The organism is Gilliamella sp. B2911 (assembly GCF_026536965.1).
Lineage (GTDB): Bacteria > Pseudomonadota > Gammaproteobacteria > Enterobacterales > Orbaceae > Gilliamella > Gilliamella apicola_E.
On sequence record NZ_JAFNNA010000010.1, the window covers coordinates 57672 to 102269 of the forward strand.

A 44598-nucleotide genomic window follows, 5' to 3' on the forward strand; every position below is an offset into this window, starting at 1 on the left:
ACAAATTTGCTTTTCAGCAGTATATTTTTCAATTAAATCGGTTATTTCTTTAGCTGTTGCTTTTTCAAGAACAGTATCAGCAAATTTCTTCGCTTCTTCATAATTAGTATTACGAATTAATTTTTTGATTTTAGGAATTGATACTGCACTCATACTGAACTCATCAAGCCCCATACCTAGTAATAAAATTGTTGCTCTTTCATCACCAGCAAGCTCTCCACACATTCCTGTCCATTTACCTTCTTTGTGAGAAGCATCAATTACATTTTTAATCAATGTTAATACTGATGGTGAAAGTGGATTATAAAGATGTGAAATAAGCTCATTACCACGGTCAACAGCAAGTGTATATTGGGTTAAATCGTTAGTTCCAATACTGAAGAAATCAACTTCTTTAGCTAAATGTCTAGCAATAACCGCAGCGGCTGGTGTTTCGATCATCACACCAATTTCAATGCTTTTATCGAATGCTTTACCTTCAGATGTTAATTGTTCTTTAAGGATATTAATTTCAGATTTTAGAATACGAATTTCTTCTACCGAAATAATCATTGGGAACATAATACGCAATTTACCAAATGCAGAAGCGCGTAAGATTGCTCGTAACTGTGCATGTAGTATTTCTTTACGATCTAAACAGATACGAATTGCACGCCAACCTAAGAATGGATTTTCTTCTTTTGGTAAATGCATATATGGTACATCTTTGTCACCACCGATATCCATTGTACGAACAATAACTGATAGGCCATTAGTTGATTCAGCAACTTCTTTATATGCTTTGAATTGTTCATCTTCATTAGGATAAGCTTCACGATCCATGAATAAGAATTCTGTACGATAAAGCCCAACACCTTCATAACCATTACGATCTGCACCAGCAATATCACGAACAGTACCAATATTTGCACAAATTTCAACTTGATGACCATCAAGTGTAACAGCCGGCAGATCTTTTAATTTTGCTAACTCTTCTTTATCCGCAAGATATTTTGTTTGTACTTGTTTTAGTTTTTCTTGAGTTGCATGATCTGGATTAATGTAGATAGCATTGTTGATTGCATCTAAAATAACAAAATCACCTTGTTTGATTTCTTGTGTCGCATTAGATGTACCCACGATTGCTGGAATTTCTAATGAACGGGCCATGATTGATGTATGTGAAGTGCGCCCTCCGGCATCAGTGATGAAACCCAACACCATATCTAAATTTAATTGAGCAGTTTCAGATGGTGTTAAATCAGTTGCAACTAAAATACAAGGTTGGCTAATAGCACTTAGATCAACAATTTCGATGCCTAAAATATTTTTTAGCAGTCGTTTACCAATATCACGGATATCGGCAGCACGTTCTTTTAGATATTCATCATCTAAATTTTCTAACTCTTTTGCTTGGGTTTCAAATACAGATTGGACAGCTGCGTCAGCACTTGAGTGTTTACTTTTAATGCGTGAAATAACTTCTTGTTCAAGATCTTCATCTTCAAGAAGCATGATATGACCTTCAAAAATAGCAGCTTTATCCTCACCTAAAGTGGTTTTAGCTCGTTCCATGATCGCATGTAATTGTTCGCTTGATTTTTCACGTGCTTCTTTAAAACGATCAATTTCAGCGTCAATTTTGTTATCAAGAATTTGCCTATTATTTATAACAATAGGTTCTTCTTTTAATAATAGCGCTTTTGCAAAAGCGATACCTGGGGAAACAAGTATACCTGATACCATAACATTTAATCCTTATCTAATATTAAAACCGTTCAACGCTAACATGGGAGTATTATTCCAATTCAGGAATTAATTTTACTAAATGAGTTACTGCTTCTTTTTCATCTTCACCTTCGGCTGAAATAGTAATAGTTGTACCTTGAGTTAAGCCTAATGTTTGTAATTTGAATAAGCTTTTAGCACTTGCACTTTTTCCATTTGATGTGACAGTAATTTCAGAATTGAAGTTTTTAGCTTCCTTTACAAATTGTGCAGCAGGGCGGGTGTGAAGACCGTTCGATGCAGTAATGGTTACATCTTGCTTGTACATAATTATTTTACTCCCAAAAATATATTTGTTCATGCGACAATATAAATAAAAACAGCTTGAAAGGCTAGTAAGATTTCACGGATATGTGACAATTAGTCAATCTTATTAGCGATACTTTACAAAGTAAGCTGAAATATTTATTAATATCGGTAAATTCGAGTGACTCTATCACTACATTTTTTAAATTCAACCTGACCGTGAATTCCTCGTTTGATGTTTTCAAATACCATCTCTTCACTACCATCTAGTTGTGAGGCACGGATCTCGTCTCGGCAGAAAGCTTCAAACTTATCAAGTTCTTGTTCTCCATTGCCTAACTGATAATCTTTAGGTAAGTCTTGGCTGGTTATATACGTATTATTCTGTACATCAAGAACAATCACACCTTTATTTTTCAGCCATGAACTACAAGCAGTTAACGATATAACTATATATAGTGATGTTAAAATTAATCTAAAAATGTTCAAAATAATTCCTTTATAAAGCACAATAACCTGTTTATTATTTACAGCTAGGCACAAATTATATACTAATAATGAGTGAAAGTGCAGAGGGATGTATTTTCACTATTATTATAAACTAATAAGGTGGAGTTAATGACTAATACCAAGATTTATGACGAGCTTAATCGTCAACTTATCCAAAATAAAGTTGGCATAACTGCAGCCGAGTTACATGGATTCTTATCTGGCTTATTAGCTGGAGGAAATCATGACGAAAGTTGGAGAGTGTTAGTTCAAGACATGTTGAATGATGGGCAAAAAATAGCCGAACCTTTAAATAAGGAAGTGGAAGAATTATATCATACAACTAAACAACAATTTATTGATGAAGATTTTGAGTTCCAACTTCTACTTGGTGAGCAAGATTTGTTTACGCAAATTGACGATTTAGTGGGATGGGTAAATCATTTTTTATTGGGTATTGGTTTAGTTCAACCTAAACTTAATCGAGTTAAAGGTGATGTGGGTGAAGCAATATATGATCTAAGACAAATAGCTAAACTCGGTTATGATGAAGATGAAGATCAGCAAGAGCTGGGCTTTGCATTTGAAGAGATCAAAGAGTACGTTCGCATTACGGCGATGTTATGTTTTGATGAATTTAATGAACCCGATATCACACCAACACTTCACTAATATTCAAGATTACTGATTATTAAGGTAAACGCTATGATAGATATTCAGACCAAGACAGAACTGCTAGATCGGCGAAATAAATTATTGGCTCAGATGGAGCCAAATAGCATTGCCTTATTTTTTGCTTCACCAGAAGTTAAACGAAGTAATGATACCCACTACCCTTATAGACAAGATAGTGACTTTTGGTATTTTACTTTTTTTGCAGAGCCAGAAGCGCTTTTGGCAATAATTAAACAACAAGACGGTCAAGGACGATATATTTTATTTAATCGCAAGAAAGATCCTTTAGACGAAACATGGACTGGCTACCGCTTAGGCCAGCAAGAGGCATTAACAAAGATTTTAGTCGATGAGGCTTATCTTTTCGATGATATAGAGAGTGTTCTACCAAATTTAATAAATGGAAAAAAAGCAATTTATTATGCAGACCAACTATATGATTATGCTGACGAGATAATTAAGAAAGCAATCAATACATTACGGCAAGGTGCTCGATTCAAACTTTCTGCGCCGAGTACAGTTATTGATTGGCGACCAATTGTTCATGAAATGCGAATGTTTAAGTCTGAATATGAAATGGCTCTTTTACGTAAAGCGTGCGAAATCAGTGCTCAAGCACATATTCGGGCAATGCAAAAATGCCAGGCTAATTGGTATGAATATCAATTAGAAGCTGAAATATTACATGAGTTTGCATGGCATGGCGCTCGATGGCCGTCATATAATACTATTGTTGGCGGAGGTAATAATGGTTGTATATTGCATTATGAAAATAATAGCGACACGCTCAAAGATGGCGATTTAGTCTTAATTGATGCAGGTTGTGAATATCATTATTATGCAGGTGATATTACTCGAACATTTCCGATTAATGGTAAATTTAGTCAAGCACAACTCGAAATATATAACATTGTGTTAACTGCGCAATGTACAGCTATCAAATTATTGAAACCAGGCACCTCAATATCATTAGTTAATCAAAAAATTATTCGGATTATGGTTGAAGGATTAGTTAAGCTTGGAATTATGCAAGGTGATGTTGAAACATTGATTACAAACAAAGCTTATTTAGCATTCTATATGCATGGATTAGGTCACTGGTTAGGTATTGATGTGCATGATGTTGGCAGTGATCGTGATCGCATACTCGCTCCGGGTATGGTCTTAACCGTTGAGCCTGGACTTTATATTAATAAAGATGCTGATGTGCCAGAATGTTATAAAGGTATTGGGATTCGTATCGAAGATAATATTTTGGTTACCGAAGCTGGCAACGAAATTTTAACCTCAACGGTACCTAAACAACCGCAGGAAATTGAACTTTTAATGCAAAAGAATAGATAAACTATTTATCAACTAAGCACTAATTGAATTATAAAATTAGTGCTTTTTCAGTTTTTTATTCAATAATGGTTATTGATTGAGGAATGAGTGATTAATTGCTTCCTAAGCTAATTGAACTATCACGATTGAAAACAATTTTTATTTTGAGATCTTTTCCGGCAATCGGCTTATATTTCCACATTTTCATTGCTGAGATAACCGAGCGATTAAAAATATTATTAGGTTGGGCTTCAATAATCCTAATATTTTCAACACGGCCCTCACTAGTTACATCAAACATAGCAACAACATAACCTTCTAAGCGCATATCTAGTGCTCTTCGAGGATATTCTGGTCGATTACGACTAATTGGAGAGGGATTACTAGAATATTGTCGATTATCAGATACTTTAGGAGCTACTGAAGTATTTGCTATATTATCACTTATCACATCTTGTCTAACTTGTTGACGAGATGATTTTTGTGTCGGTGGTTTTTTCTTATTTGGTTTAGGTTTAACAATAACTGGTTTATCTGGCTCTGTTGCTGGTTTTTTTTGTTCTATTTCAGGTGTAGGTTCCGGAATCTTTTCTTCAACGACTTCTGGCTCTACGACTGGTTCTTCAATTGGTTTATTGTCAATGATTTCACTGTTTTCAGCACCTTTGATTTCAGGTGTTTCTTCAACCAATGATTGTTCCGGAGCTGCTAACTGAGTAAGGTCAATCATAACAGCTTTAATTGAATTATCACCTTCATCAACAACGATATTATTTGCAAACAGTGCAGAGCTGAACAATAATCCAAATAAAAATAAATGTGATATTACAGAGATCGATGTATATATATAGGCATCCTTTTGCTTATTAGAAGCAGGTGATTGCGGCTCTTTTTCGTTGTTGATATCTATATCAAAGTTGATCTTCATAACAGTAATTAATGTTCATTTAAGGTGTGTATTCTAAATGAAAATGCTTATCATTTGTAGTATTTTTTTAAATATGATTTAGCAATACTTGTTGCTTAAAAATATTTATCAGATAATAGTAAATAAATATCTCCCATTTGTAGTGGTTAGACTGATGAATAATCCATCGATAAAACAAATACTCGATCTAGTGCAAGATGATTTAGTTAAAGTTAATGAAGCAATACAAGCAGAACTTAGTTCTGATGTTGTACTAATTAATCAATTAGGGAATTACATCATTAGTAGTGGTGGAAAACGGATTCGCCCAGTTATTGCCTTGTTAATAGCTAAAGCGCTTAATTATCAGGGTGATAAACATATTATTACCGCAGCTTTTATCGAATTTATTCACACTGCAACTTTATTGCATGATGATGTTGTTGATGAATCTGATTTACGGCGAGGTAAATCAACCGCTAATGCGCTATTTGGTAATGCGGCAAGTGTCTTAGTTGGTGATTATATTTACACAAGATCTTTCCAAATGATGGTACGCACAGAATCATTCAAAGTATTGAAGATAATGTCAGAAGCAACAAATATTATTGCTGAAGGTGAAGTTCAACAGCTGATAAATTGTAATGATCCTGATATTACTAAAGAGCAATACCTACAAGTTATTTATCGCAAAACAGCAAGACTGTTTGAAGCAACATCGCATTCAGCAGCAGTATTAGCAGGAGCAACACCAGAGCAAGAATTTGCACTGCAAGAGTATGGAAAATACTTGGGAACCGCCTTTCAAATTATTGATGACTTATTAGATTATAGTGCGGATAGTAATCAAAAATTAGGTAAAAATTTGGGTGATGATCTCAATGAAGGTAAACCAACCTTACCATTATTGCATGCAATGCATCATGCTAATTCAGAAGATGCGACATTAATCCGTCAAGCTATCGAGCAAGGTAATGGCAGGCATTTATTAGATCATATTTTAAAAGTTATGCAGTCGTGTGGATCTCTTGAATTTACTTTAAAAACGGCTCAACAAGAGGCCAATAAAGCATTCAATGTTATTTCAATCTTACCTGATTCACCTTATAAAAAAGCGCTACAAGATCTGGCTTTACTATCAGTAAAAAGGGATAACTAAACGTGATGTGATATTGAAAAAATATTATTTATACGATTCGTTTAATAATAAAGCTTTTAGCGAAATATCGTAATAATCTTAAATTGATTTTACGTTGCTATGTAAACAAATTGCTTCCCTTAATATGCAATTACTTAAATCTAGGTAGTCATTATGCTCAAAAGATCTTGGCCTGTTTTTTTAATTTTTATTTCGATGATATCTGTGCAAGCAAGTGCTTCATTTGCTAAATACTTGTTTCCTGTACTAGGGCCTGAGGCGATGACAGCATGGCGGTTGTTTTTCTCAGCGATTTTATTGGTAATAATCTTTAAACCTTGGCGTAAAACTATTACTAAGTCAGCCATTAAATATATTATTCTGTATGGTGTCGCTATGGGATGTATGAATTTGGCTTTTTATAATGCCATATCTCGAATCCCCATAGGAATTGCTGTGGCAATAGAGTTAACTGGACCAATTATGGTTGCGATGTTTTCTGGACGCCGATTAACTGATTTTGTTTGGTTAGCTATTGCGATTATTGGATTGGTGATGTTGCTTCCTATTCATCAGGCTTCTAACGATTTGGATCCTATTGGTATATTACTAGCTTTATGTGCAGGAAGCTGTTGGGCTGGTTATATTGTTTTTGGGCGAAAAGCGGGTGAAATTTATGGTGCCTCAAGTGTTGCGGTAGGTTCGATTATTGCCTCAATATTACTCTTTCCTATTGGTGTATGGCACAGTGGTAGCACCATGTTTTCGATGGATCTGTTGCCTCTCGTTTTTGTCGTTTCATTATTGGCGTCTGCTATTCCATATGGCCTGGATATGATCGCTTTGCCACGATTACCCGCACAAACTTTTAGTACTTTGATGAGCCTGTCACCTGTATTTGCTGCGTTTTCTGGATTAATTGTTTTACACGAACAGTTAACTCATTATCAATGGATTGCTATTCTATTTATTATAGTTTCATCGATTGGTACTGTATTAACTATGCAGCGTCCAACTAAAATTAAAGCGCTAAATCGAGAAAATTGAGTTTATTGAAATACTATCGTGTAACTTTGCACGATAGTATTTTATTGAAAGAAAAGCGAAGTAAAATGTTATCTAGGTGGGAAGCCCATGCCTCCACCCATTAGACCTTTCATTTGGCGCATCATCTTCATCATGCCACCACCTTTCATCTTTTTCATCATTTTTTGCATATCTTCAAACTGCTTAAGCAGCTTGTTAACATCTTGCACTTGGGTACCTGAACCATTAGCAATACGGCGTTTGCGTGAGCCTTTGATGATTTCGGGGTTGGCTCGTTCTTTTAATGTCATCGAACCAATTATGGCTTCCATCTTGATGGTGATTTTATCATCCATCTGTGCTTTGATATGATCAGGAAGTTGACCAACGCCAGGTAGTTTAGCCAGCATAGCGCCCATTCCACCCATATTACGCATTTGTCGAAGTTGATCTTGGAAGTCATTAAAATCAAACTTATCGCCTTTTTTAAGTTTTTTGGCGATTTTCTCTGCCTTTTCACGATCAACATTACTCTGTAACTCTTCAATTAAAGAGAGTACATCACCCATCCCTAAAATGCGTGAAGCGATACGGTCAGGATAAAAAGGTTCTAATGCATCCGTCTTTTCACCCATCCCTAAGAATTTGATTGGTTTACCAGTAATATGACGAATCGATAACGCCGCACCGCCACGAGCATCACCATCCACCTTAGTTAAAATAACCCCGGTCAAAGGTAATGCGTCATTAAATGCTTTTGCCGTATTAGCAGCATCTTGCCCGGTCATGGCATCGACCACAAATAACGTTTCAATTGGATTGATTGCATCATGCAGTGCTTTGATTTCATCCATCATCTCGCTATCGACATGTAATCGACCAGCGGTATCGACAATAAGGACATCAAAAAATTGTAATTTAGCATGTGAAATTGCTTTGTTAACAATATCAATAGGTTTTTGATTGATATCTGACGGGAAGAACTCCACATCAATTGCTTTAGCTAGTGTTTCTAACTGTTTTATTGCCGCAGGGCGATAAACGTCGGCAGAGACAACTAACACTTTCTTTTTCTGTTTTTCTTTTAAAAATTTTGCTAGTTTTGCGACGCTGGTAGTTTTACCCGCACCTTGCAAACCTGCCATGAGAATGACGGCTGGAGGCTGGGTGGCTAAGTTAAGTGAACTATTAACTTCACCCATAGCTGTAGTAAGTTCTGCTTGAACGATTTTGATGAATTCTTGGCCTGGTGTTAGGCTTTTATTAACATCTAAACCAACAGCTTTTTGTTTAACTTGGTTAATAAATTCTCGTACCACAGGTAGGGCAACATCAGCCTCAAGTAATGCCATACGGACATCACGTAGTGCATCTTTGATATTATCTTCAGATAAGCGTCCACGCCCACTAATATTGCGAAATGTCTGTGATAAACGGTCAGTTAAATTCTCAAACATGCTAACTCTCAACAAATGAAAAAATTTTCAACTATCATATCAGAAAATTGGCAGAAGTCCCATGATCATAAATTTACCATGACTTGACACCAAATTTGGTTCCTGTTGAAATGAGATGCATAACAAGATGAAAGGAGAAATCATATATGGTAAAAGTTGTTAATACCAACAAAGCACCAGCAGCTATTGGCCCTTATGTTCAAGGTGTTGATTTGGGCAACATGTTATTTGCATCAGGTCAAATTCCAATTAATCCAGCTACAGGTGAGATGCCAAGTTGTGTCAAAGAGCAAGCTAAACAAAGTTTAGCGAATGTAAAAGCAATTGTTACTGAGGCAGGATATCAAGTTAAAAATATCGTTAAAACGACGATTTTTTTAGCCGATATGAATGATTTTGCGGATGTGAATAGTGTCTATGAGGCATTTTTTACAGAGAATCAGGCAACATTCCCTGCTCGTTCTTGTGTGCAAGTTGCTCGCATTCCTAAAGATGCGAAAGTTGAAATAGAAGTTATTGCGGTTAAATAATCGACTTATAATTGTTAGCACCGAAAGGTGCTAATGAAGTAAAAAAAGTTGAGGAACGGGGTTTTTGAGTTTTTTTTATTTAAAATCCCTTTTTTGACCATCTATTCTAACGTTTTATATCCAAATCAGTCTTTTAAACGGTCTATTTTATTATCCTAAAATTATTTATATTTAAACTATTATTTAGTGATTGATTGCCAATTAAGTTGGTGCAATAATCTACAATTATCCATTGATATTTACTGATTTAATTAGGTTGGGAAAATGTTTGAAAAAGTAGAGTCGTACGCAGGGGATCCAATATTATCATTAGTCGCTGAATTCAATAATGATAAGCGCGAAAACAAGACCAATTTGAGTATTGGTTATTATTATGATGAAAATAGTGTGGTTCCTCAATTATCGTGTATTAAAACGGCTCGTGACTATATTTATCATCATCAACAAGGCGCACAACTTTATTTGCCGATGAGTGGCTTACCGAGTTATTGTCAGGCAATCCAATCATTGCTTTTTGGTGAAGATAATCCTGCTTTTCAAACGAAGCGGATAGCCACTGTTCAGACATTAGGGGGATCAGGTGCGCTGAAAGTCGGTGCTGACTTTTTATATCGTTATTTCCCTAATTCTCAAGTTTGGGTTAGTGATCCAACTTGGGAGAATCATATTGCCATTTTTAATGGCGCAGGATTTAAGGTAAATAAATATCCTTATTTTGATCCTAAGACTTGTGGCGTGAATTTTGATGCGATGCTAGAAACACTTAATACCTTACCAGCTAAAAGTATTGTGTTATTGCATCCTTGCTGCCATAACCCAACTGGTGCAGAATTAACAAACCAACAATGGGACAAAGTGATTGATGTTTTACAAAACCGAGATCTCATTCCATTTATGGATATCGCTTACCAAGGTTTTGGCGAAAGTATCGAAAGTGATAGTTATGCAATAAAAAAAGTGGCTGAGCGAGGATTGTGTGGGTTTATCAGCAATTCGTTTTCTAAAACTTTTTCACTTTATGGTGAGCGAGTGGGCGGTTTATCCGTTTTATGTGATAATAACCAAGTGGCTAATCGAGTGTTTGGTCAATTACAAGCAACGGTTCGTCGAAATTATTCTAGTCCTGCCGCTTACGGTGCACAACTTGTATCATACGTATTAAATAATGCTGAACTTAAAGCTTTATGGTTTAAAGAAGTCGAATCAATGCGTAATCGTATTGTTATCATGCGCTCAACATTAGTCGATTTATTAAAAACAGCAGCACCTAAACAGAATTTTGACTACCTACTTAAACAAAGAGGTATGTTTAGTTACACCGGTTTTTCTAAAGAGCAAGTCGCACAACTAAAAGATGATTTCGCTGTTTATTTGGTGGGCAGCGGGAGAATGTGTGTGGCGGGTTTAAATCACCATAATATACATCGTGTAGCAGAAGCATTTGCCACAATCAAATCATAATGTGACTAACTAGAGGAGAATCACATGTTACGTAAAGTATTTATTTTATTGGTAAGTATCGCGATGACAACACTTGTAGTAGGTTGTAACACGGTTAAAGGTGTAGGTAAAGACGTGCAATCTGGCGGTAAAGCTATTACCAATACTGCCGAAGATGTTAGTGAAAAATTGTAAATAATAAATGGGTTTGCTTATAGCTTCTTAAAAGCAAACAAAACCATATGTATCGACTATTTATTTTAGCATTTTTACTTGTAGGGTGTGGTTCGTTGAACTTTCGAACTGCACCTTTAATCATGGATAATTGCCAGTATCAAAATCGTTCTGGTGTTGAATTTAAGTTAAACCAACTTGAATCCAATCTTACACAATATCCCCATATTTATCTTTCACAAAGTCGAGCTAGTCGACACTTACCCATGAGTTATGCTGGCTTAAAAGGCAAATTAACAGGTCAAACTTTTGAGCGAGATTATCCAAAAGAGACTTTTTGGCGTAGTACTAATATATTTGAAAGAGCATCAATGTATGATGATGGTTATGATGATCTTTACATTAGCGCCAAACAGAAAGAAGAACGCGATCGTAAAGCAAAGTTTGTTGTTAAAGAAGCTGTGTTAGAAACGTGTCAAATTGTTTATATTTCCATTGATTCTTTAGCTAAAGACAGTGATAATTCGTCATTAATTAAATTTAATGATTTATCTATTATTAATTAAGGATCTTTATATGACGGATAATCCAAAACTTAAAGGATTAGGTGGCTGGCTTATAGTTGTTGCAATATTCATCGTATTTACGCTTGTACTAAATCTATTCACTATTGGCTTTATTGTAATGACTTTGAAGTTCCATGGGAGTGATTTTATTAATCAAGTTTCTGACCAATATATTCCTAATATTAGTTGGATTTTATTTGTAGAAATAGGTCTAAACGCAATTTTAATTCTTTTTGCTATTTATTTGCTTTATCTTTTTTTTACTAAAAACTATAAATTTCCTTATTATATGCTAGGTTATCTAGTCACTTCATGTTCATTTCTTCTTTTGGACCAATATCTTTGTTATCATTATACTAAACTTCCGATCGAATCAAGAGAGATAGCTAAAACAGTAAAACAACTCATTTGGAGCGGTATTTGGGCTGCTTATATATTAAGATCAGAGCGAGTTGTAAATACCTTTGTTGAAGGACAATGTAAAAGTCATAACAATATAATTAATTAATTTATCATTTTATTATTTTAAGGAATTAAAATGCCATTAAATTTTGAATCATCTGTTAAAGGAAAAGTTAAAAAAGCAGTTATTCCTGTTGCTGGTCTTGGCACAAGAATGTTACCTGCAACCAAAGCGATTCCTAAAGAGATGTTACCTGTGGTTGATAAACCACTTATTCAGTATGTTGTCAAAGAGTGTATTGCGGCAGGGATAACTGAAATTATTTTTGTAACGCACTCGTCTAAAAATTCTATAGAAAATCACTTTGACACCAGTTTTGAGCTTGAAGCTATGCTTGAGGCCCGAGTTAAACGTCAACTTTTGCAAGAAGTACAAGGGATTCTGCCAAAAAACGTGACGATTACTAGTGTTCGCCAAGGATTAGCAAAAGGACTTGGTCATGCTGTACTTTGTGCTTATCCTTTAGTTGGTGATGAGCCTTTTGCTGTAGTATTACCGGATGTGATTATTGATGAGTATGATAGTGATCTTGCTCAAGATAATTTAGCGGCGATGATTAATAATTATCATAACACTAAACATAGCCAAATCATGGTCGAACCTGTACCAAAAGATCTTGTTTCATCTTATGGTATTGTTGACTGCCGTGGTGAAGAGTTATCAGCTGGTAATATAGCGCAAATGTATAGTGTAGTTGAAAAACCGTCAATAGAAGAAGCTCCATCTAACCAATCAGTTGTTGGGCGTTACGTTTTATCTGAAAAAATTTGGCCACTTTTAGCTAAAACGCCTTTAGGTGCTGGAGGTGAAATTCAATTGACTGATGCAATTGCGATGTTACTTGATGAAGATCGAGTGGATGCATACTGTATTAAAGGCCGAAGCCACGACTGTGGAAATAAATTGGGTTATGTACAAACTTTTGTACAATACGCAATGCGTCACAAAAGTTTGGGTGATGATGTTAAAGCATGGTTAAAAACCATTTAATTTTGTTTTTCCGCTGATATAAAAAGACGCCAATTGGCGTCTTTTTGTTAATTAAATTAAACTGAAAATTATCTTTATTGTTAAACTTCAGACTGTTCATTATCCAAAGTCACATTAGGATCATTATAAATATCCATATTCATTAATCCGACTTCATGATCGGTTGCTATTGCAGCGGTCATTGATCCAGAAACATTAGCTAACGTTCTAGCCATATCAATGATTGGATCGACGGCTAACACCATACCAATTAATGGGAAGTATTCAGCCATACCCATGCCTGAAAGTACGACAGTTGCTGCAACTGTTGCAGTGCCTGGAATACCAGCGATACCAATTGATCCGATAACTACCACAATGACTAGCATTATATAGAATTGAATATCAGTATTAATACCCACCATATGAGCAACCATAACCGCAAGTAAGGCTGGGAAAAAGCCAGCGCAGCCATTCATTCCCATTGTACTTCCGAGTGAGCCAACTAGATTCGCTGTACCTGTATTGACGCCCATTCTGACGGTCAATGTTGAGATCGTCATCGGTAATGTACCAACAGATGAGCGGCTAGTGAAAGCAAGTAACCATGTGCCAAGTGCTTTTTTGATAAATACGATAGGTGAAATTCCATGAAGCATGACAATCACAATATGCACAACAAGCATTATTATGGTTGCAAGGTAAATCGCTAATACAAAGCTTGATACATCAATAATTGCTGGGATACCGTTTGAAATAATTGTACGAGCAAGTAAAGCAATCACCGCATAAGGCATATATTTAATAACCGTCATGGCAATTGACATGATAATTTTATAAAGTGCTTCAATAAAGGTTTTAAAAAGAGCAATAGGTTGTGGATTCTTTTTTTCCATTCGGTTTGCGGCAAGTCCCATCAATGCTGAAAAGATAACTAAGCCTACAATATTCTCTTTTACCATAGAGCCGATGATATTACTTGGAATAAGATTCACGAAAGTGTCAATAATATTGGTATATTGTTTGGCGGTAGCCGTTTTGGCTGATGCTGAACTCAACTCACCTAATGATAATAAATTTGCTAAAATAATACCGACAATACAAGCGATGGCTGTAGTGAATAGTAACCAAAAAATTCCTCTGAATGCTATTTTCGGCAAATTGTCTTTACCAGAAAAATCAATAATCACTTTTACAATTGAGACAAAAATTAATGGAATCACTAACATGCGTATGAAGGCAATAAAGGCACGACCAAACAAACCATACCATGTTGCTGTTTCTTGCATCCAAACAGTTGAACTTTCTGGAAAACCGGCTGCAGCTTGAATACCTAAACCAATAACAGCACCAAGCACCAATCCGACTAACATTCTAATGGAAAAATTAACTTTTTTGGTTTGCATCGGTCGCATGACGGCAAAAAAGCAAAGCAGTAATAAACCAATCCCGATTAAAGTTTGATAATGGGTGATGGATAAGAACTTTTCGAAAAAAGTGCCCTGAAAAATGGCATCTGACATGTTTACCCCCAGCTTTTGGATAAAATTGAATTAATTTTTAATAATCTTTTATGGTTTGGATTAAAACCAAACCACATATTTTGAATTTTAATAATTTTGCAAATATTTGAAATATTTCAATACTATTTAGCAATGCCCCCAGCGATATTTAAAATATCCCATGGTCTTGAAAAAGGTGGTGCATATAAAAAATCCATCATGGCTAATTCATCAATTTTCATATTAGCCCAAATAGCGGTGGCTAAACTATTCGTTCTTAATACAGCACCACTGCCCCCAGCAATCTGTCCACCTAATAAAATACGAGTTTCGGCGTGATAAATAAGTTTAGCTGTGACGCTAGTTTGCCCTTCAACATAGTTACTATGATTTTTATCTTTAACTACTACTGTTTTGTATGGGATACCGGCTTTAATAGCTTGTTGTTCGGTTAGTCCTGTTCGACCGGCTTCAATATCAAATACTCTTAATGCTGATGTCCCAAGGGTTCCTGGGAATTGATTGTTACCGCCTGCTAAATTGTCACCAACAATTTTACCTAATTTGTTCGCTCCGGTCGCTAATGGAATATAAGTCATTGATTGGCTAACGCGATGATGAAGCGCGACACAGTCGCCTGCAGCATAAATATCAGCTATGTTAGTTTGTCCATAATTATCAGCGACAATTGCACCATTACTAAGAGTTTCAATATTGAGGTGTTTATAAACTTCGCTATTAGGCTTTACTCCTGTGGCAATAATGACAATGTCGGCGGGATATTTAGCTTTATCGGTGATAACATGAGTAACTTTTTGTTCACCTTCAAAGCCTTGTACTTGCTCTTGTAGATGTAAATCACAATGTTGTTTTAGATTTTCTTCAATTATCTCAGTAAGTTCTGGATCGAAGGCATCGGTCAATACTCTATCATCTAATTGAATTAATTTTACATTTTTATTCAATTTTACTAACGATTCAGTGATTTCTAGCCCGATATAGCCGGCACCAATGACCACGACATTACTATTTTGGTTTAAAGCTTTTTTTATTGCCAGACCATCATACATATCGCGTAAAGTGAAAATATTTTCCAGTTGTCTATTTTCTAAAGGTGGAATTATTGGTATCGCCCCAACGGCAATGAGTAACTTATCATAATCATCGTCAAAGCAATTATTGTTTTTGATATCTTTGACGGTGACTTTTTTTAAATTAGGATCAATAGCGATAACTTCATGTAATGTTTTGATTTCAATGCCATCTTTAGCAAATTGTTCTGGCGTTCTGGATATCATTTCATTTTCATCGCCAAAATGATTGCCAATAAAATAAGGTAATCCACAAGCTCCAAATGAAACTATATCTGATTTTTCATAGATACAAATTGTCGCATTGGGGTCCCTTCTTTTGGCTTTTGCAGCAGCACTTGCTCCAGCTGCTTGAGCGCCAATGATGATTATTTTCATCGATAATTCTCCTTTGAGCGCAGATAATTTTTAACTATCATCCTAACACAGGTTATCATTTAGGTTAAATTAGTTGGTTATTTAGCTTTAATCGTAATCAATTTATGGTCAGTAGATAATATTTGGGATAGCGAGTTATCGTTAAAATAAGTTTTAATTAATCAAAAAAAGTTGAGGAACGGGGTTTTTGAAGTATATTTTTGATTAATTCCACCTGTAATGGCGTATCGTTTAAGGCTGGAATGTAATAAAACTGTTTACCACCAGCATTTAAAAATATTTCTCTGTTTTGCTCATCAATTTCATAAAGTGTTTCAATGCAATCCGCCGAAAAACCCGGGCAGATAACATGGACATGTTTGGTCCCGGTTTTAGCTAGGTTTTCTAATATATCGCTGGTGTTTGGTTCAACCCATTTCCCTTTACCAAATTTTGATTGATAAGCCATTTTGATTGGTAAGTCGATACCATTATCTTGGCATTTTTTTATCAATAACTTGGTTGTTAACTGGCATCTTTGCACATAGTCATCTTGCCGCTTATCAATATAGCGTTGAGGTATGCCATGATAGGAAAGAAGCAATACATCAGGTTGTCCTTGCGTTGAAAAAGCTTGTTGCACTTGTGAATAAAGCGCATCGATATAACTTTCGTCATCTGCATAATCACGAATATAGTTAATCTTGAACGCACAATCACGAATAAGTTGCTTAACTTTATCTAATACCGCCTGAGTTGTAGTTGTAGAATATTGTGGAAATAACGGTAATAGTGTTATTTTTTCACATGATTTTAAATTATTTAGTGCGGATTGTAAGCTCGGTTCACCATAGGTCATGGCTAATTCGCATTGTATATCCGGTAATGCTTGTTGTAATTGATTCATCAAGCGTTTACTGTAATGGAGTAATGGTGATTCCTCATTTATCCATATTTTCTGATAATGGTTAATGATGTAGGGAACGCGTTTAGGTAATACTAGGTATTTTAGTATTGGATACCAAATAAAAGCAGGAAGATCGACAACATGACGATCGAGTAAAAACTCTGTTAAGTAAGAGCGTATTGCCTCTGGCGTTGCAGCACTTGGCGTACCTAAATTAACAATTAATACTCCCTGTTTGTTTTTCATCGGTTATCCTTATATGGTTCAAGATAGTGATGGATAACCTTAAGTAGGCGATTTAGTGCTCCTTGGTTTCTTTTTAATACTTGATATGCGTTTTCGCCGATTTGCTGACAACGATTGTCGTCATTCAATAAGCTGTTTACAGTTGAATAGAGTGAATCAGCTGTGCTGTCACATATCAACATACCATTAGCTTCAATTAACTGTTCACAAATCACTTTAAAGTTAAAAAAGTATTTACCGCTAATAATTGGAATATGGTGTAGTGCCGGTTCTAATGGATTGTGACCACCATGTTCAATTAAGCTACCGCCAACAAAAGCGATATTAGCTAAACCATAAAGTTCTAATAGTTCTCCCATGGTGTCGCCCAAAATCACTTGCGTCTGATCTGTTGGGATTTGCTTCGTGCTTCGTTTGATATAATTTAACTTATTATCGGAAATTAGTTCTTCAACAGTTTTAAAACGTTCTGGATGACGCGGAACTAAGATAAGTAATAAGTTAGAGTGATTTTTTAGTAGTCGTTGAAATGCTGATAAAATGATTTCATCTTCACCTGAATGTGTGCTCGCTGCTATAAGAACTGGTCGATGTAATTGCCATTGCTGTTTTAATTGCGCAAGACTTTGTTTATCAGTTAGTTCAATATCAAATTTAATACTACCGGTTACGGTTAAATGCTCTTTTGGCAAACCTAACGATAAAAATCGCTCTCCATCTTGTTCGTTTTGAGCGGCGACTGTGCTGATTTTAGTTAATAGTTTACTAATCGCTTTTCCTAATTTGTGATACCTATTGGCTGAACGTTCAGATAATCGCGCATTAGCAATAATTAATGGGATTTTTTTGTTATGGCATTGGCTAATTAAGTTTGGCCAAAGCTCGGTTTCCATGATTATGAATAATTTAGGTTTAACTGCTTTTAGAAAACGATGTATTGCACAGGGCAAATCATAAGGTAAATAGACATGGCTAACGCTATCTTTGAGTAGCGTCTTAACTTGTTTAGAGCCAGTAGGTGTCATTGTTGTAACGGTAATTGGTAACTGCGGATATTGTTTTTGAAGTGTTTTTATCAATGGAATTGCTGCGAGTGTTTCGCCGACAGATACCGCGTGAACTAAAATTCCACCTGATTTGACTTTATTTTTACAAAATCCATAGCGTTCTAACCAACGCTTACGATAATCTGGTGCTTTGCGACTGCGCCAAAGCAGTCTAAACCAGACAAGCGGTTGGATTAAATAAAGTAAAATCGTATATAAAATATTCATGATTACTCATTAGTTAGATTGAAAAAGTGTTCTCGGTAATAAAGTAATTCAGCGATTGAGTCGCGAATATCATCTAACGCTTGGTGAGAACTCTGTTTACTGATACCTTTTAATATTTCAGGTTTCCAGCGTCTGGCTAATTCTTTAATCGTACTGACATCTAAATAACGGTAATGAAAATACTTTTCTAGATTTGGCATATAATTGAACAGAAAACGTCGGTCTTGACCAATCGTATTACCACAGATTGGTGAACAGTTTTCGGGAACCCATTGTTTTAAAAACGCAAGAGTTTGTTGTTCAGCTTGTTGTTCGGTAACCGTACTTTGACGAACACGATCGATTAATCCTGACTTGCCATGCGTTTTTTGATTCCAATCATCCATAAGCGCAAGTTGTTCATCTGTTTGATGAATGGCAATGACTGGACCTTCAGCGAGAATATTTAAATTAGAATCAGTTACAATAGTTGCGATTTCGATAATGCGATCGCTATTTGGATTGAGGCCTGTCATCTCCAGATCAATCCATATCAGATTATTTGATAGAGTAGTCATAATTTGTGGTATAAATTTTCTTTTTAATGCTTAGTAGTGTAGCATAAGTACTAAACTGTTTGACCAAAAAAATTAGCAACCGTGGCAAAAAATCAACTTTCAAAAAATCAAAAAAGGCGTATGGCCGCTAAGCATCAACAACGTTTAGAAACTAAGATGGATGAAAATCTATCAAATTTCTCTGCGCCTCGTGATGGGGTGGTGGTAAGTAGGTTTGGCAAATCAGCGGATGTTGAAGATAATGCTGGGATTATTTATCGATGTAGTATTCGCCGTACTTTACCGTCATTAGTGACGGGGGATAAAGTATTGTGGCGTGAGAGTTTGGAACCGAATACTAATGGTATTATTGAAGCAGTTCATCCTCGTCATTCCGAGTTAGTACGGCCTGATTTTTATGATGGAGTTAAGCCTGTTGCAGCAAATGTCGATCAAATTGTTATTATTTCAGCCGTTTTACCTGAATTATCGTTTAATATCATCGATCGGTATTTAGTCGCTTGTGAGGCGACGAAAATTAAACCTATTATCGTATTGAATAAAATTGATTTACTTGATGAGCAAAAAAAACAAGAAATTGAGCAACAGTTTCTTATTTACACTAAAATTGGTTATCAGGTTTTATTTGTTTCATGTCAGTCACAACAAGGTATTGAACCTTTACAGAAGGTTTTAGATGGTAAAATTTCTATTTTAGTTGGTCAATCAGGTGTCGGTAAATCCAGTATCATCAATTTACTATTGCCTCACAACCAAGCTACGCTAACCGGTGAAGTATCTGAAATATCTGGGCTTGGCCAACATACCACAACTTCAACTCGGCTTTATCATTTACCAAATGGTGGGGATATTATTGATTCACCAGGAATTCGTGAGTTTGGTTTATGGCATTTAGAGCCAGAGCAAGTTATTGCTGGTTTTGTTGAATTTGATGATTATTTAGGAGGTTGCCAATTTCGTGATTGTAATCACTTAGATACACCGGGATGTTTACTCCAGAAAGCTGTTGCACAAGGCGCGATTGCACCATCAAGGTTAGATAATTACCATCGAATATTACAGTCAATGCGCGAAGTCAAAGCGAAAACCAATAAAAGTTATAAATAGTTGCTTTTGGTTAGAAAGTTTTATTTTTGAACTGTTGAGGCTTATTGCTCACAACATGACTTGTGAGCAATAAAATGAAATTTAAGATCTATGATTTTTTAGTGCAAAACCAATTGCAATATAAGCAAAGCCTTGGAAAACTAAATCTATACCTAAAAACATTCCTAATACCCAAACGCTATCATATGGCCAGCCTGCCATTAACATAAGTCCTAAAATGATGTTAATCACCCCAGAAAAGACGACCCATCCCCAACGAGGTATGTTGCGGTTGCTCATTGCAGCAAAAATTTGAGTAAATCCACTAATCGTCAATAATAAAGAAATTAATAATGTTAATGCGCTTGAGACCGCGATCGGTTGGAAAAACGACATAGCGCCAATGAAGATATATAAAATCCCCATGATTGCCCATAAAGCAGTTTGGCCAAATCCTTTGATGTTAAAAGAGTGGATTACTTGGATAATCCCTGCGATAAAAAGGAGTGAACCGATAAAATAAACAGAAAAAACGGTGGCTATGAATTGATACCCTAATGCCAAGCAACCGAGAATAATTAAAACTATACCAATAATAATAAACCAATTTGATTTTTGTTTAAAACTTTGAATAGTGTTTTCATTAGCTATCATATTTATTTCCTGTTGTTAATGTAATGTATTAAATGAACACCATCTTTCTGAGTTAATCTTGACTCATATGAAAAAGGGAAGTGTACATAGCTGATAAAAAATACTTAGTGAAAACTCGGACGATTTACTTTCACTAAGTATAATATTTAATCAATATAATAAAATCAATTTTGATATTAAATTTTATCTTTCAGTGCTTCATCTAAAGTTGAATAAAACATTAATTTATTTGATACAGGTACAATTCTCGCCCGAGCTAAGGTTTTTAATGGTTGGAATTGCAATTCGCAAATAGATAGATCAACTGACTCTGGTAATTCATCAATAAAATGGATAAGTGCATTTAAGCCTCCTGCATCTAGGATAGGTACCGCATCCCATTGTAAAACAATATGTTGATAACCATTGATTTTTTGGTATAACTCTAAAAACGTCCGTTCAGCAGCCGCAAAGAATAATGGACCATTAATTCTTAGCACTAACGTCTTTTCATTGCTTTGGTTCAATTCGACCAAACGAGTCATACTAGCAATACGACGCATAAACAGTATTGAGGCTAATACAATTCCAAGCGTAATAGCGATTACCATGTCGAATAATACGGTAAGGGACATGCAAATAAGCATGATCATGATATCGTCTTTAGGTGCGCATTTAATAATGTAGATAACGCGTTGAATGGCACTCATATTCCATGCAACAATTAATAATAATGCTGCCATAGCTGATAATGGAATAAATGATAAAAGTGGGGCAAAACAGATAAGTGCCAATAATACGATTAATGAATGCAATACGGCGGCAATTGGCGATGTTGCGCCCGCTTTGACATTTGCCGCTGAACGCGCAATAGCCGCTGTTGCTGAAATGCCACCAAAAAATGGCGCAATGATATTTCCTAAACCTTGGCCAATCAGTTCGCTATTTGAATGATGTTTGGTATGGGTCATTTCATCTAATACAACTGCGCATAGTAGTGATTCAATCGCACATAACATAGCCATCGTTAATGAGATTGGAATTAAAGCGGTTATTGTTGACCAATCCCATGTGAAACTTGCATGTTCCCATGGTAAGATAAACTCTGGTAAAACAGGCGGAATACCATGACCAACAGTGTTATCGGCTAATGTATAAGTGAATCGTGAACCGATTGTTTCGATTTGATAGCCAAATTCATTGAATACTAACATGGTTAATATGCCAGCAATTAAAGCCGGTAAATGGCCAGATATTTTTACTCGAAATTTTGGCCACATGATTAAAACAATCAGTGTAACTAAGCCAACAAAGGTATCTGCGATATTAATGGTTGGAAAAGCTTTAACTAGTTCAATAACTTTATTAACATAATTTTCTGGCATGTGTTCTAGCGTTAAGCCAAAAAAATCTTTTATCTGCATGGTGGCGATGGTTATTGCAATACCAGAAGTAAAACCTAGCACCACTGGTAGAGGAATGTATTCGATTAATCGACCTAAACGAATTACACCCATCAATATTAAAAAAATGCCTGAAAGTAGAGTGGCAATTAATAGACCTGATAAGCCAAATTGTATGGAAACAGGATATAGAATGACCACAAACGCCGCAGTTGGGCCGGAAACACTAAAACGTGATCCTCCAGTGAGAGCTATCACGAAGCCTGCTATAATTGCGGTATAGAGGCCATGTTGAGGGGCAACACCACTTGCAATAGCTAAAGCCATAGCAAGTGGGATAGCAATAATGCCAACCGTTATTCCGGCAATTAAATCTTTAAGAAAACGAGTTGTGTTGTAAGGAGTATTTATGCATGCAGATATAAACGCACAGCTTATTTTAATACCAGAAAGGCCATATAATTTCATTATGTTTTAAAGCAGTTAAATGAGTTATAAAAAGTAGCTAATAAGATAATCTTTTTTTAAAAAATTGAAAGAGTATTCTAAAAATAATTGTATGATTTTCAGTTAAATTATGTGATTAATGGTATAAAATGCTTTAAAAGCACGCTCTTGTTATTTTGCTCTTATATTATTAGGTAGGAGTCATTATGTCTTTTATAAAACAATCTTTTTTTATCCAATTTTTAATCTTAGTCATCAGTTTACTGATGTTTTCACCATTAAGTTTTGCAGAAATGATAACATCAGGTTCAAAGACCGCGTATCAGTATGATAAACAACAGACTCCTGCACCAGATGGATATCAAGCATTTTATATTGATCATATTGGTCGGCATGGTTCACGTTATATTAGTAAACCTAAATATGAAGATATTGCTTATAACGTATTAATTTTAGCTGATAAAAATAATCAATTAACCGAAATGGGAAAATCATTATTAAGGCAAATTATTCGTATTAAAGCATTGAATAAAAATCATTATGGTCAGCTTACTGATCTTGGTCGAAAAGATATTAGTTTAATTAGTCAACGCATGTTAGCCAATAACCCAACGGTTTTTAAAGGACAAAAAATCGAAGTGATATCATCAACCTCACCAAGAGCTAAAGAAACAGCAGAAATTTTTATTAAAACATTTAAAAATAACTATTCTGATATCAATATTTATCAACAACCAGAAGATCAACAAACTCTATTACGTTTTTTTGAATATTCTCCGACTTATAAAGAATATAAAAAGAGTAAAAGTGTTAAAAATGCCTTAAAATCGCTAGAAAATTCGACTAAAACAGTAGAGATGAGTCAAAATGTTGCAAGTTTGATATTTACTCAAGGCTTTTGTAATGAGTTGAATAATGGGATTTCTTTACCTGAAAAATCTTCAATTAAAACAGCAGATTTTGTCATTGCAGTTTATCAACTTTACCAGGAGTTATTATCATTTTCTCCTGAAATTTTAGCTGATAACCATCTTGATTTTAGCCTTTATTTCACTAAAAATCAGTTATCATGGTTTGACACGGTAGTCACTTCTAAAAATTTTTTACAAATTGGTCCAGCGTTTGATGCGAATGGTATCCAGATTAAAATTGCTGCGCCATTATTGTTGGATATGTTAAAAACAGCTGATAAGGCAATAACTGATAAAAATATTGATGTTAATTTACGGTTTGCTCATGCTGAAACTATTTCGCCATTAGCAACATTGCTTGAACTTGAAGGCACTTATACTGCTGTTAACTCAGTCGCGGATTATCCATTCGTTTGGCAAGCAGAAAAAATTATTCCTATGGGCGCTAATATTCAATGGATTTTTTACCAAAGCAATCAACCCCATCAACCCATTTTAATCAAAGTGATGTTAAATGAAAGAGAAGTGCATTTACCATTGAAAACCGATAATTATCCGTACTACCGTTGGGACGAGGTAAAACAGTTTTATAAAAATAAGCTGAGTAAACTAGGTTTTACTGATAATAACGCATCTTTAGAATGGCTAAATAAAGTAAAATAATTTTTAAACTTGTAGCCAAAAAGTTACGGGTCCATCGTTAATAAGAGAAACCTGCATGTCAGCGGCAAATTGTCCAGTTTGTGTCTCAATTTGTTGCTGACATTGTCTAACAAAAAATTGATAAAGTTCATTAGCTTTATCGGGTGGAGCACCTTTTGTGAAACTTGGGCGCATACCTTTTTGAGTATCAGCGGCCAGGGTGAATTGAGAAACAACCAACAATTTTCCATTTATTTGCTGAACATTGAGATTCATTTTGTCATTAATATCACTGAAAATACGATAGCCGAGTACTTTTTCACTCAAGCGTATTGCTTTTTGCTCGTTGTCATCTTGTTCAACACCGAGTAAAACAAGTAATCCCTGATCGATTTGACCAATAATTTGATTATCAACAGAAACCGATGCTTGTTTTACACGTTGGATTAAGGCAATCATAATTTATATTATTCCAGTTAAGATTGGGGCTTTAATAGCGCTTTTTGTTGTTTATTATAGTCAGCGAGTGTTGCTGCAAATTCGGCGCCAAACAAAACAATACACCATGAGCAGTAGATCCAAACTAACATAATGGGAATTGAGGAAACTACCCCATAAATAAGTTGATAAGTCGGAAAAGAAGTAACATACAGCGCAAAAGCACGTTTACCAATTTCGAATAATATTGCTGCAACTAACGCACCAATTGCTGCTTCTTTAAATGGAATTGATTCAGTTGGAATAATGCTGTAGAGCAACCAAAATCCAACAACCGATATGATAAATGGTAAAGTACTTAGTAGGAGATCACCACTAGCAGCATTCGATAACCATTTTAGGGAAAATATATAAGAACTTACTGCAACACTTGAGCCAACTAAAATAGGACCTAATGTTAAAATTGTCCAATACATGGTTAAGTTATACATGAATGAACGTTTACGTTTGGTTTGCCAGATACGGTTTAGTGCATTATTAATAGAATTAATAAGTAGTAATGATGTTACTATTAAACCGATAATTCCGATAAATGTCATTTTTTTTGTATTGGCAATAAATTGTTCTAGGTAATTTTGAATGGTGTCACTTGCAGTAGGGACAAGATTGCTATAAATGAGCTGTTTTAATGATTGGCTAACTTCATTAAACATAGGAAACGCAGAAAGTAAAGAAAACACAACAGTTATTAATGGGACTAATGCAAGTATTGTCGTATAAGCTAGTTCTGCCGAGGATGAGGTTAAACGATCATGATTTATACGAGACCATAACATTACCAAAAAGGTCTGTATATGCTTAAGTATATTCATAATATATCTTATTTAATTAGAAATAATACAGTTATTAATTCCATTCGTTTTTAAAGTGTTTAATGCTTTTTGCACATCACCTTTATTTGTATAAGGCCCAACGGTAACTCGATATAACTGCTGACTTAAAGATATGTTACCACTAATACCGGTCATTGCCAAAGATGCTTTTAATGTATCTGCATTTGTTTTATCTTTAAAAGCACCACATTGTAGTAACCATTTATTATTATCATTACTTGATGATATAGTCGATGTGGTCGTGGTGTTATTCATAAAGCTATCTAATATTTGTTGCCGTTCACTTGCCATTTTATTTGAGTTGCTACTAGCATTTGGTGTTTCCAATTCTTTAAGGTAAGTCCAGCGTTCTTGTGGTTTTTCCGGCAGGGTTATTGCTGGAGATTCAGTTTTGACTTTTGGTTTTTCAACTGGTTTTTCAGAAGAATTGGTTGAAAGATAATATAGAATAGAAGAAAACAAAATAATAATGATGATTGCAAGGAATATCATTAAAGATGGGAATAATCGTGACTTATTTTTTTTAGCTTTTCCTTTTGATTGGCTCTTTTTTCTTACATAATCACGCTGAACCACAATACGCTCTCTTTTCTTTTATTCACATAAATTTAAATAATAGTATATAAATAAAAAAAGTGGCTTACACCACTTTTTTTTAATTTTCTTTAACTCTATTGTCAACAGATTAGAAAATTAAGCTAATGCTTTAATCTGTTTAATTAAATTCGCTTTATGACGTGCTGCTTTGTTTTTGTGGATTAGACCACGAGCCGCTTGACGGTCAACAACTGCTTGCATGTCTTTGAATGCTACTTCAGCTGTTTGTTTATCACCAGCTGCTACAGCTGCGTAAACTTTTTTAATATAAGTACGCATCATTGAACGGTTACTAGCATTATGTTTACGGCGTTTTTCGGACTGAACCGCACGCTTCTTAGCTGATTTGATATTAGCCAAAGTCAACTCCCAAGTTTAGATAAAAAATACATATTAATAAGGCGGGGAAATATGCCTGATTTTCTTTCTATTGTCAATGCTGTTACATAAAAAAATTTCCTATATAGTATAAATTACTAATTTCTACTAAATGTTTACTATATAACCGATAATGGATGTAACCTAAAAAGAAATTTTATGTTAGAATAGCAAAAATTTTATTGTTTTTATATTTAAAAGAGGAAGTCTCATGTCTATCATTAGAATGCAAGATCTTGATCTAAAAGGGAAACGTTTATTTATTCGCTCAGATCTTAATGTGCCGGTCAAAAATGGTAAGGTTACTTCTGATGCTCGAATTAAAGCATCATTACCGACTATTGAAGAAGCCATTAAAAAAGGCGCTAAAGTAATGGTTACTTCTCATATTGGCCGTCCTACTGAAGGCGAATATAACCCTGAGTTCTCTCTACAACCAGTGGTTGATTATTTAAAAGAACATGTTTCTTTCCCTGTTCGTCTAGTAAAAGATTATCTTAACGGTGTTGACGTTAAAGAAGGCGAACTAGTTGTTCTTGAAAACGTACGTTTTAATGTAGGCGAAGGTAAAGATGATGAAACTTTATCTAAAAAATATGCAGCACTTTGTGATATCTATGTAATGGATGCATTTGGTACTGCTCACCGTGCTCAAGCTTCAACTCATGGAGCTGGTAAATTTGCGCCAGTTGCTTGTGCCGGTCCATTATTAGCAGCTGAACTTGATGCTTTAGGTAAAGCGTTAGATAATCCAGCTCGTCCAATGGTTGCGATTGTTGCTGGTTCTAAAGTATCAACAAAATTGACTGTTCTTGATTCTTTATCAAAAATCGCTGACCAAATTATTGTTGGTGGTGGTATTGCAAATACATTTATCGCAGCTGAAGGCTATAATGTGGGTAAATCACTTTATGAAGCTGATTTAATTCCTGAAGCAAAAAAATTAATGGCTAATTGTCATATTCCAGTTCCTACAGATGTTCGTGTAGCAACAGAATTTAGTGAAACTGCAACAGCTACTGAAAAATCAGTTGCCGATGTAAAAGAGAATGAACAAATTCTTGATTTAGGTGATAAATCAGCTGAAGCATTAGCAGACATTATCAAAAAAGCCAAAACTATATTATGGAATGGCCCTGTTGGCGTATTTGAGTTCCCTAATTTCCGTCGTGGTACCGAGATTGTTGCTAAAGCAATTGCTGACAGCCAAGGTTTCTCAATCGCAGGTGGTGGTGATACATTAGCTGCAATTGATTTATTTGGTATTGAAGATAAAATCTCTTATATTTCAACTGGTGGTGGTGCCTTCCTAGAGTTTGTAGAAGGTAAAAAACTTCCTGCTGTTGCAATGCTAGAAGAGAGAGCAAAAGCGTAATAATTTTCTATATGAAGGATGAGCCAATCACTCATCCTTTAATTTTTATATAAATAAATCTATAGGTATTAAAATGGCTACAAAGATTTCTGATGTCGTTAAACCTGGTGTTGTAACCGGTGATGATGTTCAAAAAGTGTTTCAAGTTGCTCGTGAAAATAATTTTGCATTACCAGCTGTTAACTGTGTTGACACTAATACAATTAATGCAGTAATCGAAACTGCGGCTAAAGTTGGTTCTGCTGTTATCGTTCAATTCTCTAATGGTGGTGCTCAATTCATCGCAGGTAAAGGATTGAAATTAGATGGGCAAGAAACTGCTGTTTTAGGTGCAATTTCTGGCGCTAAACATGTTCACCTTATGGCTGAAAAATATGGTGTGCCAGTTATCGTTCATACCGACCACTGTGCTAAAAAACTTCTTCCATGGGTTGATGGATTACTTGACGCAGGTGAAGCTCACTTTGCTAAAACGGGTAAACCTCTATTCTCTTCTCACATGATCGATCTTTCAGAAGAATCTTTAAAAGATAATATTGATATTTGTTGTCAATATCTTGCTCGTATGTCAGCAATGAAAATGACATTAGAATTAGAGCTTGGTTGTACTGGTGGTGAAGAAGATGGTGTTGACAATAGCCATATGGATAGTTCAGCACTTTATACTCAACCTGAAGATGTTGCTTATGCTTATGAACGTTTAAGTGCAATTAGCCCACGTTTCACTATCGCAGCTTCATTCGGTAACGTTCATGGTGTTTATAAGCCAGGTAATGTTAAATTAACACCAAAAATTTTAGATAACTCTCAAAAATATGTATCTGAGAAATTCAATTTACCAGCTAAATCATTGAACTTTGTGTTCCATGGTGGTTCTGGTTCTACTCCTGAAGAAATTGCAGAAGCAGTAAGTTACGGTGTTGTTAAAATGAACATCGATACTGATACGCAATGGGCAAACTGGGCTGGTGTTTTAGAATATTACAAAGCAAATGAAGCTTATCTTCAAGGTCAATTAGGTAACCCTGAAGGCGTTGATGCTCCAAATAAAAAATATTATGATCCACGCGTATGGTTACGTAAAGGTCAAGAATCTTTAGTTGCTCGTTTAGAACTTGCATTTAAAGAACTTAATGCGATCGACGTACTTTAATATCATTTATTATTATATAAAAGCAGGTCTATTCCTGCTTTTATTTTATCCGCTAATAAAAAGTCTTGCATTTTTGTATTAGTTGTAGGATAATTTCGCCCTCATTTAACTTAGGGGAGCTGTCTATTGATTAATAGAAGCGTTTGCACCCGAGAAAAAGGAAACTAAAATGGCAAAAAAAGTACAAGCCTACATCAAGTTGCAAGTTGCAGCTGGTGCAGCAAATCCTAGTCCACCAGTTGGTCCAGCACTTGGTCAACATGGTGTTAACATCATGGAATTCTGTAAAGCATTTAACGCTAAAACAGAAAGCATGGAAAAAGGTCTACCTATTCCTGTTGTTATTACAGTATATTCTGACCGTTCATTTACTTTTGTAACTAAGACTCCTCCTGCGGCTGTATTATTAAAGAAAGCAGCTAAAATCAAGTCTGGTTCTGGTGAGCCTAATAAGAAAAAAGTAGGTAAAGTAACAAGCGCTCAAATTCGTGAAATCGCTGAATTGAAAGCTGCTGATATGAATGGTGCAACTATTGAAACGATGATGCGTTCTATTGAAGGTACTGCTCGTTCAATGGGCTTGGAAGTGGAGGGTTAATTCATGGCTAAATTATCTAAGAAAGCTAAACTTATCCGCGAAAAAGTAAACGCGACTAAACAATATGAAATCAATGAAGCAATCGCTTTATTAAAAGAATTTGCTACTGCTAAATTTACTGAAAGCGTTGATGTTGCAGTTAATTTAGGTATTGATTCACGTAAATCAGATCAAAATGTGCGTGGTGCTATCGTTCTTCCTCACGGTACCGGACGTAGTGTACGTGTTGCTGTATTTACTCAAGGTGCAAACGCTGATGCCGCTAAAGAAGCTGGTGCTGAATTAGTTGGTATGGATGATCTAGCGGATCAAATCAAAAAAGGCGAAATGGACTTTGATGTTGTTATTGCATCTCCAGACGCTATGCGTGTTGTTGGTCAATTAGGTCAAATTTTAGGGCCACGTGGTTTAATGCCAAACCCTAAAGTTGGTACTGTAACACCTAACGTTGCTGAAGCAGTGAAAAACGCTAAAGCTGGTCAAATCCGTTACCGTAATGATAAAAATGGTATTATCCATACTACTATCGGTAAAGCTGATTTCGATGCAGATAAGCTTAAAGAGAATTTAGAAGCATTACTTGTTGCATTAAAACGTGCAAAACCAGCATCTTCAAAAGGTGTATTTGTGAAGAAAGTTAGTCTTTCTACTACAATGGGCGCTGGTGTTGCTATCGACCAAGCAACTTTAAATGCATCTGTTTAATTAATTGTTAAACAAAGAATCGGTTGGTGTCTGGCCTTAACCAGACCCCGTCCAAGACCGTAGGTGTAATTGATATTTAATTACTTAATCTTCCTACGTAGACGGTGACAGAACCTGATAAGATATAATACAGGCATTCTGCTCATCGTGATTGTGCTAACTACATTTGTAGTTAGTTTAAATAATTCTAGGCTTTGCCTAGTTTAATCCAGGAGCAATACCAATGGCACTAAATCTTCAAAATAAACAAGAAATTGTTGCTGAAGTTAATGAAATCGCCAAAGGTGCGCTATCTGCAGTTGTAGCTGACTCTCGTGGCGTAACTGTAGAAAACATGACTGCATTACGTAAATCTGCTCGTGAAGCTGGTGTTTATATGCGTGTTGTTCGTAACACCTTATTACGCCGTGTTGTTGAGGGAACTCAATACGAGTGCTTAAAAGATTCGTTTGTTGGTCCAACTCTAATTGCATTTTCAAATGAGCACCCAGGTGCTGCTGCGCGTATTTTTAAAGCGTTTGCAAAAGAAAATGATAATTTTGAGATTAAAGCCGCAGCCTTTGAAGGTGAGTTAATTACTGCAGCGAACATTGATCGCTTAGCAACATTACCTACTTATGAAGAAGCATTAGCTCGCTTGATGTCAACCATGAAAGAAGCCGCAGCTGGCAAATTGGTTCGTACTCTTGCAGCGGTTCGCGATCAAAAACAAGCTGCTTAATAGCGCTGTGATTGTGAATTTTATTAATTAAAAAAATGTAAATTTGGGAAACTATATTATGTCTATCACTAAAGAACAAATTTTAGATGCAGTTGCAGAAATGTCTGTAATGGATGTTGTTGAACTTGTATCAATGATGGAAGAAAAATTTGGCGTTTCTGCAGCAGCAGCTGTAGCAGTTGCAGCAGCTGGTCCAGCTGAATCAGCTGAAGAAAAATCTGAATTTGATGTAATCTTAAAAGATGTTGGCGCTAACAAAGTAGCTGTTATCAAAGCAGTTCGTGGTGCAACTGGCCTAGGCTTAAAAGAAGCAAAAGACCTTGTTGAATCAGCTCCAGCAACAGTTAAAGAAGGTGTTAGCAAAGCTGACGCAGATGAACTTAAAAAGGCACTTGAAGAATCTGGTGCAGTTGTCGAACTTAAGTAAGTTTATCAATAGCAAGCTAAACGGCTGGGGGTTTTATACCTCCAGCCTTTTTGCGCTGTAATAAGTCAAATAATTTTATTTGAAGATTATCAATAAAAAGTAATAAAGAAATAATATATTTATTAAGCCTAATCAATTGATATTTATAGATATTTTCGATGAGGTGTCAGGCGTTATCATTTCGTAGTACCCTGATGAATATTTAATCATGCTAAAATAGCAGATAAGCAAGTTGAGGAACTAATGGTTTACTCTTATACCGAGAAAAAACGAATTCGTAAGAATTTTGGTAAGCGTCCACAAGTCTTGGATATACCGTATCTTCTTTCTATTCAACTTGATTCGTTCCAGAAGTTTATTGAGCAAGACCCAGAAGGTCAATATGGTTTAGAAGCCGCATTCCGTTCAATATTTCCGATAAAAAGTTATAGTGGTAGCGCTGAGTTACAATACGTAAGCTTTAAAATGGGCGAACCTGTGTTTGATGTAAAAGAATGTCAAATCAGAGGGATCACTTACTCAGCACCATTGCGCGTTAAATTACGTTTAGTTATTTATGATAAAGATGCGCCAGAAGGAACAGTTAAAGATATTAAAGAGCAAGACGTCTATATGGGCGAAATCCCTTTAATGACGGACAATGGTACTTTTGTGATTAACGGTACTGAACGTGTTATCGTTTCACAATTACATCGTAGTCCAGGTGTGTTCTTTGACAGTGATAAAGGTAAAACGCACTCTTCTGGTAAAGTTTTATATAATGCTCGGATTATTCCTTATCGTGGCTCTTGGCTTGATTTCGAATTTGATCCAAAAGATAATCTTTTTGCTCGTATCGACCGTCGTCGTAAACTTCCAGCAACAATTATTTTACGTGCGTTAGGTTATGAAACTGAAGAAATTTTAGATATGTTCTTCGAAAAAACTATTTTCGAAGTAGGCAAATCAAAATTAAAAATGGAGCTTGTGCCAGAGCGTTTACGTGGTGAAACAGCGCTATTTGATATCGAATCTAAAGGCAAAGTTTACGCAGAAAAAGGTCGTCGTATTACAGCTCGTCATATTCGTGAGCTTGAAAAAGATAAAGTAACTAAAATCGACGTTCCAGTTGAATATATTGTAAATAAAGTTTTAGCAAAAAATTATGTTGATGAAGAAACTGGTGAGGTTATTGCTTTTGCCAATACACCAATTTCTTTAGAACTATTACTTGAATTAACCAATGCTGGTTATAAGAAAATTGAAACATTATTCACTAATGATTTAGATCATGGACCATTTATTTCTGAAACATTAAATGTTGATTCAACACGTGATCGATTAGGTGCATTAGTTGAAATTTATCGAATGATGCGTCCAGGCGAGCCACCAACAAAAGAAGCAGCCGAAGCGTTATTTGATAATCTATTCTTCTCCGACGAACGTTATGACTTATCAGCGGTAGGTCGTATGAAGTTCAATCGTTCTTTAGGACGAGACGATATTGAAGGCGAAAGCGTCTTAACAAAAGCTGATATCGTTGATGTAATGAAGAAATTAATCAGCATCCGTAATGGTCATGGTGAAGTTGATGATATCGATCACTTAGGCAATCGTCGTATCCGTAGTGTTGGTGAAATGGCTGAAAACCAATTCCGTATTGGTTTAGTTCGTGTTGAACGAGCTGTAAAAGAGCGTCTATCTTTAGGTGATCTTGATTCATTAATGCCACAAGATATGATCAATGCTAAACCAATTTCAGCGGCAATTCGTGAGTTCTTTGGTTCTAGCCAATTATCTCAGTTTATGGATCAAAACAATCCATTATCTGAAATTACTCACAAACGTCGTATTTCTGCATTAGGTCCAGGTGGTTTAACTCGTGAACGTGCAGGCTTTGAAGTGCGTGACGTACATCCTACACATTATGGTCGTGTATGTCCGATTGAAACGCCGGAAGGTCCAAACATCGGTTTAATTAACTCATTAGCGGTTTATTCACGTACCAATGAGTATGGATTCTTAGAAACGCCATATCGTCGAGTGATTGACGGTGTTGTGACTGATGAGATTAACTATTTATCAGCAATCGATGAAAGTGAGTTTGTTATAGCTCAGGCTAACTCAAATCTTGATGACGATGGTCGCTTTAAAGAAGATTTAGTGACTTGCCGTTTAAATGGTGAATCTGGTTTATATAGCCCGGAACAAGTTCATTATATGGACGTATCAACACAACAAATCGTTTCTGTTGGTGCTTCATTAATCCCATTCCTTGAGCATGATGATGCGAACCGTGCCTTGATGGGTGCGAACATGCAACGTCAAGCTGTACCAACATTAAAAGCAGAAAAACCTTTTGTTGGTACTGGTATGGAACGTGCGGTTGCGGTTGACTCAGGTGTAACTGCGGTTGCTCGTCGTGGCGGTACAGTACAATATGTTGATGCTTCACGTATTGTTATTAACGTTAACGATGATGAAATGTATGCCGGTGAAACAGGTATTGATATTTACAACTTAACTAAATATACCCGTTCTAACCAAAATACTTGTATTAACCAAATTCCATGCGTGGAATTAGGTGAAAAGGTTGAGCGTGGCGATGTACTTGCAGATGGTCCATCAACGGATTTAGGTGAGTTAGCACTTGGTCAAAATATGCGCGTGGCATTTATGCCATGGAACGGTTATAACTTTGAGGATTCTATTTTAGTCTCTGAAAAAGTGGTACAAGATGATCGTTTCACTTCGATTCATATTCAAGAACTATCTTGTGTATCTCGTGATACTAAACTTGGTGCCGAAGAAATTACTGCTGATATTCCAAATGTGGGTGAAGCAGCACTTTCTAAACTTGATGAGTCTGGTATTGTTTATATCGGCGCTGAAGTAAAAGGTGGTGATATTCTTGTTGGTAAAGTAACGCCTAAAGGCGAAACGCAATTAACACCAGAAGAGAAATTACTACGTGCTATTTTCGGTGAAAAAGCATCTGATGTTAAAGATACTTCATTACGTGTACCAAATGGTGTTTCAGGTACGGTTATTGATGTGCAAGTCTTCACTCGTGATGGTGTACAAAAAGACAAACGTGCACTTGAAATTGAAGAGATGCAACTCAAGCAAGTAAGAAAAGACTTAACTGAAGAACTTAAAATTTTAGAAGCAGCATTGTTTGCTCGTATCCGTGATGTATTAATTTCTGGTGGTATTAAAGCAGACAAATTAGATGCTTTACCACGTGAAAAATGGTTAACCATTGGTATTTCTAATGAAAGTAAGCAAGCTCAATTAGAACAACTTGCTGAACAACATGATGAAATCAAAGCTGAATTTAATAAGAAGCTTGAAGCTAAAAGAATGAAGATTACTCAAGGTGATGATTTACAACCTGGAGTTCTCAAAATTGTTAAAGTTTACTTAGCAGTTAAACGTCAAATTCAGCCTGGTGATAAGATGGCGGGTCGTCATGGTAACAAAGGGGTTATCTCTAAAATCAACCCAATTGAAGATATGCCATATGATGATAAAGGACGTCCAGTTGATATCGTATTGAATCCACTTGGTGTTCCGTCTCGTATGAATATCGGTCAGATTTTAGAAACTCACTTAGGTATGGCGGCAAAAGGTATTGGTCAGAAGATCGATGCAATGCTAAAAGAACAGCAAGAGTTAGCTAAATTACGTGATTTCATTCAGAAAGCTTATGACCTTGGTTTAGGGGCAGCACAGAAAGTCAATGTTGCTGAATTTACTGACCAAGAAGTGATGACATTGGCACAAAATTTACGTAATGGTATGCCTCTTGCAACGCCAGTCTTTGATGGTGCAAAAGAGCAAGAAATTAAAGCATTACTTGAACTTGGTGATTTGCCAACGTCAGGTCAAATTACATTGTTTGATGGTCGTACAGGTGAGCAATTTGAACGTCCAGTAACTGTAGGTTACATGTATATGCTGAAATTGAATCACTTAGTTGATGATAAGATGCATGCGCGTTCTACAGGTTCATATAGTCTGGTTACACAACAACCATTGGGTGGTAAAGCTCAATTTGGTGGTCAACGTTTCGGTGAGATGGAAGTATGGGCACTTGAAGCATATGGTGCTGCTTATACTCTACAAGAAATGTTAACTGTTAAATCAGATGATGTGAATGGTCGTACTAAGATGTATAAAAATATTGTAGATGGTGATCATCGTATGGAGCCTGCGATTCCAGAATCATTTAATGTATTATTAAAAGAGATTCGTTCGTTAGGTATTAATATCGAGTTAGATGAAGAGTAATCTTAACTAACTGAAATGATTTCTATTTATAGGGATAACTTATCAGCAATGATAAGTTATCTAATTGGTTTAACTCCATAGGAGTCAATTGTGAAAGACTTACTAAAGTTTCTAAAAGCACAAACTAAAACTGAAGATTTTGATGCTATCAAGATAGGCCTTGCTTCTCCTGATATGATTCGTTCATGGTCTTTTGGTGAAGTTAAAAAACCTGAAACAATTAACTATCGTACGTTCAAACCGGAACGTGACGGATTGTTTTGTGCACGTATTTTTGGACCAGTAAAAGATTATGAATGTTTATGTGGAAAATATAAACGTTTAAAACACCGTGGTGTAATTTGTGAAAAATGTGGTGTTGAAGTTACTCAAGCTAAAGTACGTCGTGAGCGTATGGGGCATATTGAGCTTGCATCACCTACTGCACATATCTGGTTTTTAAAATCATTACCATCACGTATTGGTCTATTATTAGATATGCCACTTCGTGACATTGAACGTGTGCTTTATTTTGAATCATTTATGGTTCTTGACGGCGGAATGACAAACTTAGAACGCGGTCAAATTTTAACAGAAGAACAATATTTAGATGCGTTAGAAGAGTTTGGTGATGAATTCGATGCTCGTATGGGTGCCGAAGCAATTCAAGAATTACTACGTAATATCGATGTGCAAGCTGAATGTGAAGCACTACGTGATGAGCTTGAAACTACCAATTCTGAAACTAAGCGTAAAAAACTGACTAAACGTATTAAGATTATTGAAGCATTCATTCAATCAGAAAATAAACCAGAATGGATGATCTTAAACGTATTACCTGTGTTGCCACCCGATTTACGCCCATTAGTACCACTAGATGGCGGACGTTTTGCAACATCAGATTTGAACGATCTATATCGTCGAGTGATTAACCGTAATAACCGTTTAAAACGTTTATTAGATTTGGCAGCGCCAGATATCATCGTACGTAACGAAAAACGTATGTTACAAGAATCTGTTGACGCATTACTTGATAATGGTCGTCGTGGCCGTGCAATTACCGGTTCTAACAAACGTCCATTAAAATCACTTGCCGATATGATTAAAGGTAAGCAAGGTCGTTTCCGTCAAAACTTATTAGGTAAACGTGTTGACTACTCTGGTCGTTCAGTAATCACTGTAGGTCCATACTTACGATTACATCAATGTGGTTTACCGAAGAAAATGGCACTTGAACTATTCAAACCATTTATTTACGGTAAATTAGAGCGTCGTGGTTATGCAACTACCATTAAAGCAGCCAAGAAAATGGTTGAACGTGAAGATGCAATTGTTTGGGATATCTTAGATGAAGTTATCCGTGAGCATCCGGTATTACTAAACCGTGCACCAACACTTCACCGATTAGGTATTCAGGCATTTGAACCTATCCTAATTGAAGGTAAAGCGATCCAATTACATCCATTAGTTTGTGCGGCATTCAATGCTGACTTCGATGGTGACCAAATGGCGGTTCACGTACCATTAACGTTAGAAGCTCAATTAGAAGCGCGTGCGTTAATGATGTCAACCAATAACATTCTTTCGCCTGCGAGTGGTGAACCTATCATTGTTCCTTCTCAGGACGTGGTATTAGGTCTTTACTACATGACTCGTGATAAAGTCAATGCGAAAGGTGAAGGCATGATTTTAACCGGACCTAAAGAAGCAGAAAAACTGTATCGCTTAGGTCTTGTTGAGCTACATGCTAAAGTTAAAGTACGTATTACTGAAAGCCACCGTAATAGTATTGGTGAGTGGGAAGATACAACTTCTGTGGTTGATACTACAGTTGGTCGTGCTATCTTATGGTTAATTATGCCTAAAGGTATGAGCTTCTCTGTCATCAATCAACCACTTGGTAAAAAGGCGATTTCACGAATTTTAAATATTTGTTATCGCCAATTAGGCATGAAAGAAACTGTTATCTTGGCTGACCAAGTAATGTATACCGGATTTGCTTATGCAGCACGTTCTGGTGTATCGGTTGGTATTGATGATATGGAAATTCCAGCTAAAAAATTACAAATCATCAATGAAGCTGAAATTGAAGTTGCTGAAATTCAAGAACAGTTCCAATCAGGTTTAGTTACCGCTGGTGAACGTTATAACAAAGTTATCGATATCTGGGCAGCAGCCAATGAACGTGTTGCTAAAGCGATGATGGATAACTTATCAACTGAAAAAGTGATCAATCATGAAGGTAAAGAAGAAGTTCAATCTTCATTTAACAGCATCTATATGATGGCCGACTCTGGTGCGCGGGGTTCTGCCGCTCAGATTCGTCAGTTAGCAGGTATGCGTGGATTGATGGCAAAACCGGATGGTTCAATCATCGAAACACCAATTACGGCAAACTTCCGTGAAGGGTTAAACGTTCTTCAGTACTTTATCTCGACCCATGGTGCGCGTAAAGGTCTTGCCGATACCGCATTAAAAACTGCGAACTCAGGTTACTTAACTCGCCGTTTAGTTGACGTAGCTCAAGATCTAGTCGTTATTGAAGATGACTGTGGTACGTTAGAAGGTGTAGTGATGACACCAGTTATCGAAGGTGGAGATGTTAAAGAGCCACTTCGTGAACGTGTATTAGGTCGTGTAACCGCGGAAGATGTATTAAAACCAGGTAGTGCGGATATTTTAATTCCTCGTAATACGCTACTTGATGAAAACTATTGTGATTTACTTGAAGAAGAATCTGTCGATAGCGTTAAAGTTCGTTCAGTTGTTTCGTGTGATACTGACTTTGGTGTTTGTGCGAAATGTTATGGTCGTGACTTAGCCCGTGGTCACCTAGTAAATAAAGGTGAAGCAATCGGTGTTATCGCTGCTCAATCAATCGGTGAGCCAGGTACACAGTTAACCATGCGTACGTTCCATATCGGTGGTGCGGCATCACGAGCAGCAGCAGAATCAAGTGTTCAAGTTAAAAACAAAGGTAGCATCAAATTATCTAATGCTAAATTTGTAACTAACCCAGATAAGAAACTGGTTATTACATCTCGTAATGCTGAATTAACGATTATCGATGAATTAGGTCGAATGAAAGAAACTTATAAAGTTCCTTATGGTTCGATTCTAACTAAAGGTAATGGTGCAGCGGTTGATGCTGGTGAAACAGTTGCTAACTGGGATCCACATACCATGCCAGTTATCTCTGAAGCGAAAGGCTTTGTTAAATTTGTTGATATGGTTGATGGTCAAACTATCACCCGTCAAACTGACGAATTAACAGGTTTATCATCAATTGTTATTTTAGATGTCGCTGAACGAACAGGTGTTGGTAAAGATTTACGTCCAGCAATCAAGATTGTTGATGCTAAAGGTAAAGATATTTATGTTGCAGGTACAGAGATGCTTGCTCAATATTTCTTACCAGGTAAAGCATTAGTACAATTAGAAGATGGTGCTGAAATCAATGTGGGTGATACACTTGCACGTATTCCACAAGCATCGGTTGGTACTAAAGATATTACCGGTGGTTTACCACGTGTTGCTGACTTATTTGAAGCACGTAAACCTAAAGAGCCAGCAATTCTTGCTGAAATCGATGGTATTATCTCGTTTGGTAAAGAAACCAAAGGTAAACGTCGCTTAATTATCACTCCACTAGATGGTAGTGATCCATATGAAGAGATGATTCCAAAATGGCGTCAACTCAACGTATTTGAAGGCGAACAAGTTGGACGTGGTGATGTGATTTCTGACGGTCCAGAATCTGCACATGACATTTTACGTTTACGTGGTGTTAATGCTGTGACACGTTACATCGTTAACGAAGTTCAAGAAGTTTATCGCTTACAAGGTGTAAAAATCAATGATAAACATATTGAAGTTATTGTTCGTCAGATGTTACGTAAAGCGACAGTTATTCATCCGGGTGGTTCTCGTTTACTTGACGGCGAACAACTTGAAGTTTCACGCTTGAAGATTATTAATCGTGAGCTTGAGGCACAAGGTAAAGAGCCAATTGTTTACTTGCATGATTTGCTTGGTATTACTAAAGCATCACTTACTACTGAATCATTTATTTCTGCGGCATCGTTCCAAGAAACGACTCGCGTATTAACTGAAGCAGCAGTTGCTGGTAAAAATGATGAGCTTCGTGGCTTGAAAGAAAACGTTATTGTTGGTCGCTTAATTCCAGCTGGTACTGGTTATGCTTATCATAAAGAGCGTTTGCGTAAACGTACAATGCCTATTGATGATGAAATTCAACCAACTGTTTCAGCTGAAGAAGCAACAGCTAACTTAGCAGAATTACTCAATTCTGCAGAAGAAAATCAATAGTCAGTAGGACTAAGTTATTAAAATAGCACGTGTAAGCACGTGCTATTTTTTTATGTGTATTTAAAAAAAGGAGTTTTGATATGTATATTGTCATGAACCGATTTAAAGTAAAACGAGGTAGTGAAGAGGCTTTTATTGAAATATGGCGTAATCGTGATACCCATTTAAAAGAGATGAAAGGCTTTAATCGTTTTTATTTTTTAAAAGGGAAAACTGAGGAAAATTATACGTTATTTTCATCATTTGCCGAATGGGAATCAAAAGCCGATTTCGACGCTTGGGTAAACTCAGAACAATTCAAACATACACATCGTAATACCGGAAATAGACCAAATAATAACGATATTTACTATGAGCCGGCACAGTTAGAATGCTTTGAAAGTGTATTATAAATAATTATCAAATAATAAACCGCTTATTATAAATTGGTAAAATCTACCTAAATCATCATTAATAAAAGTTTTATGATCAAGAATAAAAATAAGCGGTATATTTTTTATGCGTAAATTAGGATTATACATAGCATGCATTATAAAAATGGCTATAATAATATTGAGTAAATTATCTTAAACGGTGTGGATTAAGGCGATATTAATTTGCAATATAGCCAATTCAATATTAGTGAGTCCACAGATTGATAACTTACATTCCTTGTTTTTTTCAGAGCTTGTTCTTTTTATCGAAATATCGGTATAAATTTGTTAGTGAGATTTAAACTTGAGGTATAAATAAGTGTTTAAAAATCGCAGATAGCTTATTTTAATTCTATTTTTTGATGTATTCATTTGTTAAGCTATCCATAAATTCAACTATTTATAGGAATATACAATGAAATCAAAATTTCTATTATGTGTTTTGGTATTAATTATTGTTGGAGCATTTTTTTGTTTTAGTCGATACAATGATATCCAAACTCGTGACGAAGGTGTAGCAGCTGCATGGTCAGAAGTTGTCAACCAATATAAGCGTCGGGCTGATTTAACTCCAAGTTTAGTTAATACGGTTAAAGGTTATACTACACACGAAAAAGAAGTGTTAACTCAAGTGACCGAAGCAAGAAGTAAAGTTGGCTCAATTCAAATCAACGCTGATCAGCTAACCGATCCGGCTTTATTTGCTAAATTCCAACAAGCGCAATCAGAATTAAGTACTGCCTTAAGCCACTTAATTGCTGTCAGTGAAAACTATCCAGATCTTAAAGCCAGTTCACTTTTTCAGGATCTTATGAGCCAGTTAGAAGGCACTGAAAATCGGATCGCAGTTGCCAGAGGACGATATATACAAGCAGTTCAATCGTTTAATATTTATATCCGAAAAATACCAAATAAGTGGATTGCTGGCTTTATAGGTGTAGAACCTAAACAGCAATTTACGGTTGATAATGAAAAAGAAATTTCAAATGCACCCGCAGTTAACTTTCAATAAACATAATTGCTCAAAAAATATTGAGTGTTAAGTTTGCTGTTAATCATCAGTTGGTATCGATCAACTGAAATTCTCTTCCTTTAAGATCGAGTTATGACCATACGTTAACTCGATCTCATAGAAATATTTTACAATAAAGCTCTATTAAGTTTCCCCAATACAAAATAAATAGTGCCAAATTTCCATGACGGCAAAACTTGATAAAAAAAGCTGATGTTAATAGCAAAATTGTTATCTGGCTATATAATAGTCATTTCTACCCATTGATGTCTTATACTACTTAAACCTAAAATAGAGTAGATTAGCTTTTGATATGCGTTTTTTAAAAGTAATAATATTATTCTATTGCAGGTCATTTTGGTCAAAATATAATGAAAAAATATGTTTTCTTTAGTATGTTGTTAATGCTTAGTTGGTTTAGTTATGGTTTGACTGAAATTCCTGCTTTTAATAGTCATATTATTGATACAACCAATACTTTAAGTGCATCGCAAGTCAAGTCTTTAGAATCAAGCCTAATTCAATTTGAACACTCGAAAACTGATGGGGCGCAAATAGCGGTTTTGATGATCGCAAAACTCGACAACGAAACCATAGAGCAGTACGCGCAGAGAGTTTTTAACCAATGGGAAATTGGAAGAAAAGGGCTGGATAATGGTATTTTATTGTTAGTAGCAAAAGATGACCGACAGATGCGTATTGAAGTGGGGTATGGGCTTGAAGGCATTGTTACTGATTTAGTTGCTAGCCACATCATTCGGGAACAGTTAGCTCCACAATTTAAGCAAAATAATTATTATCAAGGTATTAATGATGCAATTTCGGTATTAAAAGATGTCACAATAGGTTATGAAATTCATCCAGAGAACAAACCCAGAATAATCATAGAATTGGGTTAAGTGAAATGTTAGATATGTTGTTTAACTGGATTATTCAACAAAGCTGGAAAGTGTTTTCCTTTTTTGTTTGTTTAGCCTTCACGGTTAAATTCGAAAAAAATGTATTTAAACGCATTATCATTACATCACTATCAAATAGTTTATTTATCCTAATTGTAACTTGGTGTGTTCACGGTTTTACTTACTTATATCTAACCGATGTCGTTTTTATTTTTGGTATAAATTATGTAGTTGCTAACTTGTTATTCATCGCTATCAGTTTTAAAAATGGCACAAGAAGAAGTCGTAGCGGGAGTGGCAGTAGCAGCCGATCTTCATATAGCCATTCGAGTAGAAGTTCCCGAACCGGCGGAGGCGGCGGCCGTAGTGGTGGTGGCGGTGCATCTGGTCGTTGGTAATGAGATGAACAAAGATAATACTCATTAACTTTTAATAGTAAGATTATGATTCGGCTATATACTAGTTTTAGTTAACCAATGATATCTTGTCTAAACGCTTTATTAAATGGATCGCAATTAACTGTTTATTGTAAAAAGTAAAATTTTATTTAGCGTTGTTAATCATAAGGCAAAAAATACAATGAAAAGATATTTTCTAAGTAGTTTATTGTTAATATTCAGTTGTTTTTGTTATGGGCTAACAGACATCCCGGAATTTGCACATCGTGTTATCGACACGACTCATACTTTAACCGATTCTCAAAAAGAGTCATTAGAATCAAGCCTAATTGGCTTTGAAAAGCCTCGAACAGATGGTGCCCAGATAGCGGTTTTAATGATTCCCAAACTGGATGATGAAACGGTAGAACAATACGCAGATAGAGTCTTTATTCAATGGAAAATCGGTCGAAAAGGACAAGACAATGGTATTTTATTACTTATTGTTAAAGATGATAAACGTATGCGAATTGAGGTTGGCTATGGGCTTGAAGGAACTATTACTGACTTAGTGGCCAGTAAAATTATTCGTGAACAATTAGCGCCAGAATTTCGACAAAATAACTATTATCAAGGAATTGATAATGCCTTATCTGTACTGAAACAAGAAATTGATAATCCTACCCCGAAAAGTGAAGATAACGAACAAGGCTCTAACTTGTTATCATCAGAAGATTTTACTTCCATGTTGAGTAATTATGCGCTGGTGTCATTTTTTATCTGCCTTACACTTGCTAACTTATTTTATCGTAAAGATAAAACTAAACGATGTTTATATACAGGTTTATTTAACGCACTATCTGTTGGTGGATTTACCCTTTGGCATATGCGCGATATATTTATTATAGTATTTATCATGTTTGTGGTATTTATTTTGAGTACCATTGCCAGCCGCATTGTGACTCCCGGAGCAGGCGGCGGAAGAGGAAATCATCGAGGAGGAGGCGGTTTTGGTGGTTCTAGCGGTGGCTTCGGCGGAGGTGGTGGCTTTAGCGGCGGTGGTGGTGGTCGCAGTGGTGGCGGTGGCGCTTCCGGTAGCTGGTAAATAGGATAAAAAATAAGGCGCTATATGCGCCTTAATCATATCGATTAATAGCAGTTTATTTTTTACAACAATCGCTAGCCACATCATTCGGGAACAGCAAACTCCACAATTTAAGCAAAAGAACTATTATCAAGGTATTAATGATGCAATTTCGGTATTAAAAGATGTCATAATGGGTAATGAAATTCATCCAGAGAAACAAACCCAGAATAATTATAGAATTAGGTTAAGTGAAATGTTAGATATGATGTTTAACTGGATTATTCAACAAAGCTGGAAAGTGTTTTCTTTTTTGTTTGTTCGTTTTCACGGTTAAATTCGAAAAAAGTGAATTTAAACGCATTATCATCACATCACTATCAAATAGTTTGTTTCTCCTTATTGTAACTTGGTATGTTCACGATTTTAGTTACTTATATCTTACCGATGTCGTTTTTATTTTTGGTATAAATTATGTGTTTGCTAACTTGTTATTCATCGCTATCAGTCGTAAAAACGGCATAAGAAGAAGTCGTAGCGGGAGTGGCAGAAGCAGTCGATCTTCATATAGCTATTCGAGTAGAATTTTCCGAGGCGGAGGTGGTGGTCGCAGTGGTGGTGCATCTGGTCGTTGGTCATGAGATGAACAAAGATCATACTCTTTAAGTTTTAATAGTAAGATTTTGATTTGACTATATAATAGTTTTATTTAGCGTTGTTAG

The 44598-nt window shown here is 35.8% G+C and carries 42 protein-coding genes and 1 pseudogene (1 of these 43 cut by a window edge); 26 read left to right on the forward strand and 17 right to left on the reverse strand.

The genetic code is table 11. The features are described from left to right. From ptsI to J3U27_RS08950, 3 genes are all read right to left on the reverse strand, one after another. Window positions 1-1725, reverse strand: partial view of a phosphoenolpyruvate-protein phosphotransferase PtsI gene (gene ptsI / locus J3U27_RS08940; RefSeq protein WP_220225519.1) — the 5' portion only. The gene continues 3 nt to the left of window position 1, outside the view; only the first 1725 of its 1728 coding nucleotides appear in the window; it begins with the start codon at window positions 1723-1725; its stop codon lies off the left edge, out of view. 52 nt (window positions 1726-1777) lie between these two features. After that, window positions 1778-2035 carry a phosphocarrier protein Hpr gene (gene ptsH, locus J3U27_RS08945; protein ID WP_065561787.1) on the reverse strand — a complete coding sequence of 86 codons (258 nt, stop codon included), beginning with the start codon at window positions 2033-2035 and terminating at the stop codon, window positions 1778-1780. A gap of 140 nt (window positions 2036-2175) precedes the next feature. Beyond that, window positions 2176-2502 (reverse strand): hypothetical protein, encoded by a 327-nt coding sequence (locus J3U27_RS08950; RefSeq protein WP_065561788.1) that lies wholly within the window; start codon window positions 2500-2502, stop codon window positions 2176-2178. Between the two features lie 129 nt (window positions 2503-2631). Between J3U27_RS08950 and J3U27_RS08955 the strand changes: the two genes are divergently transcribed. Further along, on the forward strand, window positions 2632-3174 hold the full coding sequence (locus J3U27_RS08955) for a YecA family protein (protein WP_065561789.1): 543 nt from the start codon (window positions 2632-2634) through the stop codon (window positions 3172-3174). A gap of 33 nt (window positions 3175-3207) precedes the next feature. Further along, window positions 3208-4521 carry a Xaa-Pro aminopeptidase gene (gene pepP, locus J3U27_RS08960; protein ID WP_267377286.1) on the forward strand — a complete coding sequence of 438 codons (1314 nt, stop codon included), beginning with the start codon at window positions 3208-3210 and terminating at the stop codon, window positions 4519-4521. 91 nt (window positions 4522-4612) lie between these two features. On the opposite strand, the gene J3U27_RS08965 is transcribed toward pepP, so the two are convergent. Continuing rightward, window positions 4613-5428, reverse strand: a complete 816-nt coding sequence (locus tag J3U27_RS08965) for a TonB family protein (RefSeq protein ID WP_267377287.1) — start codon at window positions 5426-5428, stop codon at window positions 4613-4615. Between the two features lie 154 nt (window positions 5429-5582). Between J3U27_RS08965 and ispB the strand changes: the two genes are divergently transcribed. Together ispB and J3U27_RS08975 are read left to right on the forward strand one after the other, a co-directional pair. Then, window positions 5583-6566 carry an octaprenyl diphosphate synthase gene (ispB, locus tag J3U27_RS08970; RefSeq protein WP_065561792.1) on the forward strand — a complete coding sequence of 328 codons (984 nt, stop codon included), beginning with the start codon at window positions 5583-5585 and terminating at the stop codon, window positions 6564-6566. 153 nt (window positions 6567-6719) lie between these two features. Continuing rightward, the gene (locus J3U27_RS08975) at window positions 6720-7592 is read left to right on the forward strand and encodes an EamA family transporter (protein ID WP_065735224.1); all 873 of its coding nucleotides are present in this window, start codon (window positions 6720-6722) and stop codon (window positions 7590-7592) included. A gap of 68 nt (window positions 7593-7660) precedes the next feature. Here the strand turns inward: J3U27_RS08975 and ffh are convergent, their stop codons facing one another. Next, window positions 7661-9028, reverse strand: a complete 1368-nt coding sequence (ffh, locus tag J3U27_RS08980; protein WP_065561794.1) for a signal recognition particle protein — start codon at window positions 9026-9028, stop codon at window positions 7661-7663. A gap of 146 nt (window positions 9029-9174) precedes the next feature. Here ffh and J3U27_RS08985 point away from each other — a divergent pair, with 146 nt between their 5' ends. The 6 genes from J3U27_RS08985 to galU all read left to right on the forward strand — a co-directional run bounded on the left by J3U27_RS08985 (window position 9175) and on the right by galU (window position 13191). After that, window positions 9175-9558 (forward strand): RidA family protein, encoded by a 384-nt coding sequence (locus J3U27_RS08985; protein WP_065735223.1) that lies wholly within the window; start codon window positions 9175-9177, stop codon window positions 9556-9558. Window positions 9559-9822: 264 nt separating this feature from the next. Then, the gene (locus tag J3U27_RS08990) at window positions 9823-11019 is read left to right on the forward strand and encodes an aromatic amino acid transaminase (protein WP_267377288.1); all 1197 of its coding nucleotides are present in this window, start codon (window positions 9823-9825) and stop codon (window positions 11017-11019) included. A 63-nt stretch (window positions 11020-11082) separates the two neighbouring features. Then, window positions 11083-11193, forward strand: a complete 111-nt coding sequence (locus J3U27_RS08995) for an entericidin A/B family lipoprotein (protein WP_370632592.1) — start codon at window positions 11083-11085, stop codon at window positions 11191-11193. A gap of 95 nt (window positions 11194-11288) precedes the next feature. Next, window positions 11289-11738 carry a hypothetical protein gene (locus J3U27_RS09000; RefSeq protein WP_267339171.1) on the forward strand — a complete coding sequence of 150 codons (450 nt, stop codon included), beginning with the start codon at window positions 11289-11291 and terminating at the stop codon, window positions 11736-11738. Between the two features lie 10 nt (window positions 11739-11748). Further along, window positions 11749-12246, forward strand: coding sequence for a DUF2569 domain-containing protein (locus J3U27_RS09005; protein WP_065735220.1), 498 nt, complete (start codon window positions 11749-11751; stop codon window positions 12244-12246). 30 nt (window positions 12247-12276) lie between these two features. Beyond that, entirely contained in the window at window positions 12277-13191 is a 915-nt protein-coding gene (gene galU / locus J3U27_RS09010; RefSeq protein ID WP_065561799.1) for a UTP--glucose-1-phosphate uridylyltransferase GalU, read from the forward strand. Window positions 13192-13271: 80 nt separating this feature from the next. On the opposite strand, the gene J3U27_RS09015 is transcribed toward galU, so the two are convergent. The 5 genes from J3U27_RS09015 to orn form a co-directional block, all read right to left on the reverse strand. Further along, window positions 13272-14693, reverse strand: a complete 1422-nt coding sequence (locus tag J3U27_RS09015; protein WP_065735219.1) for a cation:dicarboxylate symporter family transporter — start codon at window positions 14691-14693, stop codon at window positions 13272-13274. Between the two features lie 122 nt (window positions 14694-14815). Then, window positions 14816-16141, reverse strand: a complete 1326-nt coding sequence (locus J3U27_RS09020) for a CoA-disulfide reductase (RefSeq protein WP_267377289.1) — start codon at window positions 16139-16141, stop codon at window positions 14816-14818. Window positions 16142-16298: 157 nt separating this feature from the next. Further along, window positions 16299-17273, reverse strand: coding sequence for a ferrochelatase (hemH, locus tag J3U27_RS09025; protein WP_267377290.1), 975 nt, complete (start codon window positions 17271-17273; stop codon window positions 16299-16301). Further along, window positions 17270-18547, reverse strand: coding sequence for a lipid IV(A) 3-deoxy-D-manno-octulosonic acid transferase (waaA, locus tag J3U27_RS09030; protein WP_267377292.1), 1278 nt, complete (start codon window positions 18545-18547; stop codon window positions 17270-17272). The genes hemH and waaA overlap by 4 nt, the downstream gene beginning before the upstream one ends. 2 nt (window positions 18548-18549) lie before the next feature. Continuing rightward, complete coding sequence (gene orn, locus J3U27_RS09035) at window positions 18550-19104, reverse strand: oligoribonuclease (RefSeq protein WP_416379918.1); 555 nt, start codon at window positions 19102-19104, stop codon at window positions 18550-18552. An 81-nt stretch (window positions 19105-19185) separates the two neighbouring features. Between orn and rsgA the strand changes: the two genes are divergently transcribed. Then, entirely contained in the window at window positions 19186-20211 is a 1026-nt protein-coding gene (gene rsgA / locus J3U27_RS09040) for a small ribosomal subunit biogenesis GTPase RsgA (protein ID WP_267332375.1), read from the forward strand. An 81-nt stretch (window positions 20212-20292) separates the two neighbouring features. Here rsgA and J3U27_RS09045 read toward each other — a convergent pair whose 3' ends face one another. Together J3U27_RS09045 and dauA are read right to left on the reverse strand one after the other, a co-directional pair. Beyond that, window positions 20293-20844, reverse strand: coding sequence for an HdeD family acid-resistance protein (locus J3U27_RS09045; protein WP_065561805.1), 552 nt, complete (start codon window positions 20842-20844; stop codon window positions 20293-20295). Window positions 20845-21020: 176 nt separating this feature from the next. Continuing rightward, window positions 21021-22694 carry a C4-dicarboxylic acid transporter DauA gene (gene dauA, locus J3U27_RS09050; RefSeq protein WP_267377293.1) on the reverse strand — a complete coding sequence of 558 codons (1674 nt, stop codon included), beginning with the start codon at window positions 22692-22694 and terminating at the stop codon, window positions 21021-21023. A 185-nt stretch (window positions 22695-22879) separates the two neighbouring features. On the opposite strand from dauA, the gene J3U27_RS09055 reads away from it, so the two are divergent. Next, window positions 22880-24247 carry a histidine-type phosphatase gene (locus J3U27_RS09055; protein WP_267377294.1) on the forward strand — a complete coding sequence of 456 codons (1368 nt, stop codon included), beginning with the start codon at window positions 22880-22882 and terminating at the stop codon, window positions 24245-24247. Window positions 24248-24250: 3 nt separating this feature from the next. Here J3U27_RS09055 and dtd read toward each other — a convergent pair whose 3' ends face one another. From dtd to rpsT, 4 genes are all read right to left on the reverse strand, one after another. Next, window positions 24251-24685 (reverse strand): D-aminoacyl-tRNA deacylase, encoded by a 435-nt coding sequence (gene dtd, locus J3U27_RS09060; RefSeq protein ID WP_065561808.1) that lies wholly within the window; start codon window positions 24683-24685, stop codon window positions 24251-24253. A gap of 17 nt (window positions 24686-24702) precedes the next feature. After that, window positions 24703-25536 carry a virulence factor BrkB family protein gene (locus J3U27_RS09065; RefSeq protein WP_065735210.1) on the reverse strand — a complete coding sequence of 278 codons (834 nt, stop codon included), beginning with the start codon at window positions 25534-25536 and terminating at the stop codon, window positions 24703-24705. A gap of 12 nt (window positions 25537-25548) precedes the next feature. After that, window positions 25549-26133, reverse strand: coding sequence for an SPOR domain-containing protein (locus J3U27_RS09070; protein ID WP_065735209.1), 585 nt, complete (start codon window positions 26131-26133; stop codon window positions 25549-25551). A gap of 117 nt (window positions 26134-26250) precedes the next feature. Next, window positions 26251-26514: a 30S ribosomal protein S20 gene (gene rpsT, locus J3U27_RS09075; RefSeq protein ID WP_025316521.1), complete on the reverse strand. Its 264-nt coding sequence runs from the start codon at window positions 26512-26514 to the stop codon at window positions 26251-26253. A gap of 229 nt (window positions 26515-26743) precedes the next feature. Here rpsT and pgk point away from each other — a divergent pair, with 229 nt between their 5' ends. The 13 genes and pseudogenes from pgk to J3U27_RS11670 form a co-directional block, all read left to right on the forward strand. Further along, complete coding sequence (gene pgk / locus J3U27_RS09080; protein WP_065561811.1) at window positions 26744-27907, forward strand: phosphoglycerate kinase; 1164 nt, start codon at window positions 26744-26746, stop codon at window positions 27905-27907. Between the two features lie 73 nt (window positions 27908-27980). Continuing rightward, window positions 27981-29060: a class II fructose-bisphosphate aldolase gene (gene fbaA, locus J3U27_RS09085; RefSeq protein WP_065561812.1), complete on the forward strand. Its 1080-nt coding sequence runs from the start codon at window positions 27981-27983 to the stop codon at window positions 29058-29060. 169 nt (window positions 29061-29229) lie between these two features. Next, window positions 29230-29658: a 50S ribosomal protein L11 gene (gene rplK, locus J3U27_RS09090; protein ID WP_034884321.1), complete on the forward strand. Its 429-nt coding sequence runs from the start codon at window positions 29230-29232 to the stop codon at window positions 29656-29658. Between the two features lie 3 nt (window positions 29659-29661). Further along, window positions 29662-30363 carry a 50S ribosomal protein L1 gene (rplA, locus tag J3U27_RS09095; protein ID WP_065561813.1) on the forward strand — a complete coding sequence of 234 codons (702 nt, stop codon included), beginning with the start codon at window positions 29662-29664 and terminating at the stop codon, window positions 30361-30363. A 223-nt stretch (window positions 30364-30586) separates the two neighbouring features. Further along, entirely contained in the window at window positions 30587-31084 is a 498-nt protein-coding gene (rplJ, locus tag J3U27_RS09100) for a 50S ribosomal protein L10 (protein ID WP_065561814.1), read from the forward strand. A gap of 58 nt (window positions 31085-31142) precedes the next feature. Beyond that, window positions 31143-31511: a 50S ribosomal protein L7/L12 gene (gene rplL / locus J3U27_RS09105; RefSeq protein WP_065561815.1), complete on the forward strand. Its 369-nt coding sequence runs from the start codon at window positions 31143-31145 to the stop codon at window positions 31509-31511. Between the two features lie 243 nt (window positions 31512-31754). Next, window positions 31755-35783: a DNA-directed RNA polymerase subunit beta gene (gene rpoB / locus J3U27_RS09110; protein WP_267331018.1), complete on the forward strand. Its 4029-nt coding sequence runs from the start codon at window positions 31755-31757 to the stop codon at window positions 35781-35783. 90 nt (window positions 35784-35873) lie between these two features. After that, a complete protein-coding gene (rpoC, locus tag J3U27_RS09115) occupies window positions 35874-40091 on the forward strand; it encodes a DNA-directed RNA polymerase subunit beta' (protein WP_065561817.1) in 4218 nt (1405 codons plus the stop codon). An 80-nt stretch (window positions 40092-40171) separates the two neighbouring features. Next, entirely contained in the window at window positions 40172-40483 is a 312-nt protein-coding gene (locus J3U27_RS09120; RefSeq protein WP_065735208.1) for an antibiotic biosynthesis monooxygenase family protein, read from the forward strand. A 436-nt stretch (window positions 40484-40919) separates the two neighbouring features. Continuing rightward, on the forward strand, window positions 40920-41516 hold the full coding sequence (locus J3U27_RS09125) for a LemA family protein (RefSeq protein WP_065561819.1): 597 nt from the start codon (window positions 40920-40922) through the stop codon (window positions 41514-41516). A gap of 371 nt (window positions 41517-41887) precedes the next feature. Continuing rightward, window positions 41888-42415, forward strand: coding sequence for a TPM domain-containing protein (locus J3U27_RS09130; RefSeq protein ID WP_267377295.1), 528 nt, complete (start codon window positions 41888-41890; stop codon window positions 42413-42415). Between the two features lie 5 nt (window positions 42416-42420). Further along, window positions 42421-42813 carry a hypothetical protein gene (locus J3U27_RS09135; RefSeq protein ID WP_267377296.1) on the forward strand — a complete coding sequence of 131 codons (393 nt, stop codon included), beginning with the start codon at window positions 42421-42423 and terminating at the stop codon, window positions 42811-42813. A gap of 181 nt (window positions 42814-42994) precedes the next feature. Continuing rightward, a pseudogene (locus tag J3U27_RS11670) lies at window positions 42995-43444 on the forward strand (TPM domain-containing protein); the annotation flags it as partial. A 204-nt stretch (window positions 43445-43648) separates the two neighbouring features. Here J3U27_RS11670 and J3U27_RS11675 read toward each other — a convergent pair. Further along, complete coding sequence (locus J3U27_RS11675; RefSeq protein ID WP_416380559.1) at window positions 43649-43984, reverse strand: hypothetical protein; 336 nt, start codon at window positions 43982-43984, stop codon at window positions 43649-43651. 281 nt (window positions 43985-44265) lie between these two features. Here J3U27_RS11675 and J3U27_RS09145 point away from each other — a divergent pair, with 281 nt between their 5' ends. Then, complete coding sequence (locus tag J3U27_RS09145) at window positions 44266-44517, forward strand: hypothetical protein (RefSeq protein WP_267377298.1); 252 nt, start codon at window positions 44266-44268, stop codon at window positions 44515-44517. The last annotated feature ends 81 nt before the right edge of the window (window positions 44518-44598 follow it).

Bases quoted from the DNA above. Each gene is read 5' to 3' on its own strand.
- hemH (WP_267377290.1), bottom strand. From the start codon at position 17,273: ATGAAAAACAAACAGGGAGTATTAATTGTTAATTTAGGTACGCCAAGT.
- pgk (WP_065561811.1), top strand. From the start codon at position 26,744: ATGTCTATCATTAGAATGCAAGATCTTGATCTAAAAGGGAAACGTTTA.
- pepP (WP_267377286.1), top strand. From the start codon at position 3,208: ATGATAGATATTCAGACCAAGACAGAACTGCTAGATCGGCGAAATAAA.
- J3U27_RS08975 (WP_065735224.1), top strand. From the start codon at position 6,720: ATGCTCAAAAGATCTTGGCCTGTTTTTTTAATTTTTATTTCGATGATA.
- J3U27_RS09130 (WP_267377295.1), top strand. From the start codon at position 41,888: ATGAAAAAATATGTTTTCTTTAGTATGTTGTTAATGCTTAGTTGGTTT.
- rplJ (WP_065561814.1), top strand. From the start codon at position 30,587: ATGGCACTAAATCTTCAAAATAAACAAGAAATTGTTGCTGAAGTTAAT.
- fbaA (WP_065561812.1), top strand. From the start codon at position 27,981: ATGGCTACAAAGATTTCTGATGTCGTTAAACCTGGTGTTGTAACCGGT.
- J3U27_RS09020 (WP_267377289.1), bottom strand. From the start codon at position 16,141: ATGAAAATAATCATCATTGGCGCTCAAGCAGCTGGAGCAAGTGCTGCT.
- J3U27_RS09055 (WP_267377294.1), top strand. From the start codon at position 22,880: ATGTCTTTTATAAAACAATCTTTTTTTATCCAATTTTTAATCTTAGTC.
- J3U27_RS08990 (WP_267377288.1), top strand. From the start codon at position 9,823: ATGTTTGAAAAAGTAGAGTCGTACGCAGGGGATCCAATATTATCATTA.
- ffh (WP_065561794.1), bottom strand. From the start codon at position 9,028: ATGTTTGAGAATTTAACTGACCGTTTATCACAGACATTTCGCAATATT.
- J3U27_RS11675 (WP_416380559.1), bottom strand. From the start codon at position 43,984: ATGATGTGGCTAGCGATTGTTGTAAAAAATAAACTGCTATTAATCGAT.
- ptsH (WP_065561787.1), bottom strand. From the start codon at position 2,035: ATGTACAAGCAAGATGTAACCATTACTGCATCGAACGGTCTTCACACC.
- J3U27_RS08965 (WP_267377287.1), bottom strand. From the start codon at position 5,428: ATGAAGATCAACTTTGATATAGATATCAACAACGAAAAAGAGCCGCAA.
- rplA (WP_065561813.1), top strand. From the start codon at position 29,662: ATGGCTAAATTATCTAAGAAAGCTAAACTTATCCGCGAAAAAGTAAAC.
- waaA (WP_267377292.1), bottom strand. From the start codon at position 18,547: ATGAATATTTTATATACGATTTTACTTTATTTAATCCAACCGCTTGTC.
- J3U27_RS09045 (WP_065561805.1), bottom strand. From the start codon at position 20,844: ATGATAGCTAATGAAAACACTATTCAAAGTTTTAAACAAAAATCAAAT.
- dauA (WP_267377293.1), bottom strand. From the start codon at position 22,694: ATGAAATTATATGGCCTTTCTGGTATTAAAATAAGCTGTGCGTTTATA.
- J3U27_RS09005 (WP_065735220.1), top strand. From the start codon at position 11,749: ATGACGGATAATCCAAAACTTAAAGGATTAGGTGGCTGGCTTATAGTT.
- rplL (WP_065561815.1), top strand. From the start codon at position 31,143: ATGTCTATCACTAAAGAACAAATTTTAGATGCAGTTGCAGAAATGTCT.
- ispB (WP_065561792.1), top strand. From the start codon at position 5,583: ATGAATAATCCATCGATAAAACAAATACTCGATCTAGTGCAAGATGAT.
- J3U27_RS09135 (WP_267377296.1), top strand. From the start codon at position 42,421: ATGTTAGATATGTTGTTTAACTGGATTATTCAACAAAGCTGGAAAGTG.
- J3U27_RS08985 (WP_065735223.1), top strand. From the start codon at position 9,175: ATGGTAAAAGTTGTTAATACCAACAAAGCACCAGCAGCTATTGGCCCT.
- rplK (WP_034884321.1), top strand. From the start codon at position 29,230: ATGGCAAAAAAAGTACAAGCCTACATCAAGTTGCAAGTTGCAGCTGGT.
- orn (WP_416379918.1), bottom strand. From the start codon at position 19,104: ATGACTACTCTATCAAATAATCTGATATGGATTGATCTGGAGATGACA.
- J3U27_RS09015 (WP_065735219.1), bottom strand. From the start codon at position 14,693: ATGTCAGATGCCATTTTTCAGGGCACTTTTTTCGAAAAGTTCTTATCC.
- rpoB (WP_267331018.1), top strand. From the start codon at position 31,755: ATGGTTTACTCTTATACCGAGAAAAAACGAATTCGTAAGAATTTTGGT.
- J3U27_RS08955 (WP_065561789.1), top strand. From the start codon at position 2,632: ATGACTAATACCAAGATTTATGACGAGCTTAATCGTCAACTTATCCAA.
- J3U27_RS09125 (WP_065561819.1), top strand. From the start codon at position 40,920: ATGAAATCAAAATTTCTATTATGTGTTTTGGTATTAATTATTGTTGGA.
- J3U27_RS09120 (WP_065735208.1), top strand. From the start codon at position 40,172: ATGTATATTGTCATGAACCGATTTAAAGTAAAACGAGGTAGTGAAGAG.
- J3U27_RS08995 (WP_370632592.1), top strand. From the start codon at position 11,083: ATGACAACACTTGTAGTAGGTTGTAACACGGTTAAAGGTGTAGGTAAA.
- J3U27_RS09065 (WP_065735210.1), bottom strand. From the start codon at position 25,536: ATGAATATACTTAAGCATATACAGACCTTTTTGGTAATGTTATGGTCT.
- galU (WP_065561799.1), top strand. From the start codon at position 12,277: ATGCCATTAAATTTTGAATCATCTGTTAAAGGAAAAGTTAAAAAAGCA.
- dtd (WP_065561808.1), bottom strand. From the start codon at position 24,685: ATGATTGCCTTAATCCAACGTGTAAAACAAGCATCGGTTTCTGTTGAT.